Origin of the sequence: Sphingobium limneticum (genome assembly GCF_008710155.1) — a bacterium.
GTDB lineage: Bacteria > Pseudomonadota > Alphaproteobacteria > Sphingomonadales > Sphingomonadaceae > Sphingobium > Sphingobium limneticum.
The window spans coordinates 1-57,671 of record NZ_VYPZ01000018.1 but is presented as its reverse complement, the minus strand read 5'-3'; the positions used below and the strand labels follow the sequence as shown (position 1 = coordinate 57,671).

Below are 57,671 nucleotides of genomic sequence, written 5' to 3'. Positions count from 1 at the left end.
CCCGCCGGACAGCAGCGCCTTGTTGATGGGGAATGTCAAAGCGCCGGGGCTGGGCGCCAACAGGGCGTCGCAAATCGAACGAGCCTGGGCCTCCACGCTTTCTCGTACACCACTGGCCAGCGACCGGGCGGTATCGTCAAATGCAGCCGGCTCCACGCTGTAGATAGCTACGCCGGGCGCCTGATCCTTGATCGCCGTGGCGATACCCGCAACAAGGCCGCCACCGCCGCAGCATACCAGCACCCGGCCTATCTGAACCCCGGCCGCCTGCGCCTGCTCCCATATCTCCAGTCCGGCCGTTCCCTGCCCTGCGATGATGTAGGGGTCGTCAAAGGATGGGACGAGCACGGCGTCGCGCTCCGCTGCCAACGCCGTGGCGATGGCCTCGCGCGATTGCGTGTAGCGATCATAGGGCACGACCTGTGCTCCAAGTGCGCGCGTATTGGCGACCTTGATGGCGGGCGCGTCGGACGGCATCACGATGGTCGCCGGAATATCGAGCAACCGCGCTGCTGCGGCAACGCCCTGCGCATGATTGCCCGAAGACCATGCCACAACGCCATGGGCCCGCTGTTCGTCCGGAATACGGGACAGACGGTTATAGGCGCCGCGAAACTTGAACGATCCGGTATGTTGGGCACCTTCGAACTTGACCAGCACCCTGTGCCCGACCCGCTCGTTGAGCGGCGCAAATTCCAGCATGGGCGTCCGGATGATCGCTCCGGAAATACGTTCTGCGGCATCACGAACATCGGCAGCGTCAATGGCAAGGTCGGTCATGATGATTGTCCAATTTGGCGAACGAGGGTCGCAATATATGCCGGCTTTTCTTGATCATTCCACATTGTAAGCCGCACAAACGGTGCCACCTTCGGCCGCCTGTCAGGCCTTCGATGTAGCCGGCTGGCTGGTCGAAACGTGCAATATATGGCTGTCGTCATAGCGGATCCAACAGGCAAAGCCGTGACCACATTCCGCATGAAGTTTCAGAATTTCGGCATGGTCGAAACGGTAGAGATGACCATTGTCTTTGACTTCGATTGTGTCGACGCTCTGGAAATCGACAGGAGCCAGCGGAACGGCATCCCGGCCACGCTTGACCTTCACGTCATACCGCGCCGCGCCTTTGAGATAGGCGATGACGATGTCGTGGGAACTGGCATTCTGCCATCTGGGGTGAATGGGGCCGCATCCCTGCAACAGGGCCAGGGTCGCCATAGCAAGGGCGATTTTGCCGATTATCTTCACCAGATGGTCTCCGCGTTCCGTTGGTTCGCCTCTCCCGATATGGCTTTCATGGTCTTGATTGCGGCTCCTACCTGCCTGAGCATGAGTGCCGGATTAACGATCGGCGGACGGGGTACCGTCCGCCGATGATAAGGGCCGATCTAGCCGATCTTGCCGAGCAAACTGTCCACTGCGACCTTGGCGTCGCCGTAGAACATCCGCGTATTGTCCTTGTAGAAAAGCGGGTTTTCGATACCGGAATAGCCGGTGCCCTGGCCGCGCTTCGACACGAAGACCTGCTTGGCCTTCCACACTTCGAGCACCGGCATGCCCGCGATCGGCGAGTTGGGATCGTCCTGCGCAGCCGGATTGACGATATCGTTGGAGCCGATGACGATCACCACGTCGGTAGACGGAAAATCCTCGTTGATCTCGTCCATTTCCAGCACGATGTCATAGGGCACCTTGGCCTCTGCCAGCAGCACGTTCATGTGGCCGGGCAGGCGGCCTGCGACGGGGTGGATGGCAAAGCGGACAGTCTTGCCCGCCGCGCGCAGCTTGCGGGTCAGTTCGCTCACGCTCTGCTGCGCCTGCGCCACCGCCATGCCATAGCCTGGCACGATGATGATGCTGTCCGCCTCATTGAGGGCGGCGGCCACGCCATCGGCGTCGATCGCGACCTGCTCGCCCTCGATCTCCGCTGCCGGGCCGCTGGTGCCGCCAAAGCCGCCCAGGATCACCGAGACGAACGACCGGTTCATCGCTTTGCACATGATGTAGCTCAGGATCGCACCCGAGGAACCGACCAGCGCCCCGGTCACGATCAGCAGGTCGTTACCCAGCGTGAAGCCGATCGCGGCGGCTGCCCAGCCCGAATAGCTGTTCAGCATCGAGACGACGACGGGCATGTCCGCGCCGCCGATGCCCATGACCAGATGGAAACCGATGAACAGCGCCAGCACCGTCATGGCGATCAGCACGGTCAGTTCGCGGCCCTCGATCCCGATATTGCCGACATACATGACGAGCAGTAGCAGCGATGCGATGGCTGCTATGGCGTTCAGCAAATGGCCACCCGGCAGTTTCTTCGCCTTGCCGTCCAGCTTGCCGGCCAACTTGCCAAAGGCGACGATCGACCCGGTGAAGGTCACCGCGCCGATGAAGATGCCCAGAAATTCCTCGACCTTGAGGATATTGATCTCGACCGGCGTCTTGTGCGCCAGCACGCCGGCAAAGCCGGTCAGGGCGTCGCGCGCGGCGGGATCGAGCGCGTGCACCGTTTCCAGTTCAAAATGCGCATTGAAGCCTATAAGCACCGCTGCCAGCCCCACAAAGCTATGCAGGGCGGCCACCAGTTGCGGCATTTCGGTCATCTGCACCCGCACCGCGACGATCCAGCCGATGATGGCGGCTACGGCGAAACTGCCGATCACGATCGGCAGATTGGCCGCGCCAGGGCCAAGCAGCGTTGCCAGCACGGCCAGCGCCATGCCGGAAATGCCATACCACACCGCCCGCTTGGCGCTCTCCTGATTGGACAGGCCGCCAAGCGACAGAATGAACAGGACCGCGGCCGAGATATAGGCTGCGGACACTATGCCAGTATCGAACATGCAGGCCCCCTTATGACCGCTGGAACATGGCCAGCATCCGGCGCGTGACCAGGAAGCCGCCAACGATGTTGATCGAAGCGATCAGGATGGAAATCGTCGCCAGAACCAGCACGATGGTGCTGGATGACCCGACTTGAAGCACGGCCCCCACCACGACGATGCCCGAAATCGCATTGGTCACCGCCATCAGCGGCGTGTGCAGTGCGTGGCTGACATTCCAGATCACCTGGAACCCGACGAAACAGGCCAGCACGAAGACGATGAAATGCGCCATGAAGCTGGCCGGGGCGACCGCACCGACGCCCATCAGCAGCAGCGCGGCGACGATGAGCAGCGTGACCTGCGACCGGGTCTGCGCCTTGAACGCGGCGATGTCCTTCGCCCGCTTCTGCTCGGGCGTCAGTTCCTCGGCCTTGGGCTTGGGCTTTTGCGCGGCGATCGCCTTGATTTTGGGCGGTGGCGGCGGGAAGCTGACCTGCCCTTCAAAGGCGATGGTCGCACCCCGGATCACGTCGTCCTCCATATCATGGACGATCACGCCATCCTTGCCCGGCGTCAGGTCGGCCAGCATGTGGCGGACGTTGCTGGCATAAAGCGAGCTGGATTGCGCCGCCATGCGACTGGGAAAATCGGTATAGCCGATGATCGTCACGCCATTGGCAGACACGATCTTCTGGTCGGTGACGGTCAGTTCGCAATTGCCGCCGCGTTCGGCCGCCAGATCGACGATGACCGATCCGGGCCGCATCGCCTCGACCATGTCCTTGGTCCACAGAACGGGCGCATCGCGGCCCGGAATGAGAGCGGTGGAAATGACGATGTCGACGGTCGGCGCCAGTTCGCGAAACTTCTTGAGCTGCGCTTCGCGAAATTCGGGGCTGGACGGGGCGGCGTATCCACCGGTCGCCGCGCCATCCTGCTGTTCTTCCGAAAAATCGAGATAGACGAACTGCGCGCCCATCGATTCGATCTGCTCGGCGACTTCCGGCCGCACGTCGAAGGCCAGCGTGATGGCGCCGAGCGATGTCGCCGCGCCAATTGCGGCCAGGCCCGCGACACCTGCGCCGATCACCAGCACCTTTGCCGGCGGTACTTTTCCTGCTGCGGTCACCTGACCGGTAAAGAAGCGGCCGAAATTGGCACCCGCCTCGATCACCGCGCGATAACCGGCGATATTCGCCATGGACGACAGCGCGTCCATTTTCTGCGCGCGCGAAATGCGGGGCACCATGTCCATCGCCAGTATATTGGCGCCGGTGGCATTGATCGCCGCCAGTTCTTCGCCGCGCTGGCCGGGATAGAAGAAGGAGATCAGCGTCTTGCCGGGCGTCAGTCGCGCCGTCTCTTCTGCCTCGGGCGGGCGGACCTTCACGATCACGTCCGCTTCGGCCCATAATGCGTCTGCATCGGCCACGACCGTCACGCCAGCCGCGCGGTAGGCATCATCGGCAAAGCCGGCCTGCTGACCCGCGCCACTTTCGACCAGGCATATATGGCCCAGTTTCTGAAGTTGCCCCGCACTGTCTGGAGTCAGCGCAACGCGCGCCTCGCCCAGTGACTTTTCTCTGGGTGCACCAATCTTCACTCTGCGCTCCTCCCCTTTTCCGGCCATGGTCCGGTCGCCCGGCGCATGAACTTGACCCCTATTGGCGGCTCCAATGCGCTTGGTCCATCGTAAAAGCCTTGCCGCCGTAAAAGCTGAACTTCCTGGCCGTGATAATGACCATTCATGTCAGTTCCAAGCAGTCCGGTGATATGGACCTGAATGCCGGCTCGGTTTTGCTTGGCCGGCTAGCCACTCCTGTTCGATAATGCTTTCCACATCGCGTCCGAACGCCTAGAGGCGCTTTATCCCCGGGGGGCCGCTCATGCGCGGCTGAGAGGTGGTCAGCAGACCACGACCCGCTGAACCTGATCCGGCTGATTACCGGCGTAGGGAGGGCAAGGCGGCGCGTCCGCCAGTCCCTCCGCGTGGAGTGGACGAGAGACGATGACGATATATGTGACTTTTGTTGGCCGGGCCGCTCTTGCGACGGCGTTGCTGGTGTCGGCTTCCGTCGCGATGGCGGCGGACGACGAACAGGATCGCGCGACCATAGAGGTCACGGGCTATCCCGACCCGCAGGGCCTGCTGCCTGACCAGAATGCGCCCAAGGCGGTCAGTTCGATCGCCGAAGCCTTCATCAGCAAGCAGGCGCCAACGCTCAACGCCTTCCAGCTGGTCAACCTGCTGCCCGGCGCGAATGTGTCGTCGAGCGATCCCTATGGTCTGTCCGCAACGTCCAGCCTTACGCTGCGCGGCTTGGGACAGGACCAGATCGGCGTGCTGCTGGAAGGGGCGCCGCAGAACGACATCGGCTATTATTACGCCTATCCCTCGCAATTTGCCGACGCGGAAAATGTGCGGCAGATCGCATTGGCGCAGGGCGCGGCCGATATCGACGCGCCGGTCGTGGCGGCGGCGGGCGGCACATTGTCGCTGACGCTGAATGACCCCAAGGAGGAGATGGGTGGCCTTATCAACCTGTCGGCCGGCTCCTACGACCAGCGGCGCGTCTTCGCGCGGTTCGACACCGGCGAGATCGGGAATAGCGGCCTCAAGGCGTTCATCTCCTACTCCAACAACCGCGCGGACAATTGGCGTGGGGCAGGCTATGACAAGCGCCAGCATATCGACGCGAAACTGCTGCACGAATGGGGCGAGGGCAATCGCGCCAGCCTGGCAGTGTCCTATAATGATGCCATCACCTCCACCTACCCCAGCCCGACCATGGCGGACTGGAAGGCGAGCGGGCGCGGCTTCAACTTTACCAAGCGCTACACGGACGGCGACACCAGCTATTGGCGCCTCTATCGCGCGCCGTTCCGCAACCTCTATTTCGCCGCGCCGGTGCATATTCAGCTGAGCGACAGCCTGACATTCGATAGCAGCGCCTATCTCCAGATGGGGCATGGCAATTCGCCCTATGGCACGCAGCTGGCGACCACCGGCAATTATCTGGGCACCGAAGAACTGACGCAGCCGATCGCGCTGCCCGGCGCCGTCGATGGCGTGGCGACCGTGCTCGGCAACTGGACCGGCAAGCAAAGGCGCGTCGGCGACGTCAGCAAGCTGACCTTGCAGGCGGGCATCCACAGCATCACCGCCGGCCTGTGGTTCGACTATGGCACCGACCGCGTGACACAAAGCTATACGTCGATCGATGCGAATGGGCGGCCGGTCGATGCCTGGGGCTATCAGGACAAGGCGATCCGCACGGCCGACGGCCGCCTGCTCGCCTATGAAAATCAGCGCACCGTCACCGTGACCAAGGGCTTTTTCCTGGCGGACAGTATCGCGCTCACGCCGCGCCTGGGCATCGATATCGGGTTGAAGGGGGTGAGCCTGCTGCGCAACGGCCGCAATTATCTGCCGGGACCGCAGTCGAAAGTGCATGTCGACAGCTTCGCCGCCTTGCCGCGCGCGGCGGTCCATTATCGACTGGACGAGCGGCAACAATTGTTCGCCAACATCACTACCAATTTCCGCACGCCCAACGAATTTTCCCTCTATGACAGCTATTATGGCGGCGAACTGGTCAACCAGGGGACGGGCGCGCTGAAGAATGAATATAGCGTCTCGCAGGAGCTGGGTTATCGCTATATCGGCCCCAACCTGTCCTTCTCGCTGACCGCCTTCCACTATCATTTCCGCAATCGTCAGGTCGCGACGGTGGTCAACAGCGGCGGCGCGCTGGTCAATTCGACGATCAATGGCGGCAGCCAGACCAGCTATGGCCTGGACGGCGAGATCGACTATCGCCCGTTCAAGGGGTTCAGCCTCTACGCATCGGGCGAATATCTGCACAGCCGGCTGGATGACGATCTGTCGGTGGGCGGCGACCGGTTGCCGACGAAGGGCAAGCGCGCGGTCGCGGCGCCACGCTTTCAGTTCGCCCTTGGCAGCACCTATGATGATGGTCGCCTGTTCGGCAGCACGGCCCTTAAATATGTCGGCCGCCAATATGCGACCTTCATGAATGATGAGAGCATCAAGGGCTATGCCACGCTGGACTTGGCGATCGGCGTCCATCTGGCCGGGCTGATCGACGCGAGCGCCATGGACCTGCGCCTGAACGCGATCAACGTCACCAACCCGCGCGTCCTGTCCGGCGTGTCGGCGATCAGCGCCAATGCGCAGGATGTGACCGGCCGCAACGGCACGTTGATCGCGGGTTCGGCGCCCGGCTACTATATCGGCAGCGGACGCGCCTTCGTGGCGACGCTATCGCGAGCTTTCTGACCATGAGCGGCGGCCATCTGGTCCATGGCATGGGGACGGCGCTGGAGGCACCGACCTGGCCCGCTATCACTCAAGCGGAGGCGGAGGCGGTGTTGGACCGCTTTCCGGCGGCAGGGCGTCTGATTGACCTCAACTGGCATTCGCCGCGTCCCTTTTCGGCAGCGGCATTGATCGAGACGGACCGAGGCGTCCATTTCCTCAAGCGCCATCATCAGCGGCTTCGCACGCCCGCAGCACTGGCGCAGGAACATGGCTTCATGGCCCATTTGCGGGCGGCGGGGCTGTCGGTGCCGGACGTGGTAACGGCGGCAAACGGCGCCAGCGTGATCGCGCTGGGTGAATGGACCTACGAACTGCATCATGACGCGCCTGGCATCGACCTTTATCGCGATCGCCAGTCCTGGACGCCGTTTCTGACGCCAGGTCATGCCCATGAAGCGGGCGCGGCACTGGCGCGGCTGCACCGGGCTGCGCAGGGCTATGAGGCACCTGCCCGCGACGATCGTCCCCTTGTTGCCAGCTTCACCATCCTGTCCGCGTCCGATCCGCTGGCGGCTGCGGAAGCCTATATCGCTGCGCGCCCGGCGCTTGCCGGCTGGCTGGCGGACAAGCCATGGCGACAGGAACTGACGCGGTTGTTCGCGACGCTGGGCGAAGGCGTGCCCGACCAAGTGCCGCTGTGGACGCACGGAGACTGGCACCCGTCCAACCTCCTCTGGACGGCAGAGGGTCAGGTCGACACCATCATCGATTTCGGGCTGGCAACACGCACATGCGCGCTCCACGACCTCGCCATCGCGATCGAGCGGACCGCCTTCCGCTGGTTGGATCTTGGGCAGGACGATGCGCTGGGTGATGTCGACACGGCGCGCGCGATCCTGGCCGGCTATCGCACGCTGCTACCGCTTCCGACCGACATGGCAACGCTTGCTCGCTTGCTGCCGCTCGTCCATGTGGAATTCGCCCTGTCGGAGATCGACTATTTCGCCGGCATCGTCGGGGATTCCGATCAGGCGGCGGTCGCCTGGCAGGATTATCTGATCGGCCATGCCGACTGGTTCCTGTCTGCTGCGGGGCAGGATTTTCTGCGCCGTTTGGCAGGGGAGGCTGTGGCCTGATGTCGGCGCTCGAAATCATCGGCGTGATCGTCAGCTTTCTGGGCATATGGCTGACCGCGAAGCGGCGTATGCTGTGCTGGCCGGTCAACCTGCTGGCCTGCGCGCTCTACTTCAAGATTTTCCTCGATGTGCGCCTCTATGCCGACATGCTGCTGCAAGCGCTGTTTGGCATAGCGATCTTCTATGGCTGGATCGTCTGGGCAAGGGGCAGGGCAGATGCAGGCGAAGTCGTCGTCGCGCCCCTGCCGTTCGTGCGCGCGCTGGCGGGCCTTGCGGTCGGCGTCATCGGCGCGCTCGCTATCGGCTGGACCATGCATCGCTTCACCGATGCGTCGCTGCCCTGGATGGATGCCGCGCTCAGCAGCTTCAGCCTGGTCGCGCAATATTGGACCGCACGCCGCCATGCGGCAAGCTGGCTGCTCTGGATCCTGGTCGATATCGTCTATGTCGGCATGTTTGCGTACAAGCATCTGTGGCTGACGGCCGGCCTTTACGGCGCGATGATCATCCTGGCGATACTGGGTTACAGGCGATGGCGCCTTGCGTCGGGACCGGCCACCGCCTGACCGCCTGCTATCGCGCTCACCATGGGCGACCGCTTATGGAAATCGCTCGTCCATCTATGTCCCGCACTAATAGAAAGGCCGCATAAAAGGCCGGAACATGCCGATTTGGCTTGGGTGCGAAGGCAGGTTCATGCCCGGTCATAGACGATCAAGAATTAATCATGGGATTTGCCCTGCGGGATTCCATACCCTTGGCTCATGGCTCCATTTCGGGGGCTTCAAGGCAGGAAAGGATGACATCATGTCCACAGCCGCAGCCGAGATCATCACCGCCACAGGGCTCGACATTCGCCCGCTCCAACCCACGATAGGTGCCGAAATCCACGGCATCGACATCGGCAAGCCGATCAGCCCGGACGTGCGCGATGCCATTCGCGCAGCCGTGCTGGAATATAAGGTCGTCTTCTTCCGCGACCAGCAACTCGACAATGAAAGCCACGCCGCCTTTGCGCGTGAATTCGGGCCGCTCTACACGCATCCCAGCACGACTCATGACCCCAAGGTCACGCCTATCCACAATATCTCCGCCGTGGATAATGCGCGTTTCGACAAACGTCATGCGAAGGTGAAGATCAGGCCGGGCGAGGCCTATCATAGCGACACCAGCTGGCGTCTGGTGCCGACCTGGGGCGCGGTGCTGCGCGCGGTCGATCTGCCGCCGGTCGGTGGCGACACCGTCTGGGTCGACGCCCATCTCGCCTATGAAGGACTGTCGGACGACCTGAAAGCGCGGCTGGAGGGGCTGCACGTCACCCATGATTATCGCCCCTCGCTGCTGGCCGACGGTCATGACTATCCGATCGTCGCCCATCCGGTGGTGCGCACCCATCGGGAGACGGGCCGGAAGATCCTCTGGGTCAATCTGACGCAAAGCCCGCAGATATTGGGCGTCGAACTGGCCGAAAGCCGCGACCTGATCGATCAGATCTTGCTGCAATATAAGCGCCCCGAATTTCAGGTCCGATTCTCGTGGAAGCCCGGATCGGTCGCCTTCTGGGACAATCGCGCCGCCGTTCATTATGCCGTGCGCAACTATGGCGACTATCCGCGCCTGCTTCATCGCGTTCTGATCGCCGACGAACCGCTCTACGCTGACCTTTGAAAAGCGAGAAAGCATGACCGAACCGGTCGCATCCGATCGGCAGGGGGCAGGGGTGGCGCAGCGCCGCTCCCGCCTCTGGCTGTGGGGTGGGGTGGTGCTGGCTCTGGCCGTACTCGCCACCATCCTGTTCCGTCCCGTTAGCGGGGGGACGGCCGACGAAGCGCGCACTTTGGTCGTGGGCGATCAGCGCGGCGGCGCCCAGGCCCTGCTCAAGGCGGCGGGCGAATTGGATGATGTGCCCTATCAGATCAAATGGGCCTTGTTCCCGGCCGCGTCTCCTCTGTTGGAGGCGCTGGACGCTGGCGCCATCGACATTGGCGGCATCGGTGCTGCCCCCTTTGCCTTCGCCTATGCGAGCGGTGCGCAGATCAGGGCGGTCACCGCCTATCGCCCCACCGGCGACCATGCAGGAAGGGCGTCGGCGATCGTCGTGCCGAAAAACTCGCCTATCCAGACGCTGGCCGACCTGCGCGGCAAGAAGGTGGCGACGATCCGGGGATCGGCCGGACAGGATCTGGTGCTGCGCCTGCTGGAACGGGCGGACATCGATCCCCGGACGATCCGCTGGACCTATCTGTCCAATGGGGAATCGAAGGCGGCGTTGGCGTCCGGCTCCATCGATGCCTGGTCGACCTGGGGCAGCTATGTCGGCATCGCGGTTCTGGAAGATGGCGACCGGATCTTGGCCGATGGTGGAAACCTGCCCACCGGCGTCGGCTTCTACGCCGCCAATGACAGGGCGATCGAACAAAAACGCGCCTTGCTGGGCGATTATGTCGCGCGGCTGGCGCGGGCGCGGGCCTGGGCGCGCGATCATCTCGACGATTATGCCCGCGTTCTGGCGAAGGAAACCGGCATACCGTTTGACGTCGCGCGCTTCGCCGCCCAATCCTATGTCGGTAATGCCGTGCCGATCGACGCAGCGCTCATTCGCGAACAGGCGGGCATTTTCGAGCGTTATCATGCGGCCGGGATCATCCCGGACGTGCCAAGGGCGGACAAGGGTTATGACGGATCGTTCAACCGGCAAGTGGCAGAGGCCACCTCTCCTGCAGGAGTATAGGTGGCCGGCATGACTATTCTGTCCCTATCCCGACGCCGGGCACTTATGGGCCTCGCCGCGACCGGCCTTTTTGCCGGCTGCGGCCGCGGCGCGGCTGGCGACACGCTCAAGGTCGGCAGTCAGAAAGGCGGGACGAAAGCGCTGATGCTCTCGTCCGGCGTGCTGAACGGAGTGGGCTATCCGATCGAATGGGCGGAATTTCCGGCGGCCCAGAATCTGCTGGAAGCCGTGGGCAGCGGTGCGGTCGATGTCGGGCTGGCCGGCGACGCGCCGTTCCAGTTCGCGTATCAGAGCGGCCTGCCGATCAAGGCCGTCTCCGCCCAGCGCAGCGATCCGCGCCCGACCCAAGCTGTCGCCATCGTCGTGCCCGGTGACTCGCCGGCGCGCTCCATCGCCGACCTCCGGGGCAAGCGCATCGCCACCACGCGCGGGTCGATCGGCTATTATCTTGCCCTGCGCGCCCTGCATGAAGCCGGACTGCCGCCGGATGCCGTCCATTTCATCTGGCTGACGCCGGGCGACACCCGTGCCGCCTTCGCCTCGCGCACGATCGACGCCTGGGCCTGCTGGGTGCCCTACACCACGACAGCCATCGCGGAGGGTGCACGGGTCGTCGCCGACGGCCAAAATCTCATTCACGGCTATGCCTTCGAAGTGGCCAATGAACAGGCGATCGGCGATAAACGCGCAATCCTGACCGATTTCCTGCAACGGGAATCGAAAGCGCTCGACTGGGCGGCGGCACATTCGGCCGATTATGCCAAAGTGCTGGCGAAGGAAACCGGACTGCCGTTGGACATCGCGCTCGTCATGGTGCGCAAGAATAACCGCCATACCGTGCCGATCACGCCATCCGTGATCGACGATCAAAGGATCGTGCTCGATACATTCGGGCATGCCGGGGAAATAAAGCCGGCCAGGCCGCTTGATCAGGCCTTTGCGATCCTATGATTAATGATCATGGGTATATTGCCAATTCAAAATAAAATTAAACTAAACCTCTGCAAGGTTTAACTCGTTTAAGCTGCGGCGCCGCGTTCGATAGCAAGCATCTCTGACAGATAATAGTCGCAGGGAAAGATGATGATCCTATCGCCATTGCTGAAACATAGCGTTTCGGCTGTCTCACTCGTTGTCTCACTGGCCTGTAGCGTTCACGCGGCCGAACCGCAGGCATCGGCCGCGCCGGACGATGCGGTCGCCGATGGCGGCGCCATCGTCGTGACCGGCGTGCGGGGGGCGCGGCCCCGGACCGTGGCGGACAGCCCGGTACCGATCGACGTCATCGACACGCGCGAATTGCAGGCGACGGGTCGCGTTGGCCTCAAGGACATATTGGGCAATATCGTACCATCGCTGACCGTGCCGGCGCTGGGTGGGGGCGGCACATCTTCGGGTGCCAAGCCTATCTCCATCCGGGGCCTGAGCGGTGATTATGTGCTGGTGCTGGTCAATGGCAAGCGCCGCCACACCACCTCGCTCATCAACAATCTCTCCCGCGTGTCGGGTGGCAGCACGCCGGTCGATATCGATCTGCTGGCCGCCAATTCCATCGGCCGGGTCGAGGTGCTGCGCGATGGCGCGGCCGCCCAATATGGGTCGGATGCGATCTCCGGGGTGATCAACTTCATCCTGGACGCCTCGCCCGAAGGCGGCGAGTTCGCCACCACCGCTGGCAGTCATTATGAAAAGGGCGGGGAACTGATCCAGCAATCGGTCAGCTATGGCACCCGCATCGGGGCGGACGGCGGCTTCATTCGCTTTGCAGCGGAGGGCAAGTTCCACGACCGTGCCGATCCGTCGGGTGCGATCGTCGCGGATTCGGTCGATCTCTATCCGCGTCTGGCGGGCGGTGCGCGTGATCCGCGCGAAGCGACCATCGACCGCAACCGCGCCGGCAATTATGGCCGCACCAATCGCGACTATATCGCCAACGGCTCCTATAATGCGGAACTGCCCGTCAGCGACGTGACGACGCTCTACAGCTTCTCGACGATCAGCTATCGCGACATCAAGGATGGGCGCGGCCAGTTCAACGCAAATAACATAAATTCCCTGCCCGAAATCTTCCCCAATGGCTTCCTGGCCAAGCGGCGCATCTGGGAAACGGATTTCCAGATCACGGCCGGTGCCCGCACCACGATCGGGGGCTTCGACGCGGATTTCAGCAGCAGCTTCGGCCGGGACGATGTGAAGCTGGGCGCGGTCGATACGCTCAACCCGTCGCTGGGGCCAAGCAGCAAGACCAGCTTTTTCATGGGCAAGCAGATTGCCAGCCTCTGGGTCAATAATGTCGATTTCAGCCGCACCTTCGACCTCGGCCTTGCTGAGCCGCTGACGCTGGCCTTTGGGTTCGAACATCGATGGGAACGGTTTCAGAACAAGGCCGGCGAACCCGACAGCTATCGCGACGGCGGCTATGTGATCCCGACCGGTGCCACGCCGTTCCAGCTGGCCTATGGCGGCCAGCGTCCTGCGGCCAGCCTTGTCTCCTTCACCGGCACGACTCCCGCGGACGCCTTTGTCCTCACGCGCAACAATGTCGCGGCCTATGTCGATATCGGCGCCAATATCAGCCAGGCCTGGTTCGTCGGCGTCGCTGGCCGCGCCGAACATTATACCGACAGCTCCGGCGAAACGGTCAGCGGCAAATTCTCCACCCGCTATGAAATCGCTCCTGGTTTCGCGCTGCGCGGCGGCGTCAACACCGGCTTTCGCGCGCCATCGCTGGCGCAGCAGGGCTTTTCGACCTCGCAAAATACCAGCATCATCATCAACGGCGATCGCGTGCCGCAACTGGTGAAGTTCCTGGCGCCAAACGATCCGATCGCCGGCTATTTCGGCGCCAAGCCGCTGACGCCGGAAAAGTCGCTGAACTTTACCGCCGGTGCGACCTTCGAAAGCGGGCCGTTCCGTCTGACGGTCGATGGTTATCAGATCCGCATCAAGGACCGGATCGTGAAGACCGAAATCCTCAACAGCGCAGAGGCTAAGGCGATCCTCGCCAGTCCCGAAGTGACCGCCATATTGGCGGCGCGCGGCGTGCCGGGGATCAGCAGCGCGCAATTCTTCATCAACGGCGTCGATACCCGCACGCGCGGCATTGACGCTGTGGCCGAATATACTTGGCGCACCGGCTCGTTTGGCGACTTCAAACTCAATGCCGCCTATAGCTACAACAAGACCAAGCTGCTCGATGTCGCGGCCAATCCCGCCAATCTCGCCAACACGATATTGTTCGGGCGGCAAGCCCGCGCCGACCTCACCAGCGCGACGCCGCGCGACAAGCTGGTGCTGAGTGGCGAATGGACTTTAGGCGCGCTCCGCAGTCTGCTGCGCGTGACCCGGTTCGGCAAATATACCGAAACCGGCACCAGCCAGACTTCGACCACGGACGATCGGACTTTCAGCCCCAAATGGGTGACCGATCTCGATATCTCTGCGCAAATCACGCCCAAGATCAATGTCGCGGTGGGCGCCAACAATCTGTTCGATGTCTATCCTGACGATATCGGCGTGATTCAGGCCAATACCGGGGCCGGCCTTTACGGCAATTTCGCGCCCTTCGGCCTGAGCGGTGGATTCTATTATGCGCGGCTGGGCGTGAAATTCTGATTGGCCGGCCATCCCGCCTTCTTCAGGAAGGCGGGATGGTTCCGGTTCAGCTATCGACCTTGCTACGCAGATCGGCCAGCGCGGTCAGTATGGCCGGTGCTTCGGTGCGGACCAGCCAGTCGGGACTGATATCGACGAAGCGCACGACCCGTTCGTTGTCGATGATGATGACGGCCGGCTGCGGAAACTCCGCGCTGCCCGTGCCGGTCAGATCGCCGATCCAGCCGGCCGTCGGCTGTCCTTCGGGCACTACATCCCGATCGAAACTGATGCCGAAACGGCGGGCCAGCTTATTGCCCCGGTCGCTTGCCACGGGGAAGCTCAGACCATGCCGTTCGCTGATCGCGCCCAGCCCCTTTTCCGGCAGATGCGGACTGATTGCGACCAATGGGATGCCGGCCTCCTCCAGCGCAGGCCGAAGTTGGCGATCATAATAGGGCAGGGCCAGATTGCATGCGGGACATCCAGCGAAGCGGAAGAAGATCAGCACCGCCGGCCCCCGTGCAACGAGATCTTCCAGCGTCAGTGTCTCCCCATCCGCGCCCTCCAGCGTGAAAGGCTCGACCACGTCGCCGACCTGGACAACCGCCTTGGGATCGAAATCGGCGACCAGCCGCGCGCGCCGGTCGACATTCTTGGCCAGTTGTGCCGGCTCCCATGTACGGACGCGCTCCGCATGCAGGGCCTCAAATTGCGCGGTCAGGCTTTCTGTCTCCGCCATGGATATTCCTTTCTGATCGAACGACGCCCGTCATGGGCACTGTCCAAAATTAAGGCGCGTCATCGATGGCGACCAATGCGCAATGCTGTGCGATTATGACATACGCTCATGGAACATGTGGGAGCAGCTTTTTGCTGATCTGCCGAAGTACGCAGATTTCAGGGGATCCTTCACGGCTCATGGCCACGATGGTGATCGGGCCATGCAAGCCAGCGCAATCCGTGCTCATGCGGCCTCCCACAGCGGTGCTTTTGCCTGATGTTCCATTGCCAGCCCAAGCGGCCCCAGCGGGTTGGCGACCAATCCGCTGACCATCGTCGCCTGTATGGTGGTGGCAGGCCAAAGCTTGGATAGCGGGCCGACCACATGATCGCGGATAAGGGGCAGCAGACGGCTGTCCGATTGATAGACGGGCGTGAATAATGCGGTGAGCCATTGGTAAGTCATCACATGGCGGCGGCGCATCTTGACGGCGCGACAAATGCCTTCATCCACGTCGTTCGCTTCCGCCAGACCTTTTGCCAGCGCCCAGGCATCGAGCAGGGCCATGTTGGCGCCTTGCCCAAGCTGGGGACTGGCGGAATGCCAGGCATCGCCGATATGGACCAACGCAGTTTCCGCTGGTGACCGCAAAGTGCGGTGCGCATAGCGCGCAAAGGTCAGCTGGCCGGGGTCGTCGATCTGGTCGAGCAGCGGCGCGCATTCGGGCCAGAGCGCTGTAACCCGTGCCTTCCAGGAGTCGAGCCCGGCCTTGTGCCAGTCGTCAAGCCGATCGGCACGCAATGACCAGAAGAAGGCGGCCTTTGGCGTCATCGCGTCAGGCGGCGTGCCGATCGGCAAGACCCCCGCCATGATGCTGGCGCGATCATAGCGCTGCGCCAGACTATGCGGATCGAAGCCGGCCTTTTGCGGCCAGTCGAGGCTGGCCCACAGAGCGCCATAGGCCAATTCCCGACCGGTCGGCGGCGCCAGCGGCGTGCGCGTCCCCAGTGCATCGACCACCAGATCATAGGGCGCGCTGGCGTCGCCATCGGCAAAGCGCAGCGTCCGTTGCGTACCGACCGGCTCGCTGTCCACCAGGGCGCGGCCGGTATGGACAGTGATGCCTGACCGCAACACGGCCTCATGCAATATCCTGAAAAGGCTTGCACGATGAATGCCGATGCCGAACGCGCCCTTGTGGCGCAGGGCAGCATAATGGACATTGAGGACCACGCGCTCGCCCGCCTTGCCAAACAGGCGATCGATGCGCGACCCGGCATGCACGACTTGGTCCAGCAGCCCCAACTGCCCCAGAACCGCCATGCCCGTGGGCTGGATCATCAGCCCCGACCCGATAGGGCGGGGCGTGTCGAAACGATCGAAAAGCGTAACTTGATGCCCCGCGCGACTGAGCAACAACGCCGCCGCCAGTCCGCATGGCCCGCAGCCTGCGATCGCGATGTTCAGACCCCGCATGACCGCCGCCCAGACGCGCCGATTTGCCGTTCCAAGAGGATGAGCGGATTCATGCTGATGCCAATGCCCCCATCGTCACATAATCCAGCTTGCCCGTGCCCAACACCGGGAGGGCGTCCACTTCGCGAATGTCACGGGGAATGGCCAGTTCGGTGATACCGTTCGAACGGCCCCAAGCCTGGAGATCGCTCGCCTTCGCCCCTTTGCGCGTGGTGAACAGGACCAGCTGTTCGCCTTTGCGTGCGTCGGGACGCGTGACGACGGCATGTTCGGCATCGGGCCACAGTGCAGACGCATAGCCCTCTACGGCAGGAAGGGAGATCATCTCTCCGCCGATCTTGGCGAAGCGCTTGGCGCGCCCGCGAATGGTGACGAAGCCTTCGGAGTCGATCGTCACGATATCGCCCGTGTCGTGCCAGCCATCTGCGGGCGGTTGCAGGACGCCGGGCGCATCCGCCTTCATATAGCCCGCCATGATGTTGGGTCCACGGATCGACAGCCGTCCGCCTTCGGTGATGCCGGGAACCTCGTCCAGTTGCGGCACGATGCCGGGCAGCAGGCGGCCAACGGTGCCGGCGCGGAAGTGCATCGGCGTATTGACCGCGATCACAGGGCCAGCCTCGGTCGCGCCATAGCCTTCCAATATGCGCAGGCCGAATTTGTCCGCATAGGCCTTGCGGGTTTCGTCGCGCACCCGCTCGGCGCCCGCGAAGATGTAGCGCAGCGAATAGAAGTCGTAATTATGCGCCATGCGGGCATAGCCCGACAGGAAGGTGTCCGTGCCGAACAGGATCGTGGCGTTGCTGTCATAGGCGAGCGCCGGCACGATCCGATAGTGAAGCGGGCTGGGATAGAGCAACGTCTTCACGCCGTGAAGGATCGGCAGCAGCGTGCCGCCGGTCAGGCCGAAACTGTGGAAAACGGGCAGGGCGTTCAACACCGTGTCGGCGGTGTTGAAATCGATCCGCGCGGCGAGTTGGCGGCAATTCGACAGCAGGTTGTGATGGGTCAGCACCACACCCTTGGGCAGGCCTTCTGAACCACTGGTAAAGAGGATGACGGCGGGCGCATCGGGCGCGATGCGCAGTTTCTTGTGGCTGCGCGCGGCAAAGCGGCTGGCGATCATCGCGCGCAATTTCGCGCCCGTGCCGATGCGTGCACCGATATCTTCCAGCCACAGGATTGTGATGCCTTCGGCCTCCAGCGCCGTGACGATATCGCCCAGCTTGGCCTGGGTGATAAAGGCGCGGGCGGTGACGATGGTGCGCACCTGCGCGGCGGTGCAGGCGGCCTTCAAATTGGTAAGGCCGGCGGTGTAGTTGAGCATGGCTGGCACGCGGCCATGCGCCTGAAGCGCGAAGAAGGTGGCGACCACGGCCGAAACATTGGGCAACAGCACGCCGACCGCTTCGCCCTGCCGGGTCGCGGCGGCGAGCGGCTTGCCCAGTGCTAGGCTGCCGATGACCAGCCGATCATAGGTCATCGGCTCGCGCTTGATGTCCTCGACTACGGGCGCCTTGCCGCCATGAATGTGCCGGGCTTCCAGCAGCGCCTCGAACAGCGTTTCGTCGCTGTTCGACGTCGCGAAGATCATCGCGCTCATTTCATCATAGAGACGACGGCCGGCGATGGCGCGACGGGCGCGGGCGGTCATTTCCCCATCGATCGCGAAGCGGCGGGGGGGCAACACGGTCAGGCGGATCTTGGGGAAGCGGCGCAGGCGAACCTTGCCCCTCAGCCTTGAGAAGGGGGTATATTGCGCGCCGTCGATGCGCACGGGGATGATCGGTGCGTCCGCCTTGTCCGCGACCATGCCGGGACCATCGAACACTTTCATCAGCGCGCCGGTGACGGTGATGCGGCCTTCGGGGAAAATGACCAGCGTGCGCCCTTCGCGCACGGCCTTGACCATCGCCTTGGCCGCCATGGGATTGGTGGGGTCGACAGGGAAGGCGTCGAACAGCGGCAGGAAAGGCTTGATCCACCAGGCTTTGGCGATGCGGGTGTGGACCGCGAAGGTCGGCTTGCCCGGCAGGAAAGCGGCGAGCAGCAGGCCGTCGAGGAAGGAGACATGGTTCACAACGACCACGGCGGGCGATCCGGCGGCGGGCATGTTTTCCGCCCCCGTCACATCGACCCGGTAGAGCAGGCGCAGGATGCCGCGGAAAATGGCCTTGATCACGGTTTCGGGCAGCAGCCAGCAGGATATGAGCGCGATCGTCAGCGTGGCAAAGCCCATCGCGCCGATGACGCCGGGGACATCGACGCCGCGCGCGAGCATCAGCGTGACGACCGCCACCACCGCCACGCTGACGGCGGCGTTGACGATATTGTTGGCGGCTATGGTGCGCGACCGTTCCTCACGCGGGGCGTGGGTCTGGAGGATCGCATAGAGCGGCACGATGAACATGCCACCGGCAAAGGCGATACCGAACAGGTCGATCAGAATGCGCCAGCTGCCCGCCGAGGCGACGAAGGTCGCAATACCGGCGTTCGGGCCAGTGGGGACGTAGCTGCTGGTCGACAGCCACAGGTCGATCATGAAGCCGGCGAGCGCCAGCGCCGATATGGGTACGAAGCGGGCCGACACTTCACCGGCCAGCAGGCGATTGACCAGTAGCGATCCAAGCGCGACGCTAAGCGAGAAGACCAGCAGGAACAGGGTGGCGACCTCTTGCCGGGCGTGCAGCACGCCACTGACCAGCGGTGCGAATTCGGACAGCAGAACCGCGCCGACCGCAAAGAACCAGCTGATCCCCAGGATCGAAAGCCATACGCCCCGACCATGGCGGGCGGCCTTCAATATCTGCCAGGTGCTGCGGAAGATGTTGGGATCGACCTTCAACCCCTGCGCCACTGGCGGGGCAGCAGGAACGGCGAGGCTTGTGAGGAAACCCAGCACGGCAATGCCCACCGCGGCGAGGCCAGCGGTCAGCGCCGGAATGACGCCGGCCAGCAACTGTCCGCCCAATATGGCGAGGAAGGTGCCGGCCTCGATCAGGCCGGTGCCACCCATCAGTTCGTGCGATCCCAGATGCTGCGGCAGGATCGAGAATTTGACGGGGCCAAAGATGGTCGAATGCAGGCCCATCAGGAACAGGCAGCCGAGCAGCAGCGGCACCGATTGCAGAGTGAAGCCGATGAGCGCGAGGGCCATGATGACGATTTCGGCCGCCTTGACCGCGCGTACCAGCTTCGCCTTGTCCCAGGCGTCGGCAATCTGGCCGGCGATCGCGGAAAAGAGGAAATAGGGCAGGATGAACAGGCCGGTGGCGACCGTCGCCAGCAATCCGGCCTTGTCCGGCTCGGTCCGGAACAGCACGAAATTGGCGAGGAACAGCAGCGCGAACTTGAGCAGATTGTCGTTGAACGCACCCAGAAACTGGACGACGAACAAGGGCGCGAAGCGACGTTTTCCTAACAGCGATAGATCAGGTGCAGACATGATTTGGAACCCCCGTGGATGAGAGCAATAGGCAGGAAGTATAGACGGGACGTTAATCGGCGTCGCTTTTGAGCTGGCGGCTGTAGAGCCAGCCGATGCCGATCAGGCTGAAGCCAAGCGCAAGGAAAGAGGCGATGCGGAGCAAACCGGTCAGGCCCGCCGCGTCGAGCAGGAACACCTTGGCCACCGCGCTCAGCATCAGCAGCAGGGACGCGATGCGCCAGTCCCGATTGCCGATGCGGATGCCCCGCAGCAGGAAACCTATGGCAAGGCCGATGGCCAGGACCGATCGGCCGATATCCTCCCCCATCGCCAGATGCGGGCCGTTGAGGAGCGATCCTTCGAACAGTTGGCGCAGAACATTATAGGCGAAGAAGAGGATGAGCAGCATTTGCGCGCCTTGGATTGGTCGGTCGAAACGGACGGTCAGATCCGGCGCGATGCGGCGTGTCAGGCTGAGCGCCACGAAGGGCAGCGCGAAGGCGGGGAGCAGGAGCGTTATCAGCGGAAGCGTGCCCACGGCCTGGGTGGCCCAGAGTGGGTTGTGCAGGAACAGGCTGTAGAAAAGACTGTGTGCGAGTGCGGCGGCGATCAGGCCCAAAGCGACCATCCGATGCTGCGCGAAATGCCAGATGACAAAGCCCGCACCGAGCAGCAGCGCTTCCCACACTGTGCGTTCGGCAAGACCGGCGTGGATGAAGCCGGCATGACTGTCGATGGCAAACAGCTGCTTGTAGCCGATGTGCATGGCGACAGCGCCCATCAGGATCGCGGCGGCGACACCGGCACGACGCGCGATCATGCCGAACCGCCCGCGCCACAGCGTCAGCGCAACGAGCGCGGCGGGCAGGGCGAGGCGGCGCAGCATATCAGACATATCGGGCAAGTTGCTTGCCAGCATCGGCTGACCGACCAGCGATAGCATAGCCTGTCCGGTCCAGTGGAGCAGCGGCCACGCCGCCCAGAGCAGGACGACGAGCAGCATCGTCGCGATCGCAGGCAGCAGGCGCTGCGGCGACAGACGGCGCGTGGCTTGCGCCAGCAGGGGCAGTGACAGCGCGGTGATCGGCGCCAGCCAGAGCGCAGGAACGACCTGCGCCACGGTGCCATAGGCGGTAATGGCGGCGGCGGCCTGCGCGACGACGCGTCCTTCGGCAAAGCGTGCGCGCCAGGCGAACAGGGCGGCGACGGCTGCAACCACACTCCAGCGCAGCATGGCGGAAAGCGGGGCGATGGCCGTCGCATCGCCGATCAGGCGCAGGCTTTCCTCCATACCGCGATCCCCCATGAACAGAGAGGTGAGCGCGACGAAGGTGAAGACCCAGCCGCTATATTCGACGCGATAATCCTGCGCCTGTTCGGACAGGGTCAGCAGCGCCGCGCCGACCAGTGCCAGCGTGACCGGCGCCAACCAGCCGGGCAGGCCGAAAGCGCCCGCGACGGTCAGCAGGACGGCGGCGCCGGTTGCCAGCATGACGAAACGCGCACCATGTTTCCGGTCCGCACGACGCCAGCCCTGCGCCATGCCCGATAGCGGGAGGGCGGCAGCAAGGAGAGCGATCAGGGCGAAACGGATATCGTCGGCTGGCGCGGCGCGGTAGAAATGGATGGCCGCGACGGCGAGGCCGCCCAGTGCAACCGCAACGACCTGACCCGCTTCGATCAGGCCGCCAGCCGGACGCCAGAGCCGCCGGAGCGCGGCGCTGCCATAGAGGGCGGCAATGCCCGTGATGACTAGCGTGAAGGACAGCAGCGGCGGCGACGGCCACACGCCTGCGAGCAGCAACGCGATGCCGAGGCCCACGGGGACCAGGCGACGAAGCGAGGGTTCGTGACCGCTCAGCCAGAGCAAGGCAATCGAAAGGAGGCCAAACAAGGCCCAGTGGAGCGGCGCGAAGCCACCGGTCGCGACCAGTGCCGCCATCTGCGCGGCAGCCACGGTGGCGGACACGGCACGGATCAGGGTGGCGCGGCTGCCGGAGAAGGCGAGGAGCGGGAAGCCGATGCCCAATGCCAGGATCAACAGGCCGACAGAGAGCGCTGACGCGACGTCGAGCGCGCCGGTCAGGATCAGCAGGCTACCCCAGCCAGCGCCGCCGACCAGCGCGCCGACGCCCAGCCATAGCCAGCGCTGGGTGCGGGACAGGGTGCAAAGACCGCCGATCGCGAGCGCAAGATAGCAGGACAATAACGGCACATTGGGTTCGCTCGATCCCGCCAGCGCCGGCGCGGCGAGGCCGCCGACCAGCCCCAGCAGCGCGCTCGGCGCGCCAAAGCGCAGCGATAGAGCCATGGCGAGCCCGGTCACGGCGGCCAGGCCGGCAAAGGCGGTCGTCGGGCCGATGAGATGATAAAGGTTGGCGGCAGTCAGGATGGCGGCATAGAGCGTGGCGATGCCGGCGCCGGCCAGGGCCTGCCGCACGCGCGGATCGCGCAGGCGCTCCTCCTGCCGCAACGCGCCTTCCGCTGCGGCGATCAGGCTGCCACCGAATAGCAGGCCCAACATCACGCGGACGACCGGCGACAAAAGGCCGGTATCGATGGAATATTTGACGAGCAATATGCCCGCGACCGCCAGCGTGATGCCACCCGCCCAGATAGGCAGGCGGCGGCCGAACAGATCCTCGAACGCGGAGCCGGGACGCGACGAGGCGGCGGCCTGTCTGACAGGCGCGGGCACGGGCGGAGTACCGATGGCCGGTTCCGGCGCGGCGATGGGTGGTGCTGGGGGAGGGGGCGGCGCGGCCGGTTCCGGCCGGCTGACTTTCGCGGGCTCGACTAGTGTAGCAACAGGTGCGACTGGTTCTGGGCGCGGCGTGGCTTGCGCCTTAGCAGGTGCGCGGGTGAAGGGAGACGGCCTGACAGGTGGCGGGGCCAAGTCCGCGCGGACGAGCGATGTATCCATCTCGATCAGCGCAAGGCGCGTTTCGAGCCGTTTCATACGAGTCCGGGTGTCGAACAGCACGACCCCCAGCACGACCAGGACCAGCATAACCAGCATGACTCACCCTCCAGTTGGTCAGCAGGAGATAGATTTTAATTAGACAGTGTTCAATTAAAATATTAGACAGTGTTCAATTAAATTTCTAGAGCGGCTTCATGGGCAGACGATCCGATCATAGCCGCGCCGAACTGGAAGCGTTGATCCTGACAGAAGGGCATCGCCATATGGCGGAAGTGGGCTTTGCCCGCTTTTCCGCGCGCGAAGTCGCCAAGCGCATCGGCTATGCCGTGGGAACCCTCTATAATGTGTTCGGCAGTTACGATCGGCTGATCGTGGCGATCAACACGCGCACGTTCGAACAATGGGCCGCGCATCTGGAAGAGCGGCTAGCCCGGCCATCGACAGATCGCATCGCGGCGCTGGTGGAGGGCTATTTCAGCTTCGCAGCGGACCATATGCCTTTATGGACGGCCATATACGACCATCGGCTGCCGCCTGATATGGCGATGCCGGAAGGCTTTGCGGCACGGCGCGGGGCGCTGACCGATGTGGTTGTGCGCGAAGTCGCGGCGGTCTTGTCGCCCGATATGCAGGATCGGGCGCCGCGCTTGGCCCGGTCGCTGGTAGCGACCGTCCACGGTCATTGCATCTTTGCGCTTAACGGAAGTTTTGCCCTTTTGGGCGAAACCGCGCCGCTGGACATGGCGATCGCGCGGGTCAAGGAGTCGCTATCAGCAGCCGGCGCGCGTCTGTAGCATCGGCTGTGGAAGGGGAGTATGGACGATGAAATGGCTCGAGAATCTGGAGCGTGACTTGCAATCGCCCTTGGCCGTGCGGCGGTTCGGCAGCGGCTGGTTTTCCGGTTTCTTCGGTCTGCTCCTGGCTGTCACCGGCCTTTGCCTCGTCGTGGCGCTCCGCTGGCCCGACTGGTTCGCGATGCCCGAATTGGCACCGCTGCGTGATTCCAGCAGCCTGCGTCCGGCGGTGCACCTGATCCTGATCGCTGGCTATGGCCTGGCGTTGCTCAGCTTGTTGCTTCGACCACGCAAGGCGATCGGCGCCACCGCTCTGGTGATCGCATTGATCGCTACATTGCTCGGCGGCGCGGATGTCCAGCCGCGTGAAACCCATGACTGGGGCGTGTTCTTCGGTGTCGATTTCTTTGCGGTCAACATGATCGTGACCGGGCTGATGTTCGCGCCGATCGAAAGGCTGTTTCCGCGCCGCCGTGAGCAGCGCCTGTTCCGGCAGGAATGGCGTGAAGACCTGTTTTATTATCTGCTCAGTTCCATGCTGGTGCAGCTCATCACCTTCCTTGCGCTCGCGCCGTCCGGGTTCATCAATGCGTCGACCGGCGGGCTGGCGGGCATCCGGGCCATGGTGGCGAGCCAGCCCTGGGCGCTCCAGTTTCTGGAGGTCGTGCTGCTGACCGACCTTGCCCAATATTGGTTCCACCGCGCCTTCCACCGCGTGCCGTTCCTCTGGGGCTTCCACGCCGTGCATCATTCGGCCAAGTCCATGGACTGGCTTGCCGGCGCGCGCATGCATTTCTTTGAAATTATAGCGCTGCGCAGCGTCACGTCGCTGCCGCTGTTGACCTTCGGCTTTTCGCCTTCGGTGATGCAGGCCTATATCGGCTTCGTCTACATCTACTCCTCGTTGCTGCACGCCAATCTGGGGGGCGACCTCAACTGGCTCGGCCGTTTCGTCGCGACGCCTCGCTTCCACCATTGGCATCATGGTATCGAGGCGGTGGCGGTGGACAAGAATTTCGCGATCCACTTCCCTTTCCTCGATCGATTGTTCGGCACCCATCATTTGCCCGACGGTGTCTGGCCGAGCGGTTACGGCGTTCCCGAAAATGTGCCCCAGGGCTATTGGTCTCAATTCGCCTATCCCTTTCGTCGGAAAGCAGATGCGCCAGGCGGCGGATAGAGAATGAGTTCGGCAACAGCAGATGGTTCGTAATCAGTAACAAGCAGTCGGCGCCTGCGTAGCTGAACGATCGAAATCGAGCGGCTGAGCTCGGCTTTCACCGGCATTTTCGGCGGTTATCATGACAAACAGTGATGCGTCACGGAGCGCCTGCACTGCACCTGCTTCATCGCGCCAGAACAGGATCGGCTCGCTATGCAAGCGAGCCGACGGCAAGCCGCCCGACTTCACTTCGTCGGCCCAAGAGAGGCCTGCAGGCGCGTTGGACCGCAGCGCCCCGCTTTGCGACTTTATCCAATTCCAGAAATCGGCCGGATGGATCCTTTGTGCCATCCCGTCTTGTAAATCGCGCAACATGTACTAGATGGTACACAGCGTCGCGGCCGCGACGATCTGGCGGATCAGCTTTTTTCCGACCCCCAGAGCGGCACTCTCCGACGCCCATAAGAGATGAAGGAGGTGCCACGTGTCAGGCACGAAAATGCACGGCCATCCGCTTGTTCGCGGATGGCTGCTTCTGTTGGGGGCGGTAATAGTTGCCGCTGGACTGCTGTTCACGATCGGCGGGGTGAAGCTCGTTGGCCTTGGCGGCAGCCCATATTTCCTGATCGCCGGAATTGCGCTTTTCGGCGCCGGCATACTTATCATGTTGCGCAGGGCAGGTGGCGCATGGCTGTTTGGCGCCATCCTTCTGCTCACCCTTTGCTGGGCGCTGTGGGAAGTGGGTTTCAGCTTCTGGCCGCTAATCTCCCGCCTTTTGGCGTTTGGGGTCGGCGCTACCGTCGTGTCCCTATCCTATCCGTTGCTGCGTCGGCGGGATGGCTCCAAGCCGTCCTGGCGACCCGCTCTGATCGTGGCTGCGCTGCTTGGCCTATGTTCGACAGGCGGCGTATCGGGAATGTTCATGGCTCATCCCACGGTGCCCTTCGCGGGGAAGGCCGATGCTCTCACCCCGGTCGATGCTGCGCATGAGCAGAAGGATTGGACCGCTTATGGTAATACGCCCGGTGGCAGCCGTTTCGTCGCCCTTGATCAGATCACCCGCGACAATGTGAATAATCTCAAGGTCGCCTGGACCTATCGCACCGGCGACATCGCGCAGAGCGACGGCAATGGCGCGGAGGATCAGAATACCCCGCTCCAGATTGGCGATACGGTCTTCATCTGTACCCCGCACAATAATGTCATTGCGCTCGATGCCGATACCGGCCGCGAAAAATGGAAGACGATCGTCAATGCCAAGGCTTCGGTCTGGATGCGTTGCCGCGGCCTTGCCTATTTCGACGCCCGTGCACCGCTCAATCAACCCAGCCTGCCCGGCGCGACCCCGGTCACGCCCGTCACCGTGCCGACCGGCGCCGCGTGCCAGCGCCGCATCCTTATGAACACGATCGACGCCCGCCTGATCGCGCTTGACGCCGACACCGGCAAATATTGCGCCGACTTCGGCGCGAAGGGCATCGTTGATCTGAAATCTGGCTTGGGCGACGCGCCCGATCCGCAATATCAGCTCACGTCCGCCCCGACCCTGGCCGGCACAACCGTCGTCATCGGTGGCCGTGTCGCCGACAATGTCCAAGTCGACATGCCCGGCGGCGTGATGCGCGGCTTCGACGTCATCACCGGCAAGCTGCGCTGGGCCTTCGATCCCGGCAACCCCGCCATCACCGGCATGCCGGCGGCTGGTCAGACCTATACCCGTTCGACCCCGAACGTGTGGGCCGCCATGTCCTACGACCCGGCCTCCAATACCGTGTTCATGCCGGTGGGTAGCGCTTCGGTCGATCTCTATGGCGTAACGCGCAGCGCACTCGATCATGAATATGGCGCCTCGATGCTCGCGCTCGATGCGACCACCGGCCGCGAAAAATGGCATTTCCAGACCGTCCATAACGATCTGTGGGACTTTGACCTGCCCATGCAGCCCAGCTTCGTCGACTTCCCGGTCGATGCGAAGCGCAAGGTGCCCGCACTGATCTTCGGCACCAAGGCGGGGCAGATCTATGTCCTCGACCGCGCCACTGGCACGCCGTTGACACGGGTCGAGGAAGTCCCGGTCAAGGCCGCCGACATCAAGGGTGAGCCTTATGCGCTGACCCAGCCAAAGTCGCTCGGCATGCCGCAGATCGGCGTCGGCGCGCTGACTGAAGCCGACATGTGGGGTGCCACGCCGTTCGACCAGCTGCTTTGTCGCATCGCGTTCAAGAGCATGCGTTACGAAGGGCTGTACACCGCGCCCGGCACGGACAAGTCGCTCAGTTTCCCCGGATCGCTCGGCGGCATGAACTGGGGCGGGGTTTCGACCGACCCGACCACCGGCACCGTGTTCATCAACGACATGCGCCTTGGCCTGTGGGTTCAGATGTTCCCGCAGACGGCGGCACAGCGCGGCCAGTCGGGTAGCGCGGGCGAAGCGGTCAACACCGGCATGGGCAGCGTGCCGCTCAAGGGAACGCCCTATTCGGTGGTGAAGGATCGCTTCCTTTCGGCGCTCGGCATTCCCTGTCAGGCACCGCCCTATGGCACGCTGACCGCCGTCGACCTCAAGAGCCGCGCCATCAAATGGCAGGTTCCGGTCGGCACGGTGCAGGATACCGGCCCCATGGGTATCCGCATGGGCCTGCCCATCCCGATCGGCATGCCGACGCTGGGCGGAACGCTGGCGACGCAGGGCGGCCTCGTTTTCATCGCCGGTACGCAGGATTTCTACCTGCGCGCATTCAGCGCGGCGACCGGCAAGGAAGTGTGGAAAGCCCGCCTGCCCGTCGGCAGCCAGGGGGGCCCGATGAGCTACAAGTCGCCCAGAACCGGCAAGCAATATGTCGTGGTGACGGCGGGCGGTGCGCGCCAGTCCACCGACCGGGGCGATTATGTCATCGCTTATGCGCTGAAATGAGAGACGGCGCGGCGTCCCGGACGCCGCGCCCCCCTATGCCGGTTTTAACATCTTTCACATGCTGCTCGCCCCTGATCGGGGCGCGTGAGACGGAGGGGGCTTTGGCCCACCATATTCATATTCCCGGTCGCCTGACCATGATTGGCCTGCTGCTTGCCCTGCCTTTGATGAGCATCGACGCTTATGGCGCCGACATGCCCAACGCCACGGCACTGGCGGCAAATGCCGCCGCCATGCCTGCATCCTCGCAGGAGGCGACGACGGCTGCGACCATATTGGCGCCCGCTGCTGCTCCGTCCCGCCCGGCCCCGCCGCGTGAGACGTTGACGGGCGACTGGGGCGGCCTGCGCACTCGTCTCAAGCAGGCGGGCGTCACCGTGCGCGCCGACTATGTGTCGGAAAGCTTTTCCGCCGTCGACGGCGGCGAGCGGCGCGGCACCGCCTATACGCAACAATTGCGGGGCGGTTTGGACTTCGACATGGGCAAAATCGCTGGCTGGTCAGGCGCGACCTTGCACCTGACGTTCAACGACCGGCGCGGCATCGGCATCTCGTCCGACTATATCGGCAACCGCCTGCCCGTTCAGGAGGCCGCCGGCGGCTATTATGCCCGCCTCGCCGAATTCAGTTACGAACAATCTTTGCTCGACGGTCGCCTTAACCTTAGGCTGGGCTACTTCGCCATGGGCAATGATCTGGGCGGCATGATCCTGGGCTGCAATTTCGTCAACGCCGCCTTTTGCGCCCATCCGTTGTCGGAATCGGGTAATAGTGGATGGTATAATTATCCCAATGCCCGCTGGGGCGCGGCCGTGCGCTACCGCATCCGTCCCGACGTCGCGATCCGCACCGGCGTCTATCAGGTCAATCCACGCCTCAATGAAGAACGCGCCGCCTGGCGTCCGTTCACCGGCGGAACGACCGGCATGCTGATGCCGCTGGAGGTCGAATATGATCCGGGCATCTTACCAGGCAGCCGAGTGCTGCCGGGCCATTACAAGCTTGGCGTCTATTATGACACCTCGCGCGCCGACCGTCGCGGCGAGCTGGGCATGTTGCGCGGTCGCTATGGCATTTATGCTCTCGCCGATCAGATGATCCTGCGCGAAGGAACCGGTGACCGCGGCCTCTCCATCTTTGCCCAGTTTACCGCCAACCCGCCATCCTCGGCGCAGATCACGCGCTGGTATGCGGCAGGCTTGGTCAAGACCGGCACGTTCCCCGGCCGCGACGCCGACACCATTTCGCTTGGCATCGTACATGCGCAGGTGAACCCACGCCTGCGCCATGCCCAGGCCGACCTCGCCACCGATGCACTGGTCGAGGGCTATGCTTCGCTCCCTTCAGGCGAAACCGCAATCGAAGCCAGCTACGGTATCCAGATAGCCCGCTGGCTCAGCGTCCGGCCCGACGTGCAATATATTCTCGACCCCGGCGCCTTCGCCTATCGCCGAACCCCTGATGCACTCGCGCTGGGCGGTCAGATCAAGATGCAGTTTTGACCCAAGCCCATGACCATAACCCAGCCTCTATGGATCGACCCGACAATGGCGCAGCGCAGTGTCGATCACTCGCGCCCGACGTCGGCTCTTGGCCGCCTGACGCTCGGTGAAATTCTGCCTGTCCATGCCTCGCTTTGCGATGGTGAGCGACCTATTGCAATGTACGACCGGCGCGTGGAAGACCGTTCCATCACCCTGTCGATCGAGGAGGAATACGCTTGATCCCCGACAAGAAGATCCAGATCGTCATCGTCGGTGGCGGCGCCGCCGGCATCGAACTCGCGCGAAAACTCGGCGCCCGATACGGTCGCAAGCGTCACGACATCATCCTGATCGACCGCAATCGCACCCATATCTGGAAGCCGCTGCTGCACGAAGTCGCGACCGGATCGCTCGACGCCAGCCTGGATGAAGTAGGTTATCGCAGCCACTGTCACCGCTGGGGTTATCGCTATCTCTATGGCACGTTGCAGGGCATCGACCGCGCGGCGCGGCGCGTCCATATCGCGCCTGTCTTCGATCCCAAGGGGCGCGAAGTGGTCGGCGCCCATTCGGTCCGGTACGATTATCTGGTGCTGGCCTATGGATCGGTCACCAATGATTTCGGGACGCCGGGCGTTGCGGAGAATTGCCTGTTCCTAGACAGCCGGGTTCAGGCGGACGGCTTCCGCGACCAACTGCTCGACCATTGCCTGCGCGTGTCGCGCGCCATGTCTGCCGATCCGGGATCCGACGCACGGGTCCGGATCGCGATCGTCGGCGGCGGAGCGACCGGGGTCGAGCTGGCGGCGGAACTCTATAATGCCGCTGATGCGCTGGGATATTACGGGCTGGAGGTGTTCGATCGCCAGCGGATGGACGTAACCCTGTTGGAGGCAGGGCCACGTATCCTGCCAGCCTTGCCCGACCGGCTGGCCGACGCCGCGCGGGAGGAACTGGAGGCGCTGGGCGTCAAGGTCCGCGCCGGTGTGGCCGTCACCGCCTCCACCCCGCTTGGGATGGAAACGAAGGATGACGGTTTCGTCCCCGCCGATCTTCAGGTCTGGGCCGCAGGCGTAAAGGCGGCGCATATCCGCGACGGGTTGGATGGGTTGGAGCTTTCCCGCGCCGGTCAGGTCATCGTGCGGCCGACGCTCCAGAGCTTGGCCGACCCACATGTCTTCGCCATGGGCGATTGCGCATCCTGCACGCCCGAGGGCGCCGACCGGCCGATTCCGCCGCGTGCGCAGGCGGCGCACCAGATGGCCGATACCGTCTTTGCCAATCTTGGCCGCCTGATGGCAAATCGTCCGCTCAAAAATTTCGAGTATAAGGATCACGGCTCACTGGTCTCGCTCAGCCGCTATTCGACGGTCGGCTCGCTGATGGGCAAGCTGGTGGGCGGTCGCATGGCGGTGGAAGGGCGGCTGGCCCGCTTCGTATACATGTCGCTTTATCGTATGCATTTACTCGCCGTGCACGGAAAGATCCGCGGCCCTGCTCTCATAATAGTCAGTCATATCAACCGTTTCGTGCGTCCACGACTGAAACTTCATTGAATTTAGGGTCGCTATATTGCTGCGACGATCGGACCGGTGCCCTATTCTTCATGCAATGGCGTGCGGCGGATTTGGCGCTACGGCCACAGGAAACCCGAAATTCCGATGGTTGCTGCGCATGTGCAACATGTCTCAAGCACGTAGCAGATGAGCGTGGGTAGCAAATTTGAACTCACCCTAATTTAGATCGTTCACTTGCCTCGGAGAGTGAGATGGATGCTAAATTCGATTGTGTTGCCGATCCTCGTCGCAATCTGATGCGGGTAAAGATGGCAGGATTTTTCAGTGAGGAGGATGTGCAGCGCTTTGCCGGTGCCTATCGCTCGTTGTTGCCGCAACTCGACGCTCCCGGACATTTGACGCTGGTGGACATCAAGCAGATGCAAATCCAGCCGCAATCGGTGGTGGGTGCCTTTTCCACACTTCTCGCGTCACCCGACGTGCGATCGCTACGACTTGCTTTTGTCTGTAGTTCAACTCTGGCCCGCCTCCAGGCGCAGCGACTGACCGATCGGGCAGGCGTCAGGTTTTTTGAAGATGAGGCCGAGGCAGAGACATGGCTGCTCGGATAAAAGCCGTTTTGCGTCCGTTCTGCGCCGTTCATTGCTGCGAGCGGGCAAATTCCATTTCCCAAAAGCTGCCGTTCTTTCAGATTTCCATCATGCAACAGGCGACGCAAAAGCGGTCGGTCGGCGATCGCCAGATTTGACCATCCTCGATCCGGGGCAGTGCCGAAAATATCCTCAACACTTACCCGGCAGAAGCAACCAACCAGGCGGTTCGCGGCCTCATCTATTCGCGCAATGCGCCCTATGACACAGATGGTGGCCAATATTATGTCCGCTTGGGCCTGACCTTCTGATCGGTTAGGGATGGGATATGGATATCAGCCGCAGACAGATGATGTTGGCCACGGCGGTTACGCCGGTTGCGGGACGGTTGGATGCCGCCCTGTCGCCGGCCGCCGTCGTTCGTCCCGATGATGAAGGCTATTGGGCAAAGGTCGCCGCTCACTATGACGTCACCCGCGATGTCATCCAGTTGGAAAACGGCAATTGGGGCATGATGTCCCAGCCGGTTCTCGAGCGCTATGAGCAGGCTGTGCGCCGGGTCAATCGAGAGACCAGCTATTATGCCCGGCGCGGCCTTACGCCGGACCTGATCGCCGTACGGGATCGCGTGGCGGCCAAAATGGGCGTCGCACCCCAGGAAATCGCCTTCACCCGCAACGCGACCGAAGCGTTGAAGGCGCTGATCGGCGGCTATAATCGGCTACGACCGGGTGATGCGGTGCTCTATGCCGATCTCGACTATGATAGCATGCAGGCCTGTTTTGACGCGCTCAAGCACAGCCGTGGCGTAGATGTCGTGCGGATCGACCTGCCCGAGCCGGCTACCTATCAGGGACTGATCGACGCCTATGACGCCGCGCTCAAGGCCAATCCGAAAACCCGCCTGATCCTCCTGACGCATCTCAGCCACCGTACCGGCCTGGTGGTTCCGGTAAAGGAAATCGTGGCGCTGGCCCGCGCACGCGGCGTGGATGCGATCCTCGATGCGGCACATAGCTGGGGCCAGCTCGATTTTCGTCCTGCCGATCTCGATGCCGATTTCATCGGATTCAACCTGCATAAATGGTGGGGCGCGCCGTTGGGCGTAGGGGTTGTCTATATCCGTAAGGACAAGATCGATCTGATCGATCCGGACAGCGCCAACAGCCCGCCATTTGCCATCAGCGCCTACTCACGGGTCCATACCGGCACGGTGGATTTCGCCGCTCAACTGACCGTTCCGGCTGCTCTGGATTTTCAGGATGGTATAGGCGATGCGGCCCGCGCCGCGCGTCTGCGCCATCTTCGCGATCTATGGACGGAAAATTTGCGGGGAGCCAAGGGTCTGGAGATACTGACGCCTGCTGACCCTCGCCTACATGGCGGTATCACCTCGTTTCGTTTCGAGGGGCGTGCCAGCGTGCAGGACAACGTCAATATCGCCAAGCGTCTGCTGGACGAGCATCGGATGTTCACGGTCCATCGTGACGGACCCGCGCGCGGGGCGTGTATTCGTGTTACGCCAGCCTTGTTCAATAATGCGGCAGATATGGCTGCACTGGAAAAGGCGATTCGATCGCTTCTGCCTCCCGGTTAAGATCGAAATGCAGATAAAGGTATAGAACTCTGCGCGATATTCATGCCGAATTACAGGATTTATCCGGCTATACCCCGGAATGATGAATATTTGCGGAGATCCAAGTGGAATTTCCGCATGTGCATGACTGTATTTGAAATATAGCGGCGTATGTGAAATTTGACTGGTCCCCGCTTCGGAGCCGATCCACACTTCCTGTCTAAAACCGGGCAGTCATTTAGGCGACCCCATCAAAATCATGGCGGATAGGAATGCCTTTGCGATTCAGAATTGCCGCAAAACCGCTATAAAATCAGTAATTTGTCACCTAGATCGGCGCACCGGGCAGATGGTGATCGCGCCAAGCACGGCGAAGAGGCAACCGACGATATAGATGGCGGCATAGCCATTGCCATGCGCATTGCCGATCACGAGAATGACCGGCGCAATGGCGGGGGCGAGCGACTGGGGCAGGCTGTTGGCGATCTGGAACACGCCCATATCCTTGGCGCTGTCCTCCGGCCGGGGCAGGATGGCGGCGAGCAGGGCCAGGTCGACCGCGAAATAAAGGCCCTTGCCTATACCCGCCATGGCGACGCCGACCAGGAATTGCGAGACGGACGGGGCGAGCGCGATCGTCAGGAAACCGGCGCCCTCCAGCGCGGCGGCGAGGAAGACCAGCGGCTTGCGGCGGCCGGTCCAGTCGGTGATGAAGCCGCCGACCAGCGAGATGGCGATGGTGGCAGTGGCGATGATCGCCATGGATTTGACCATGACCTGCGTTGCATCGGCCTTGGGCAGCGAGAGCTGGTCGGTCAGGAAGAAAAGCTGGTAGGTCAGCAGGAACGACCAGGCCATCATGATGAGGAAGCGGCTGCCAAAGGCCCAGCTGAAGTCCCAGTCGCGAAACGGCGCGCCGATCGCGCGCAGCATGGCGATGGGGCCGAGGCGGCGGTCGTCACCGCCGTCGGCCGGGCGATCGGGCAGGATCAGACACAAGATAGTGATGCTGATGATCGTGATGGCGAAAGGCGCGAGGAACATCAGCAGAGGCGAGCCCTGCGTATATTGGGTGATCCAGCTGCCCGCGAAGGTGCCCATGGTCGATGTCATGCCCAGCATGCCCGCGACCCGGCCCTGCCAGCGGACCGGGATGACGTCCGGCAGGATCGGCAGGCACCCCGCCTGAATGGCGTTGAACCCGGCTTGGCAGATGATCCAGCCCACGCCCAGCAGCAGCAGATTGGGCGCGAGGCCGAGCAGCAGCAGACCAGCGCCCGCGACGACAAGGCCACCCAGCAACCAGGGCCGGCGGCGACCCAAGCGGCTGCGCGTCCGATCCGACAGGGCGCCGCAGATCGGCGTGGCAACCAGTGCGACGAAGCCGCCGATCGCCAGGATGATGCCGAGCCAGCGACCCTTTTCCGCTTCGCTCGCAATCTCGCCGACGCGCAGCGCCAGCGTCATCACCACCGGCGTCAGTAGTGCGACCCAGATGCCGAACTGGGCCAGCACATAGATGGCGACGAAACCCAGCGACACGGCGGGGCGGGTGGTTTCCGGCGAAGGGGATGCGGTCATCGACGCGAACTTTCAATGCGGGCTGTAGGCCGGATCAGGGGTGGTAGCTTTTGCCTTGCGCGTCGGCCTTAGCCTTGGCGGGGCTGTCGGCGAAGAGATCGTTCATCTTGGTCGGCAGGTTGGGTTGCACATACCAGTCGGCCGGGAAGTCGGCGGCATGCGGGCCATCGATATTGCGATCGACAAGGCCAGAGCTGGTCTTGCGCGTATAGGGGACGACATGCGCACCCTTGTTGTTGGCCAGTTGATCGAACAGCGCCTTGCGCAGCGTGATCTTGCTATCCAGCCATTTGGGATCTTCGATCAGATTGTGCATCTCGTCAGGGTCGCTCTTGAGGTCGTACAGCTCCTCCAGATCCCAGACGCCATGATATTGGATATATTTCACCCGGTCGCGCTCGATCGCGAAGGTGGTGGGGGTCTGCGGAAAGCTCCATTCCCAATAATATTCATAGACGAAATCGCCGGGGTTCCAGGTCTTTTCGTCAATCTTTCCCTCGGCTACGGGCAGGAAGCTCTTGCCCTCCATCTGGGCGGGCTTTGCCACATGGGCGATGTCGAGGAAGGTCGGCGCGAGGTCGAGATTGCGCACGACCGCGGGGTTGGTCACCCCCTTGGGCACCATGCCGGGTGCCCAGACGATCATCGGCACGCGGACCGAGGGTTCATAGGCGTTGCGCTTGTCGATCAGCCCATGTTCGCCGATCAGGAAGCCATTGTCGGAATAGAAGACGACCATCGTATTTTTATCGAGATGGTTCTTCTTCAGATAAGCCAGGATGCGACCTAGGCTCTCATCCACAGGGGACAGGGTGCGATAATAGTCGCGCACCTGCTCCGTCATGGGGTTGTTGGTGTGATAGGGGAAGTCCGCGCCGTGCCAGCTGTTGCGCTGGTTGCGGACCCAGAGCGGCTTGCCTTCATTATTTTCCGGCGTGTTTGCCATGCTGGCGGGCAGCTTGATCTGAAGGTCGCTATATTGCGCCTTGTAGCGGTCTGGCGGCAGAGGATCGCTATGGACCGCCTTGTGGCTGAGATAGAGGAAGAAGGGTTTGGAAGGATCGCGGCCCTTCTCCAGCCAGTTCATGGCATAATCGGTCAGTTCGTCGGTGATATAGCCGGCGCGCTTCACATGCGCGCCATCGACGTTGAGCATCTGCCGCTCGCCCGCCGCGATCTTCTCCGGCGACAATTGCTCGGTCGGGAAATAGGTGCCTTGCCCTTTGAAGCTGACCCATTTGTCGAAGCCGGGGCGCGGGGCATCGGTATCGAAGCCCATATGCCATTTGCCGAAGAAGCCGGTTTGATAGCCCGCTGCCTGAAGATATTTGGGGAAGAAGGTCAGCCCTTCCTCCGAACTATTATTATTGTCCACCACGCCATGGTTGCGCGCGGTCTGGCCGGTCAGGATAGTCGCGCGGCTGGGCGAGCAGAGCGAGGAGGTGACGACGGCATTGGGGAAATAGACGCCGTCCTTCGCCAGCCGGTCGATATTGGGCGTTTGAAGCCCCGGCGTCAGGAAGCCCATTGCATCATAGCGCAGATCATCCACCAGCACGAATATCATGTTCGTGGGCTTTGGCTGTGGCGCGTTCACCGGCTTGGCAAAGGCGCCCGGCCCCAGCAGGGTGCAGGCGGCGATCGCGGCGGCGCGCAGCGCGCGGCGGGCGTGGGTCATGGACGGGTTCCCTTCTTGTCCCGGATGATGCAGCGAAAGCCGATATGGCTGGTCGCGCTGTCCACCGCCTGCGCATGGCGGGCGGCGGGACGATAGCGCTGGCAATAATTGGGCGCACATAGATGCGATCCGCCCTTCAGCACCTTGCGCGGAATGGCGATGTCGGGCGTGGCGGGATCGAAACTCTCCCGCTTCGTGCCGCCGCGCGGATTGGCGGGGACGCAGCAGCTGCCCTTGGCCTTGCGCTCGATCCGGGGCTGGGCGAACCAGTCGGTCGTCCATTCCCAGACATTGCCGATCATGTCGTACAGGCCATGCCCGTTCGCCGCATAGTTGCGCACGGGGGAGGTGCGCTCATAACCGTCCGCCAGCGTGTTGCCGTAGGGGAAGGCGCCCTGCCAATAATTGGCCAACATCGCGCCGCCGGGCGCCAGTTGGTCGCCCCAGGCATAGTCTGCGCCGTCCAACCCGCCCCGCGCTGCATATTCCCACTCCGCCTCGGTCGGCAGTGCCTTGCCGGCCCATTTGGCGTAGGCCAGTGCATCTTCATAGGCGACATGGACGACGGGGTGATCCTCCAAGCCCTCGATCCGGCTGTCCGGGCCATGGGGATGGCGCCAGTCGGTGCCGAAGCTGAATTGCCACCACTGGCTATAGTCTTCGAGCGATACCGGACCTCCCGTGCGCTGGAACAGCAGCGATCCCGCCTGTGCCATGGCCGGGTCCATACCGGGATAGTCCTTGGGGTCTGGCGCGATCTCGGCCAGCGTGACATGACCGGTCGCGTCCACGAAGCGGGCGAAATCCCGGTTGGTGACGGGGGTTGCGTCGATCCGGAAGCCGTCCACCTGTACCCGGCGCACCGGCGCTTCCTCCGGGTAGAAACGGTCAGACCCCATCAGGAAGGCGCCGCCGGGCAGGTGGATCATGCCGTCCGTCATTGGGCGGACGCCTTGAGGATGATCCCGGCGCCGCGCGGATAGGCGGGGGCGGGGCCATCGTCAGGCAGGTCGGGGCTTTGCGCCTCGACATCGGCCATGGAGCGGGGGAGGGAGAAAGGCATATGGCCCTTCGCCAAGGCGCGACCGGTGACGACGTCCAGCAGCGCGGCATCGCTGGCGCCGAAAGTGACGAGGATCGCGCGGGCCATCGGCTCGATCGCGGTCAGGATGGCGGGGCGGTCCATCTCCACGGCGACGACGGTGGGGACACGAGCCGATGCGCGGGCAATGGCCCGCATATCCTTGTCTTCGGCACGGAAATCCAGCCGGCCTTCATGCTGGCGCGCGCCGAAGAAATGATGCGGGTGCAGCGTTTCGAACGGGGTGGCGGTGCGGACCAGCGCGATGTCGGCTTGCGCCGGATCTTCCACTACGGTGAAGCCGGCGGCGCGGGCGGCGGCGGCATCGACATTGTGCAGCCAGATACGTTTACCCGGCGCGACCGGCAGGGTCGCCTTGTCGTTGCGCAGCAGCACCTGGCTGGCGCGCTGGACGGTGTCCGCTTCGGCTTGCGCTTGCGGGTTGCCGACGATCCGTACGGCGGCGGCTTCGTCGACATAGGGATTGTCGAACAGGCCCTGTTCGAATTTCAAACGCAGTACGCGGCGGACGGAGTCGTCGATCCGCTTTTCGCTGACCAGTTTCCTGGCGACCGCGTCCAGGATCGGGGCGGGATCGTTCGCGCCGCCGAACTGGTCGATGCCCGCGTTCAGCCCCTTGGCGAAGCGGGTCGTCTTGTCGGCTGTCTCCATGCCCCATGGGGTGCCGATCGAGGCGGGCGTCTGCGGGTTCGCGGCGTCGGGCGCCATGCAGGCCTGCGGGCAGTCATTGGTGATCGACCAGTCGGAGACGATCAGGCCGGAAAAGCCTTTCTCCCCGCGCAACAGGCCGGTCAGCATCTGCTTGTTGAAGCCGGCGGCGACCGGCTCGATCGGCTGGCCTGCGATATTGGGGCCTTGGACGATGACATAGGTGGGCATAACCCCAGCGCTATGGGCGGCGAGGCTGTCGTCGAAGGCGCGGATATGCTGGGCGAAGGATGCATCGGTCAGCGGCGCGTTGCGGCCATAATGATTGTGACCGTCAAAGCCTTCGGGTTCGGCGCCATAGCCGACCCAATGTTTGACCACCGTGGCTACACCGTCGGGCTGCACGCCGGTGCGGCCATGCTGGAAACCATCGACATAGGCGCCGGCAAGGCGCGACACTTCGGCCGGATCGGAGCCGAAGGTCGCGGCAAAGCGCGGCCAGCGCGGTTCGGTGGCGAGGTCGGCTTGTGGGGAGAGCGCCATATGGATGCCGACGGCCCGATATTCCTGCCGGGCGATATCGCCAAAGCGACGCACAGTTTCGGTGTCGCCCAGCGCGGCAAAGCCCAGCGTGTCTGGCCAGAGCGAGAAGCCTCCGCCTGTCGTGCTGGCGCCTAGCGTCGCCTGAAAATGATGACGGGGATCGGTGCTGATCGTGGCGGGGATGCCGAGCCGGCTCGCCTCCGCCAGTTTCTGCACAGCGTTATTCTGTGCCGCCAATTCGGACGGCGACACGACGAGGCGCGTGATGAAGCTGCTAATGTGGCGATCGTTCAGCAGCTTCGCGGTCGCGTCGGCATCATAGGCCTTGCCGGCGAAGCCGATCGCGGAACCGGGCGTGGGCAGCGTGCCGTGCAGCAGCATGCCAGCTTTCTCCGCCAGCGTCATCTGCTTCAGCAAATCCTCGACCCGTGCGTCGATGGGCGCGCGCGCATCCTCATAAGGGTCGATCCGGCCATTATGGTTGAGGTCGCGCCAGCCCTTGGGCGGAGACGCCGCGCCGCCCAGCGCCAGCACGAAGAGCGATGCGGCGGCAATCCTGCGAGCGCTTACCATGTCAATTGCTCCTTACCGCAAAAGGCGTCGACCGGACTGTTCCCGGTAAAGGGCGCATCCCCGACCAGCCGCTCCACCAGTGCCGTCTGCACATCGGGCAGCGAGGCATAGGCGTTGATATAGGTCGCGAAATTCGGCGCGTCATACAGATAATAAGGCTGGCCGAAGGAGATGAGCAGGGTCGGGATTTCGCGGTTGAACTGGATCATCGCGTTGCGCGGGCTGGCGTGCAGCTTGGCGAAGTCGAGGAAGATATGGCTGAGCGAAGGCGTCGCTTCCTGCCCGATCAGATAGAGTATGAGGTCGGTATCGTCGGGGGTCGGCATCGTATCGGGGTCGAAATGGCGGACGGTAAAGCCGTGACCTTCCATACTTGCGATCAACTGCGTGAAATCGCGTTCGGGTGCGCCGGAGAAGAAGCTGGCCCCTTCGTCCGATATGATGAGCACGCGCTTATGCTTGTCCGGTGTGATCGGGATCAGCGTGTCGCGATTCTTGACCAGGGTGATGCTGGCGGCGGCGGCGCGCGCGGCCCGGTCCAGATGCGCGGGCTGACGCAACAGGTTGCGGGTCTGATCGAGCGGAGCGATGCGTTCGTCCGGCGTCTTGCGGTGCAGCCCCAGCTTGGCCTTCAAGGACAGGAAGCGGGTGACGGCGTCATGCAGTCTCTGTTCCGACAGGCGGCCTTCGCGAAGTCCTTGCAACATGAGATCCATGTCGGCGACCGGATCGCGGCTGAAGAGGAAGACGTCGCAGCCGCCTTCGATGACGGCGGGGACGGCTTCGGCCCGGTCCATCCAGCTGGTCAGGCCACCCATCACGGTGGCGTCGGACACGATCAGGCCGTTGAAGCCCAACTCACCGCGCAGCAAATCCTGATTCAGCAGGCGTGAGACGGAAGCCGGCTCGAACGCCTGCGCGCCGGCCTGTGGCAGTTTGTCGCGTATATAAGCGGGCAGGGCGATATGGGCGGACATGATCGTCATCACACCATCATCGACCAAAGTACCGAAGATGCGGCCGAAGGTCGCGCGCCATTCGTCCATATCCATGTCGTTGACGCTGGTGACCAGATGCTGGTCGCGATCGTCCAGCCCGTCGCCCGGCCAGTGCTTGGCGCAGGCGGCCACGCCCTGCGCCTGTAGCGCGCTCACATAGGCGCGCGCCTGCGCCAGGATGCGGTGGGGATCGGAGCCGTAGGAACGGGTGCCGACCACTGCGTTGCGGAAGGCGCGGTTGATGTCGACCACGGGGGTGAAGGACCAGTTATAGCCGAGCGCCCGGCTTTCCTGCCCGACGATGCGGGCCAGGTCGGCGCTTAGAGTCAGGTCGTCGCAGGCGGCGATGCCCATCTGGTTTGGGATGGCGGTGGTAAAGGGCGCGCTGACCGTGCCGCCTTCGATATCGCCGGACAGGATCAGCGGTACTTCGGAGCGCTCCACGGCATGGCGCGTCGCCGCCCACGCGGCATCGAGATCATGGGTCGGGAAACGGTGGATGCCGCCCGGCGTATGGGCGAGCAGCCCGTCCGTCTCCGCGATGCTGTCATGGCGCGCGGACAGGACGAAAAGTTGCGCGATCTGCGCCTCGACGCTCATCGCGTCGCGGGTCTTTTCCACCCAGGCCATGTCCTCCGGGGAGAGGAACAGAGGACCGGCACTGGGTGAAAGGGGGGAAAGCAGAGTGGTGATGGCGTTACTCATTTCGGATCGGTGAAGGCGTCGTCGTAGCGGGCGCGCCTGGCGAAGATTTCCGGCGGTTCGGCGAGGGCGGGGGTGCTGAACTTGCGCGCCTCCCGCCACCAGAGCGCCTTCATCTCCGCCAGCTTGGCGGGGTGGCTGGCGGCCAGGTCGGTGCTTTCGGAAAAATCCTTCGACAGGTCGAACAATTCCCACCGGTCCTTGGCGAAGTCGGTGCCATATTTGTGCATCGCGACCGCGCGCCAGTGGCCCGAAGTGATGGCGCGCTGACCACGTAGTTCGAAATATTGGACCGATCGGGTAGCGGCGGCCGGATTGCGGAAGGTGGCGCGAATGGAGCGACCGGCGACCGGCACCTGCGCCACGCCATCGACGCTGCGGGCAAAGTCGCTGCCGGCGGCATCCAGCAATGTGGGGGCGAGGTCGATCGGATCGACCATCTGGCTGCGGACTGCGCCCTTGTCCCTGATCACCGCCGGCCAGGAGACGATCATCGGCGTGCGGACGCCACCGGCATAGGGCCATACCTTGTAGCGGCGGAACGGCGTGTCGCCGGCCCAGGCCCAGGGACGGGGATATTCGGGTTGCAGCCTGTCCGTGCCGATATCGTCGATGCGCGCACGCTGCTCTGCGAAGCTCAGCTTATTGGGGCGATACATTTTTTCAAAGCTGCCATCCTGACCCGCTTCGGAGGCGGCACCATTGTCGGAGATCAGCAGGATGATGCTGTTGTCATATTGGCCGCTGTCTTTGAGCCGCTGGACGACCCGGCCGATCTGCGCGTCGGCATGTTCCAGAAAGCCGGCATAGGTCGCCATATAGCGGGCGAAGACGGCCTGCTCATCGGCGCTGAGCTGGTCCCACGCGCGGTCGCCGGCGGCGCGGACGGTGTTGACCGCATGGGCAGGGATAATGCCCAGCTTTTGCATCCGCGCGAAGCGTTCGGCGCGCAGCGCGTCCCAACCCTTTTCATATGTCTCACGATAATGGTCGATATAGGCGCGCGGCACCTGCAACGGGGCATGGCCCGCGCCCATCGCGAAATAGAGGAAGAAGGGCTTGCCCGCCGCATCGTCTATGTCGGCGATGGCATGGTCGGCCATGTCGGCGGAGAAATGATAGCCCGGCCCGTCGGGCTTGGGCAGGGTGGCGTTCCCGTCGATCAGGTCGGGATGATATTGGTCGGTCCAGCCGCTGTAGAAACCATAGAAGCGGTCGAAGCCACGCTGCAAAGGCCAGGACGCATTATTGCCGGGCGTGCCGTCCTCAAATTCGGGGCCGAGATGCCATTTGCCCACGCCATAGGTCCGGTATCCTGCGGCTTTCAGCGCTTGCGGCAGCATTTGGGCGTTGGCGGGCAGTTCACCGCGATCGCGGCTCATGTCGTTGGTGCGCTGGTTGGTCGGCAGGTCCGCCATCCGCACGGTCTGGTGATTGCGCCCGGTCAGCAGCGCGGCGCGGGTGGCGGTGCAGATCGCCTTGCTGTCGAAGCGATTGTAGCGCAGCCCGCCGGCGGCCAGCGCGTCGATATTGGGGGTGCGGATTTCGGAACCGAAGGCGCCAAGGTCCGAAAAGCCTACATCGTCGAGGACGATCAGGACGATATTGGGTTTGGCCGGTGCCTCAGCTTTGGGCGCGGCGTGCGCGCTGGACAGGCCGAGCGCCGCCGTTAGCATGGTTGCTGCCATCAGGATGCGCTTGCCCATTCGTCCTGCTCCATACCGTGTGAATAGGAGGCGCGGCGGCCGTGCCGCCGCGCCCGAAAGATCAGAACTTCACGCCAAGCGTGGCGCCGAAGTAACGATCCGCATCCTTGTTGTAGGTGCCGACCAGATCGTAATTGCCACCCAGGAAGGAGGTGTGACCGATGCTGGTCAGGTAGTTTTCGTCGAACAGATTCTTGACGAACAGGGTCAGGCTGTAGCGGCCATCAATCTGCTTCACGCCGATGCTGGCGTCGACCAGCGTATAGGCGGGCTGTTCCAGCAGCGGATCCTGCTCGACCGAGAAGTTCATCGCGCTCTGGAAATTGACGCCCACCTGCATGAAGCTGGCATAGTCGGTTCCCGGAATCTGCGCTTCATAGCGGGGTGCGATGCTGATCTTCCATTTCGGGCTGACCGGCAAGGTGGCGCCGCGCAGATTTTGCGTCGGGGTGACGCCCGCCGCCGTGCGGTAGCAGACGTTGATCGGCGTGCCAGTCCTGATCGGCGCGGTGGCGGCGATCTGCTGCGGGCAATTCAGGCCGTCGATGTCGATCTTCGCGTCCGAATAGGTGACCGCGCCGGTCAGGCTGAAATGATCGTCGGGTCGCACGGTGGCCTCGATCTCGAAGCCCTTGGTGCGCGACTTGCCGGCATTGGTGGAGACGAACTGGACCACGCCGGACGTGATGTCGGAGCGGTTCGCCTGCACCTGCAGATTGGTGTAGTCGGCCAGGAACAGGGCGGTGCTGACGCTCAGCACACCGTCGGCGGTGCGACCCTTGAAGCCAACTTCATAAGCGTTGACATGTTCTGGCTCCAGCACGCGCTGGTCGGCGAGGTTGGCGGAGATTTCCATCTCATAACCCAGCCCCTTGTAGCCGCGGGTATAGCTGCCATAGACCTGCGCGTTGCGGCTGAATTCATATTGCAGGCCTGCCTTGCCGGTGACTGCCGTGTCGCTGGCGGTGACGGAGCCGCTGGTCGATGCATTGCCGGGGAAGATTACGTCTCCCGCCACGATCGGCGCGGTACGGGTGCCGCTGTTGGTGCCCTTCTCATACTGCACGCGCAGGCCGCCAATCGCCTTCAGACCGCCAATGATGCGGTAATCGATCTGACCGAATGCAGCGATGCTCTCTTGCTTCAGGCGGATGTCGCTCTTGGCCGATTGCCAGATGATATTGGTGGGCGCGCAGGCTTGGCCGAAGGTGCCGGCGGTGCAGCGGGCGCGGCGGCGATCAAATGGGCGCTCGATATCCGAATGCATGTAGAAGGCGCCGGCGACATAATTAAGATCGCTATTGCCATTATTGGCGATGCGCAGTTCCTGACTGAAGGCATCAAGGTCGACAATGCCATGATTTTGGCTGAAATAGGAATAGGTCGCGCCACTGCCTACGAACAGCGGCACATTGCTGTTGATGCGTTCGATCGGCTGGTTCACGTCCAGATGATATTTTTGGTAGGCGGAAATGGAGGTGACAGTCGCGCCACCCAAATCCCAGTCCGCCTGCAACGAATAGGTCTGTTGCTTGCTATTGGAATAGGTGACGGTTTCGTCATTCAGCGTGCGGTTTTCACGGGTGGCGTTGATCGGGCCGACCAGCGACTGAAGGTTCGGATTGGTGATTGCGATCCAGGTGGAGGCGCAGCAATCCGCGTCGGTCTTGCGATATTCGGCCGCGAACAGCAGGTTCAGATTTTCGGTCGCATCCCATTCCAGCTTGCCGCGCACGCCCCAGCTCTTGGATCCGTTGTCCCAGCCGCCAGTTGCGATGTTGCGGGCGATACCGCGCACGTCGTTGTAGAAACCGGTAACGCGGGCGCGCAGCGTGTCACTGATCGGGCCGGACACGGTGCCACGGGCGCGATATTCGCCATGTTCGGCAATGGTCGCTTCGGCCTTGCCCTCAAAATCGCGCGAGGGGCGAGCTGTGGTAACATTGACGACGCCGGCGGTCGCATTCTTGCCGAACAACGTGCCCTGCGGGCCGCGCAGCACTTCGACACGCTCGATATCGGCGAGGTCGGTGAAGCCCTGGGTCTGGCGCACGGCCACGACACCATCGACGACGGTGGAGACGGAAGATTCGACGCCCTGGCCGAACAGCGCGGTGCCGATGCCGCGAATGCGGAAGCTGCTGTTGGTGGGGGTGGCGCCCTGCTGGAAGGTCAGCGACGGGACGGCTTGTACCAGCGAACTGCTGTCATTGATCTGGCGATTGGCGAGTGTGTCGGCGCCCACCGCAGTCACGGCCAGCGGCACGTCTTGGAGGCGCTCGGCGCGCTTTTGCGCGGTCACGACGATATCGGTACCGTCCTGCGGGGCCTGCGGCGCGCTATCTTGCGCCATCACGGCAGCAGGCGCCAGGGCGATGCCCAGGCTGAGAGCGGACACCGCGGCGCGGCGCAACGTCATGGTCTTGGAAAAACGCATATATCCTCCCCTATTCGCACAGTTTGGGCGTGCGATCGTATGAACTGATCCCACCAGCGGTTTGGCCGCTTGGTTGTAGCGCTACATCTTCCAGTATCGCGATGCTGTCAACAGCAATATTATAGCGCTACATTTTAATGAACAATCGTGGAATTCTGACAGCTGGATCGTCCGTAGCCATTTGCAACCGCCAGAAATATAGCGTTAAACATATAGCGAAAGCGTGCGGTGCGTGGCACAGGGAGTAACAATCATGGCCCGATCGGGGCGTCGGGCCAACCAGGCCATTACCATTCAGACGGTTGCGAACCATGCCGGTGTGTCGCCCATGACCGTGTCCAACGTCCTCAACAACAGTAGCAAGGTGCGACAAAGCAAGCGCGACGCGGTGATGGCGGCGGTGCGTGAACTCAATTACGTGCCCAATATGGCCGCGCGGTCGCTGGCAAGCGCCAGCGCGACGCGAATTGGCCTGCTCTATCGCAATATCGAAAACGCATTTCTCAGTTCCATTCTGGTTGGCGCACTGGATGCAACCAGCCGGCTGGGCGCGCAGCTGTTACTCCGGCCGCTGGAAAATGGTGACCCCAAGGAAATTGCGCAGCAGATTCAGGGGCTGGTGGAAAATGGCGCGAATGCGATCCTGATCGTCCCGCCCTATTGCGAAATTGCCAATCGCCATGGCCTGACCCGCGACTGTCCGGTGCCTGTGGTAGCGATGTCTCCGGGTGATGCGCTGTCCGGCGACCATTGCGTGCGGATTGACGATTATGGCGCAGCGCGGGATATGACCGCCTATCTGATCGGCCTTGGCCATCGGAATATCGGCTTCATTCGCGGCGGCGCCGGCCACCTGATCCATCGCACCCGCTGCGAAGGCTATCAGGCGGCGCTACGCGATGCGGGTTTGCCGGTCCAGCCAGAGTTGATCGCGACCGGCGACATGAGCTTTGAATCCGGACTGGTCGCAGGCGCGGCGCTGCTGGACCTGACCGACCGGCCGACCGCGATCTTCGCCAGCAATGACGACATGGCCGCCGCCGTCGTGTCGTTGGCGCATCGGCGCGGGCTGGATGTGCCGCGTGACCTGTCGGTGGTGGGGTTTGACGACACGCCGATCGCGGTAAAGATTTGGCCATCGCTCACGACCGTGAAGCATCCAGGGCGGCAAATCTCCAGCGACGCGGCGACACTGGCTGTGAAACTCGCTAAAGACGTCAGTGTGGGACAGCCATCAATGCTGATATATCTGGAACATAAGATCGTTCTAAGAGAATCTGCAGGTCAATGTTTGAAATTGAGCAGTTAACAGTCAATATAAATTGAAGGATCCTGGATTTCATCAAGGATGGGAATTACGTTAACCCACATTGTGGACGTGATGATGTGCTGGCCTATCCGGGCTTTGGCAACGGCCCTCAATCATAATTTCTGGCCATTCCGCAGACGCAAGATCAGCTATGCTGTCAAGGCGTCGTGAGGCTGTTGCGTATATATCAAACATAGCAGCTTGCCACATTTTGCTCGTCATGCTGTAGCGGTGGAATGAAGATGCGCGAACTGGAGTTGCGGACCGGGGTCCATCGCGAGACGATCCGCGTCTATCTGCGCGAAGGAGTAATCCCCGAACCCGCCCGCCCGCGCAAGACCGTTGCCGATTATGGCGAAGAGCATGTCCAGGCGATCCTGGCGGTGCGGCGATTGCAGCGAGAGAACCGGCTGACGCTGGGGCAGATCAAGGCGATTATCGGCGGCGAGGGTATGGACGGCCGGGTGGAGGCCAGTGCATTCGACCAACTGGAGCAGCTGGTATCGCACCGTGCCGGCGTGGATGGTCCGCCGGTGACGATCGCGTCGCTGCTGGATCGTTATCCGCATGCGGCGGAGGATGCCCGCACGCTCGCCAAGATCGGTATCCTGTCCATCATCGACACCGATCAAGGGGAGGCGTTGAGCATCACCTGCGCGCAACTGGTGCGCATCTGGGGTGATATGCGCAAGGCGGGCTTTGATCGGCGGTTGGACTATACGCCAGAGATATTGGGGTTTTACACCGATGCTGCCGACTTTGTCGGGCGGTGGGAGGCAAAGACCTTCATGGAGCGGGTCGAGGGACATATCGACGTCGGCGAAGCTGCGACCATGGTGGAACATGCTCTGCCGCTGATGCTCGATTTCTTTGGCCTGATGCGCCAGCGTGCGTTTTTCCGGCATGTCGAGGCGATCCGCGCCGGCAAGGAAACGGATCGCCCCGCAGACGGTATCACGCCATCGTCAGCACGGCCTTGACGCAGCGACCCTCATGCTGGTCCGTGACGGCCTGGTTGATATCCTCCAGTCGATAGCGGGTCATCAGCTTTTCGAAGGGGAACAGCCCCTTTGCATTGAGGGCGATCAGTTCGGGCAGGAAGCTTTGCGGATCGGCATTGCCCTCCGTGACCCCGCAGATGCTGATGCCAAGCGAGAGCATATGCAGGATATTGACGCTGACCGCGGCGTCCAGTGCCTTGGGCACGCCGACCATGGCAAGCCTTCCGAGTGGACTGAGCGCGCGCATGCCTGCATCGATCGCAGGTACGGCGCCCGATGTGTCGAGCACGCAATCGACGCCCTGAGGCCTGATCGCGCGTAATTGTTCTGCCGTGTCGCCGGCGGCCACATCGATCACATGGGTGGCGCCCAGATCCAGCGCCATGACCCGGCGACTTTCCAGCGGATCCGCGACGATGATCGCCCCGGCACCGGAAGCGCTGGCCGCCATAACGGCGCTCAGTCCCACCGGGCCGCCGCCGGTGACGAGAATGGCTTCGCCGACCTGTAGTTTGAGCGCCTTCATGACGGCGCCCGCGCCGGTCATGATGCCGCAGCCCAATGGCCCCAGAAGCTCCAGCGGTGCGTCGGCCGACACTTTCACCACATTGTGCGCCGCGACGATGGCATGACGCGCGAAGGAGGATTGCCCGAAAAAATGGCTGCTGACCTGCGCCTTTCCATCATGCAGGCAAGTCGAACCGTCGGTGCGGCATCCGCCGAAATTGAGCGCGGCAAAATCGGTGCAATAGGCCGGCTGGCCATTTAGACATTGCGGGCATTGGCGACAGGCGGCAAAGCCCATGACCACCCGGTCACCCGGCGCAACTGATGCCACTTCGGCGCCGATCGCTTCTACGATGCCGGCCCCCTCATGGCCCAGCACGACAGGCAGTGGCGTCGGCAACAGCTGATCGCGCACGACGATGTCTGTATGGCAAAGGCCGGTCGCCACGACCCGCACCAATATCTCGTCAGGGCGTATGTCGCCCAGCGTCAGATGCTCGATGGTGAATTCTCCGCCCGCCGTCCGGGCGACCGCTGCCACTACTTCCATGGTCATCCTCTCATTCAAATTGTGCCCCTGCATTCAAAAGCCGGGATCTTGCAGTCCATTTCTTTCCTGCGAGCCGCACAAAAGCGTCGCTTTGCCCGACGTCATCACTAAATGGTCCGACCGCTTTTTACGATTGACGATCGGCCTTGTCCACAACTACGTAATAAGCATACGCAATACGCAAATGGCCCAAGGGCAGCGTGGCAGGAGAGGGTAGTTTCATGGCGACTTCGCTGGATGCAGACACGCGTCCGATCATCCCCGACGATATCGCGCGGATCGTGGTCGCGCCCAAAAGCTACACGGACGATGCGACCATCTATGGTGCGTTCAAATGGCTGCGTGAGCATATGCCGTTGGGGATCGCGCAGGTACCGGGCTATGATCCGCTCTGGATCGTCACCAGACATGCCGACATCAGGGAAGTGGAACGCAATGCCAAGCTGTTCCATAATGCCGATCACAATCCCGTATTGAACGATCAGGCATCTGACGCCTTCACGCGGGAGATTACCGGGGGGACGACGCGACTATTGTCGTCGCTGACCTATATGGACCCGCCCGAACATGCATCCTACCGCACACTGACTTCCAACTGGTTCCTGCCGGGCAAGATCAGCAAGCTGGAGGAGCAGGTGAGGGTGCTGGCGCGCCAGTCGGTCGACAATTTGCTGAGTTTTGACGGCGAATGCGATTTCGTCCGCGACTTCGCGCTCCACTATCCTTTGCGTGTCATCATGTCGCTGTTCGGGGTACCGCCCGAAGACGAGCCGAAGATGCTCAAGCTGACGCAGGAATTTTTCGGCGTCCATGATCCTGAGGAGCAGCGGCCGGAAATGGTGGCTGACCCTGTGGTAGCTGCGAAACAATGGGCGGCTTCGATCGAGGATTTCTATACCTATTTCGACAGGCTGAGTGCGCAGAGGCGCGAGCAGCCGACCGACGATCTGCTGTCGCTGATCGCCAATTCGCGGATCAATGGGGCGCCCATCCCGCGTGACGAAGCGAATGGCTATTATGTCGCGATCGCCACGGCGGGGCATGACACGACATCATCGTCCACCGCTGGCGGCCTGCACGGAATGATGGCCTATCCGGAAAACTGGGCGAAGGTGAAGGCAGACCCGGCGTTGATTCCGGGCCTGGTGGACGAGGCGATCCGCTGGACCAGTCCGGTCAAGCATTTCATGCGCAACGCCACTGCCGACACGCAGGTGCGGGGCATGGACATCCGCGCGATGGAACGGCTGATGATCTGCTACCCGTCGGGCAATCGGGACGAGGCGGTGTTCGCGGACGCGGATCGGTTCGACATCACCCGCTCGCCCAATCCGCATATCGCCTTCGGCTTTGGCCCGCATATGTGTTTGGGCCAGCATCTGGCCAAGCTGGAGATGCGCATCCTGTTCGAGGAACTGCTGCCCCATCTGGCGTCGGTGGAAATGGCCGGACCGCCGCGCCTGGTCGAGACGAACTTTGTCGGCGGTTACAAGGCGCTGCCGATCCGTTTCAAGAAAGCCTGATTTTTCAAAAGCCGGGACATCGCGCACGCGGGGTCGGCACAATGCCCAAGGGTGGACAATCCGGGCAATATGGGAGGAGCCTGACATGCAAAAGACAATAGTCCTGCTGGTCGCCAGCGTATCGATGGCGGCAATGCACGCATCGGCATTTGCGCAGACTGAGGCCGCGCCGCAGGCGCAGTCTGCCGGTTTGGGCGACATCATCGTCACCGCGCAAAAGCGTGAGCAGGCGATCAACGATGTGCCGCTCTCGATTACGGCGGCGTCGGGGGAGAAACTGGCCAATCAGGGGATCACCAATGTCGCCGATCTGGTGAAGATCGTGCCGGGGTTCAACTATACCGAAAGCGCCTTCGCAACGCCGGTCTACACGTTGCGCGGCATCGGCTTCTACGACACCAGCCTGGCGGCCAAGCCTACGGTCAGCATCTATCAGGATCAGGTGCCGATCCCCTTCTCCATCATGACGCGTGGCGCGACGCTCGATCTGGAGCGGGTCGAGGTGCTGAAAGGACCACAGGGCACCTTGTTCGGGTCGAATGCGACCGGCGGCGCGATCAACTATATCGCGGCCAAGCCGACATCGACCTTCAAGGCGGGGATCGACGCTGGGGTGGACAGTTTCGGACAGGTATCGGGCGGCGGCTTCATCAGCGGACCGATCAGCGATACGCTGACAGCGCGGGTCGCGCTGCGCACCGAGCAGGGCGGCGCGTGGCAGCGCAGCTATACCCGTGACGAGAAGCTGGGCGATCGCAACTTCACGACCGGGCGTATTCTGATCGATTTCGAGCCGTCCGATGGCGCGCGCTTTTCGCTTAATCTCAATGGCTTTATCGACAAGAGCGACGGCCAGGCGGCGCAACTGATCGGGGTGGTGCCGCTGGGCAATCCGGCGCGGCTGGGTCCACTCGCCACCTATCCGATCGCACCGCGCAACAATCGCGATGCGGACTGGACACCGGAGCAGAAGCCAGGGCGCGACGACTGGTTCTATCAGGCATCCTTTCGGGGCGATATCGACCTGACCGACGATCTGACGCTGACGTCGATCAGCAGCTATTCCCAATATCATAATGATCAGGACATCGATCCTGACGGCGTGGCGCTGCGCGATTATTTCTACAACACCACCGGCAAGATCACATCATTGTCGCAGGAATTGCGGCTGCAGGGGCGAACGGGCGGCCTGACTTATATTCTGGGCGCCAATTATGCGCGGGAAAAAACCTATCAGCAGGATGATGCCGGTCCCTACGACCAATCGACATCGGCCTATAATTTTGTCGATGCAGGCCTGGGCATCCCCTTCTTCGTCTACAGCCAATACGCGCAACAGAAGTTCGTGAACAAGGCGGTGTTCGCCAACCTGGATTATGACATTGGCGATCATCTGACCCTGCATGGCGGCGTGCGCTATACGAAGACCAATATCGATTTCGCGGGCTGTACCGCTGATCGCGGCTTTGCTCTGGGGCAGGGGATCCAGAATCTGGTGAACTTCATCCGTGGCGGCGCGGGACTGGCGCCCATCGCCATTCGCGATGGTGCCTGCGTGACGATCGATGGTCCGACCCTGACCGTCGGTGAAGTGCAGCGGACCTTGGATGAGGATAATGTCTCCTGGCGTGCGGGTATCGATTATAAGCCGAGCAAGGACGTGCTGCTCTATGCCTCGGTCAGCAAGGGCTACAAATCGGGCAGTTTTCCGCTGCTGTCAGCCAGCGATGCCAACCAGTTTAATCCGGTGACGCAGGAATCGGTGACTGCCTATGAGGTCGGAGCCAAGCTGACCTTGCTGGAGAATAGGGCTCAGATCAACGGCGCGCTCTTCTATTATGATTATAGCGACAAGCAGTTGAAGGGCCGCGTGATCGCCAATCCCGATGTGTTCGGCCCGCTCGAAGCGCTGGTCAATGTGCCCAAGTCGCGCGTGCAGGGTGCGGAGATGCAGCTTGATCTGGCGCCGGCCGACGGTCTGCGCGTGAGCATAGGCGCGACCTACCTCGATACCAAGATCAAGGGCAGTTTCGTCAATTATGACAGCTATGGCAACCAGCTGGACTTTGGCGGATCGGCCTTTCCCTATACCCCCAAATTCCAGATTGTAACCGATGCTCAATATGACTGGGCGCTCAGCGACGATGTGGAAGCATTTATCGGCGCCAACCTCAATTTTCAGAGCGATACCAAGGCGGTGTTGGGCAATGCCCGCGCTACGCCGTCGCGAGCGCTCACCGCGCAGGGTGGCCTGACGATCGAGGATTATACGCTCATCGACCTGCGCGCCGGCCTGTCCTTCGATGACGAGCGTTACAAGATCAGCGCGTTCGTGCGGAACCTGGGCAACACCTATTATTGGTCCAACGCCACCCGCATCACCGACACGACGGTCCGCTTCGCCGGGCGCCCCCGCACTTTCGGCGCAACCTTGTCGGCGCGTTTCTGAACCACCTCCCCTGGGCCGCGTCCTGAACGGTGGACGCGGCTCCTTCTTGCTTCCCGGAGAAACCCTATGACTGCACGCTCCTCCCACGTTGCCGGCCTGCATGGCGAACCGGGACATGAGGTCCGTTTGCCGACCACGCGCATGCTGATCGGCGGTGGGTGGGAGGAGGCAGCGGATGGGCGCCGCATCGATGTGGAAGATCCGGCGACGGGCAAGATTTTCGCCAGCGTGCCGGCAGGCACGGCGGCCGATGTGGACCGGGCGGTGCGGCAGGCGCGCACGGCGTTCGAATCCGCAGTCTGGGCACGGATGCGGCCGCTCGATCGCGGCAAGATCATCGAGGCGATCGCCCGCAAGATCGAGGATCACGCGCAGGAACTGGCGCTGCTGGAAAGCTATGACAATGGCAAGGCGGTGCATCATGCGCTGGCGGTGGATGTCCCGGCCGCCGTGGATATCTTCCGCTACATGGCGGGCTGGTGCTCGAAAATTTATGGGCAGGTGAACCCGATTTCCGGCGATGGCCGCCAATATCACAGCTATTCCGTGCGCGATCCGATCGGTGTCGTGGGCCAGATCGTGCCGTGGAATTACCCCCTCGCCATGGCCGCGTGGAAGATCGCCTCGGCATTGGCGGCGGGTTGCACCATCGTTCTAAAGCCTTCCGAAGTCACGCCGCTGACCGCGCTGCGCCTGGCGGAACTGGCGCTGGAGGCGGGGCTGCCCGAGGGCGTATTGAACATCGTCACCGGCTACGGGCATGAGGCGGGGCAGGCGCTTGTCGAACATCCAGGTGTCGACAAGATCGCGTTCACCGGATCGACCCGCGTGGGCAAGCAGATCGTCCAGACCGCCGCGAAGGATCTGAAGCGCGTGACGCTGGAACTGGGCGGAAAGTCGCCCTCGCTGATCTTCGCCGACGCCGACCTCGACCAGGCGGCGATCGGCGCCGCGCTCGCCATCTTCTTCAATTCCGGGCAGGTTTGTCTTGCCGCCTCGCGCCTCTATGTCGAACGATCCGTGTTCGACAAGGTGGTCGAAGGAGTCGCGCAGGTCGCGAAAACCTTCAAGCTTGGCCATGGGCGCGATCCTGACACGATGCTGGGGCCTTTGGTGTCGAAGGTACAGCAGAGCCGCGTGCTGGATTTCATCGCCCAGGGCAAGGCGAGCGGGGCGGACCTCGTCACCGGTGGCGGAACAGGCGAGCAAGACGGCTACTTCGTCGAGCCGACCATCTTCGCCAATCCCGACGCCGACGCCAGCATCGTGCGGGAGGAGATTTTTGGCCCGGTGCTGGTTGCCACGCCTTTCGACGATGCAGATGAGGTGGTCCGGGCGGCCAACCACACCCGCTATGGTCTGGCCGCCAACATCTGGACCCGCGATCTGTCGCGCGCCCATCTGACCGCCCGCAAGCTGCAAGCCGGCACGGTGTGGATCAACACCCATGGCATGAATGATCCCTCCGCGCCTTTTGGCGGGGTCAAGGAATCCGGCTGGGGGCGGGAGGTCGGCGAGGAAGGGGTGCTTCACTACACCGAAACCAAGACGGTGACGGCCCTTCTGGACAGCTAGCTTTTGTGAACTGGAAACATAGCTATTCAGACAGACAGGTCGTTGGCACATCATTCAGATAGGAATGATCCGTTGCTCGGTCCTTCTGGCTGCGATTGCTGCTGCACATCGGGCTTTGGAAAAATTCTCGACAGGCAGCTCTCGAACCGGCGTGATCACGGCAATATGTTCCAACCATAACCTGGCTGCATGTTAGCGGCGGGGAGGAAATGGCGGTGGGACCGCCAGTTGAATGTCAGAATGGAGTGACTGCAGACGACTTGCGCTCACCAGCGTCCGGGACGAGGCGATATGGCAAGCCGTATGACTTCAGCGCTTCTCAACAGCGCATGCGCACAACTTGTTTGCTCAAAATATCTACCAATCTAGTAGAAAATTCTCAAATCCGCGCGGGGCGGGTGGTTAGAGAAATGCACGTCCATGAAATTCACTTATCGCTCGTTTGATTTTTATCTGTCCCTGGCATCGGCCCTGGTCCTGGCCCAAACCGCCCAGGCCCAAACCGCTCAGGCCCAGACGGCACCGACCCAGACGGCACCGACCCAAGTGACCCCGGTTGAAGACACCGGGTCCGGGGGAGAAATCATCGTTACCGCCGAGCGCCGCGCGACGGACCTGCAAAAGACCGCCATCGCCATTTCCGCTTTCACGCCCGAGTTGCTGGAACAGCGCAATATCACCAGCGTGCGCGATCTGGCTGGGCAAGTGCCCAACCTGTTCGTAGCCCGCACGTCGATCAGCCATACGACCCAGACCTTCTCGCTACGTGGCGTGGGTGAGAGCGATCCGATCCAGGAACCTGTGCTGGCCGTCTATGTCGACGACGTCTATGTTCCGCGTCAGATCGGATCGATGAGTGAATTCGTCGATCTGGAGCGGGTCGAACTGCTGCGCGGACCGCAGGGCACTTTATACGGCCGCAACAGCAGCGCGGGCGCTCTTCGCCTGATCACCCGCGATCCGGACGATACGACCCATGTGACGGCCGAGGCGGGCTATGGCAGCTATAATGACGTGCAGTTGCGCGCGCTTGTCAGCGGGCCCATCGTCAAGGACGTGCTTTCGGCCAGCATCTCCTACATTCACCGGACGCGTGACGGCGTCACCTACAACCCGACGCTGGGCCATGATGTGAATCGCATCGACTTGGACGGATGGCGCGGCAAGCTGCGCTTCACCGGCATCAACGACCTCGATGCGCTGTTGACCCTCAACGTGATCCGCGACCGCAGCGACAGCCGATCCTATATTCCGGTCAACCAGCCGGGCGGGACGTTCAGCCGCCGTCGATCCTACTCGGAAGTCGAGCCGCTCCAGCATCTCAATGCGCTCAACGGCTCCTTGCGCCTTATCTACACGCTCTCGCCCCAGCTTTCGATCAAGTCGATCACGGCGGCCGGCGGCTTCAACCTCAACCCCGTCTATTATGAAAATGACGGGCAGGCCGCACTGATCCAGAAAAATCTCATCCATTATAATGACAAGTTCCTGAGCCAGGAGGTGCAGTTGAATGGTGAATTTGGCGATGTCAGCTTCACCAGCGGCCTTTTCTACCTGCATGAACGTTTCTTCGTGGAACGCGATGGTTTCAGCCGGACCGGCACGGCTGCGACCGCGCCCGTCAACAAGCAGCGTGCGCATAATATCACCTATACCGACGCCTATGCCGTCTTCGGGGAAGGGACTTGGAAGGCGGATGATATTTTCAGTGTGACGGCCGGTATTCGCGGCACGATCGAGAAGAAACGGTTCGTCTTCGATAACAAGGTGATCGACGATAACCGCAATGTCGTGTCGCAATCCATCGCGGGGGAAGCGGAAAAGACATGGAAGGCGTTGACGCCCAAGGTTTCGGTGCAGGCGCAATGGACACCCAACCTGCTCAACTATCTGACCTGGTCGCGCGGCTTCAAATCGGGCGGTTTCGATAATCGCGCCACCCGACTGGACCTGGCGACCTTGCCCTTCAATCCTGAAAAGGTCACCACCTATGAAGGCGGTTTGAAGGCGACATTGTTCGGCCGGGCGCTGCGCAGCAATCTGGCGGTCTTCTACAATGACTATAAGGATTTGCAGGTATCCTTCTATGACCCCGCTTATGTCGGCAGCCGGCGGGGCAATGCTGGCAAGGCGCATAGCTGGGGCGTCGAGCTGGAAAACGACCTGCGGCTGACCGATGCCCTGAGCTTCCAGGGGTCGGTCGGCTATCTGAAGGCGGTCTACGACGATTATAAGGGGGCCGGTGGCAACGGCGTGAATGCCGACGGTAATCCGCTGACCAACGCGCCCAAATGGTCGCTGTCGGGTGGCACGACCTATGACCTGCCCCTGGGCGCGAGCGGCAGCCATTTGCGGCTCTCCGCCAACGCTCAATATCAAAGCAGCTTCTATGCCAATGCGCTGGCGCGGACGCAGGATCGGGTGCCGGGGCAAACCTTCGTCAACGGGTCCGTCACCTGGGTTCTGCCGGACGACCGCTTCCAGGTCGCGCTCACAGGCAAGAATATATTGGGTGCGAACAAACCGGTCAGTTCGGCCTATACGCCGACCACCGGGGTCTATTATCGCAACTATGCCGATCCGGCGACGGTATTGGCGAGCGTTCGCTTCTCATATTGATCGGCACTCGCATAGAAAGGCGCTGTGGGCATGGCCTTGGACGATCCAATCGCGCACCCGGACCTCCATGCCGCGCTGGCACGGCGCTATGGTGGCGATGAACCATCCGGCCCCCTGCTATGGAATGATGTGATTGGGCACCTCCTGTCACATCGCTCCATACGCGCCTATCGCAAGGATGCATTGCCGGACGGGACCGTAGAAACGCTGGTGGCCGCAGCGCAATCTGCGGCCAGTTCCTCCAACCTCCAATTGTGGAGCGTCGTTGCGGTCGCCGATGCGGACAAGCGCGCGCAACTGGCGCAGCTGGCGGGCGGACAACAGCATATCGCGCATGCTCCGCTGATTTTGCTGTGGATCGCGGATCTGGCCCGCGCGCATCACATCGCCGCCCGCAGCGATGCGCCGGCCGAAGGTTTCGGTTATCTCGAAAGCTTTCTGGTCGCGTCGATCGATGCCGCATTGGCTGCGCAAAATGCGGTCGTGGCGGCGGAATCGCTCGGTCTGGGCACCGTCTATATCGGCGCGCTGCGCAATCGGCCGGAAGATGTGGCTGCCCTGATCGACTTGCCGCCCAATGCCGGCGTGGTATTCGGCCTGGTTGTCGGCTGGCCCGATCCCGACAGGCCGGCATCCATCAAGCCACGCCTGCCGCAGGCCGCCGTGCTGCACCATGAAGGCTATGCGCTTGAGCCGCAGCAGGCAGCGATCGACAGCTACGACGCGACCTCCCGCATATTCCAGCACGGACAGGGGCTGCCGACTGTCGGCTGGATCGCGCAATTGCTTCAACGCGGGGCGTCGGCGGCCTCGCTCAACGGGCGGCAGCGACTTGGCGCCGCGCTCAAGGCGCTTGGCTTTGGCCTGCGTTAACGGCGGCGCATTTCCCAACTAGGCAGCGTTGACAAAGTGGATTCCCAATCTGCCTGATTTCTGATTCACAGCTTCTCTTTGCGAGGAGCGATGATGGGCCGAGGCGATCTGACGGACGAGGAATGGGATGTGATCGCGGGGCTTC

Annotated in this window: 39 protein-coding genes and 1 riboswitch (1 of these 40 running past the window's edge); of the genes, 23 read left to right on the top strand and 16 right to left on the bottom strand. The window is 62.6% G+C overall.

Going from position 1 to position 57,671, the window contains the following annotated elements:
- Window positions 1–780: the 5' portion of a threonine ammonia-lyase gene (locus tag F4U94_RS17500; RefSeq protein WP_120252612.1), read on the bottom strand. The gene continues 201 nt to the left of window position 1, outside the view; 780 of the gene's 981 nt are visible here — the first part of the coding sequence; its start codon is at window positions 778–780; its stop codon lies beyond the left edge, outside the window.
- A gap of 183 nt (window positions 781–963) precedes the next feature.
- Here F4U94_RS17500 and F4U94_RS24440 point away from each other — a divergent pair, with 183 nt between their 5' ends.
- Entirely contained in the window at window positions 964–1,377 is a 414-nt protein-coding gene (locus F4U94_RS24440) for a hypothetical protein (protein ID WP_161600415.1), read from the top strand.
- An 11-nt stretch (window positions 1,378–1,388) separates the two neighbouring features.
- Here F4U94_RS24440 and F4U94_RS17490 read toward each other — a convergent pair whose 3' ends face one another.
- Window positions 1,389–2,840 carry an NAD(P)(+) transhydrogenase (Re/Si-specific) subunit beta gene (locus F4U94_RS17490; RefSeq protein WP_120252613.1) on the bottom strand — a complete coding sequence of 484 codons (1,452 nt, stop codon included), beginning with the start codon at window positions 2,838–2,840 and terminating at the stop codon, window positions 1,389–1,391.
- Window positions 2,841–2,850: 10 nt separating this feature from the next.
- The gene (locus tag F4U94_RS17485) at window positions 2,851–4,425 is read right to left on the bottom strand and encodes a Re/Si-specific NAD(P)(+) transhydrogenase subunit alpha (protein WP_120252614.1); all 1,575 of its coding nucleotides are present in this window, start codon (window positions 4,423–4,425) and stop codon (window positions 2,851–2,853) included.
- A 260-nt stretch (window positions 4,426–4,685) separates the two neighbouring features.
- Window positions 4,686–4,796: riboswitch (TPP riboswitch) on the top strand.
- Between the two features lie 34 nt (window positions 4,797–4,830).
- Here F4U94_RS17485 and F4U94_RS17480 point away from each other — a divergent pair.
- From F4U94_RS17480 to F4U94_RS17450, 7 genes are all read left to right on the top strand, one after another.
- Entirely contained in the window at window positions 4,831–7,122 is a 2,292-nt protein-coding gene (locus F4U94_RS17480; protein WP_120252615.1) for a TonB-dependent receptor, read from the top strand.
- 2 nt (window positions 7,123–7,124) lie between these two features.
- On the top strand, window positions 7,125–8,240 hold the full coding sequence (locus F4U94_RS17475; protein ID WP_120252616.1) for a phosphotransferase enzyme family protein: 1,116 nt from the start codon (window positions 7,125–7,127) through the stop codon (window positions 8,238–8,240).
- Window positions 8,240–8,806: a nicotinamide riboside transporter PnuC gene (pnuC, locus tag F4U94_RS17470; protein WP_120252617.1), complete on the top strand. Its 567-nt coding sequence runs from the start codon at window positions 8,240–8,242 to the stop codon at window positions 8,804–8,806. The genes F4U94_RS17475 and pnuC overlap by 1 nt, the downstream gene beginning before the upstream one ends.
- A 241-nt stretch (window positions 8,807–9,047) precedes the next feature.
- Window positions 9,048–9,908, top strand: a complete 861-nt coding sequence (locus F4U94_RS17465) for a TauD/TfdA dioxygenase family protein (protein WP_120252618.1) — start codon at window positions 9,048–9,050, stop codon at window positions 9,906–9,908.
- A gap of 13 nt (window positions 9,909–9,921) precedes the next feature.
- Window positions 9,922–10,971 carry an ABC transporter substrate-binding protein gene (locus F4U94_RS17460; protein WP_120252619.1) on the top strand — a complete coding sequence of 350 codons (1,050 nt, stop codon included), beginning with the start codon at window positions 9,922–9,924 and terminating at the stop codon, window positions 10,969–10,971.
- Window positions 10,972–10,980: 9 nt separating this feature from the next.
- The gene (locus F4U94_RS17455; protein WP_232016495.1) at window positions 10,981–11,922 is read left to right on the top strand and encodes an ABC transporter substrate-binding protein; all 942 of its coding nucleotides are present in this window, start codon (window positions 10,981–10,983) and stop codon (window positions 11,920–11,922) included.
- Between the two features lie 129 nt (window positions 11,923–12,051).
- Window positions 12,052–14,586 (top strand): TonB-dependent receptor plug domain-containing protein, encoded by a 2,535-nt coding sequence (locus F4U94_RS17450; protein WP_120252621.1) that lies wholly within the window; start codon window positions 12,052–12,054, stop codon window positions 14,584–14,586.
- Window positions 14,587–14,632: 46 nt separating this feature from the next.
- Here the strand turns inward: F4U94_RS17450 and F4U94_RS17445 are convergent, their stop codons facing one another.
- The 4 genes from F4U94_RS17445 to F4U94_RS17430 form a co-directional block, all read right to left on the bottom strand.
- Window positions 14,633–15,307, bottom strand: a complete 675-nt coding sequence (locus F4U94_RS17445) for a peroxiredoxin-like family protein (RefSeq protein ID WP_120252622.1) — start codon at window positions 15,305–15,307, stop codon at window positions 14,633–14,635.
- 225 nt (window positions 15,308–15,532) lie between these two features.
- A complete protein-coding gene (locus F4U94_RS17440; protein WP_120252623.1) occupies window positions 15,533–16,765 on the bottom strand; it encodes an FAD-dependent oxidoreductase in 1,233 nt (410 codons plus the stop codon).
- Window positions 16,766–16,814: 49 nt separating this feature from the next.
- Entirely contained in the window at window positions 16,815–20,210 is a 3,396-nt protein-coding gene (locus F4U94_RS17435; protein WP_172598861.1) for an acyl-[ACP]--phospholipid O-acyltransferase, read from the bottom strand.
- Window positions 20,211–20,262: 52 nt separating this feature from the next.
- On the bottom strand, window positions 20,263–23,211 hold the full coding sequence (locus tag F4U94_RS17430; RefSeq protein ID WP_150412112.1) for a DUF2339 domain-containing protein: 2,949 nt from the start codon (window positions 23,209–23,211) through the stop codon (window positions 20,263–20,265).
- Window positions 23,212–23,309: 98 nt separating this feature from the next.
- Between F4U94_RS17430 and F4U94_RS17425 the strand changes: the two genes are divergently transcribed.
- The gene (locus F4U94_RS17425) at window positions 23,310–23,909 is read left to right on the top strand and encodes a TetR/AcrR family transcriptional regulator (RefSeq protein ID WP_120252625.1); all 600 of its coding nucleotides are present in this window, start codon (window positions 23,310–23,312) and stop codon (window positions 23,907–23,909) included.
- Between the two features lie 28 nt (window positions 23,910–23,937).
- Window positions 23,938–25,089, top strand: a complete 1,152-nt coding sequence (locus F4U94_RS17420) for a sterol desaturase family protein (protein ID WP_120252626.1) — start codon at window positions 23,938–23,940, stop codon at window positions 25,087–25,089.
- A gap of 33 nt (window positions 25,090–25,122) precedes the next feature.
- Here the strand turns inward: F4U94_RS17420 and F4U94_RS17415 are convergent, their stop codons facing one another.
- Window positions 25,123–25,446 (bottom strand): hypothetical protein, encoded by a 324-nt coding sequence (locus tag F4U94_RS17415; RefSeq protein WP_145986277.1) that lies wholly within the window; start codon window positions 25,444–25,446, stop codon window positions 25,123–25,125.
- Window positions 25,447–25,555: 109 nt separating this feature from the next.
- On the opposite strand from F4U94_RS17415, the gene F4U94_RS17410 reads away from it, so the two are divergent.
- The 6 genes from F4U94_RS17410 to F4U94_RS17385 all read left to right on the top strand — a co-directional run bounded on the left by F4U94_RS17410 (window position 25,556) and on the right by F4U94_RS17385 (window position 33,173).
- Window positions 25,556–27,985 carry a glucose/quinate/shikimate family membrane-bound PQQ-dependent dehydrogenase gene (locus F4U94_RS17410; RefSeq protein WP_232016497.1) on the top strand — a complete coding sequence of 810 codons (2,430 nt, stop codon included), beginning with the start codon at window positions 25,556–25,558 and terminating at the stop codon, window positions 27,983–27,985.
- Between the two features lie 101 nt (window positions 27,986–28,086).
- Complete coding sequence (locus tag F4U94_RS17405; RefSeq protein ID WP_232016499.1) at window positions 28,087–29,487, top strand: carbohydrate porin; 1,401 nt, start codon at window positions 28,087–28,089, stop codon at window positions 29,485–29,487.
- Window positions 29,488–29,496: 9 nt separating this feature from the next.
- Complete coding sequence (locus F4U94_RS17400; protein ID WP_120252629.1) at window positions 29,497–29,709, top strand: hypothetical protein; 213 nt, start codon at window positions 29,497–29,499, stop codon at window positions 29,707–29,709.
- Window positions 29,700–31,025 carry an NAD(P)/FAD-dependent oxidoreductase gene (locus tag F4U94_RS17395; protein WP_425505080.1) on the top strand — a complete coding sequence of 442 codons (1,326 nt, stop codon included), beginning with the start codon at window positions 29,700–29,702 and terminating at the stop codon, window positions 31,023–31,025. Before F4U94_RS17400 ends, F4U94_RS17395 begins: the two co-directional genes overlap by 10 nt.
- Window positions 31,026–31,237: 212 nt before the next feature.
- Window positions 31,238–31,597, top strand: a complete 360-nt coding sequence (locus tag F4U94_RS17390) for a hypothetical protein (protein WP_145986278.1) — start codon at window positions 31,238–31,240, stop codon at window positions 31,595–31,597.
- A gap of 328 nt (window positions 31,598–31,925) precedes the next feature.
- The gene (locus tag F4U94_RS17385) at window positions 31,926–33,173 is read left to right on the top strand and encodes an aminotransferase class V-fold PLP-dependent enzyme (RefSeq protein ID WP_343032341.1); all 1,248 of its coding nucleotides are present in this window, start codon (window positions 31,926–31,928) and stop codon (window positions 33,171–33,173) included.
- A 303-nt stretch (window positions 33,174–33,476) separates the two neighbouring features.
- Here F4U94_RS17385 and F4U94_RS17380 read toward each other — a convergent pair whose 3' ends face one another.
- From F4U94_RS17380 to F4U94_RS17350, 7 genes are all read right to left on the bottom strand, one after another.
- Complete coding sequence (locus F4U94_RS17380; protein WP_120252633.1) at window positions 33,477–34,733, bottom strand: MFS transporter; 1,257 nt, start codon at window positions 34,731–34,733, stop codon at window positions 33,477–33,479.
- Between the two features lie 34 nt (window positions 34,734–34,767).
- Window positions 34,768–36,411, bottom strand: a complete 1,644-nt coding sequence (locus F4U94_RS17375) for a sulfatase family protein (protein WP_120252634.1) — start codon at window positions 36,409–36,411, stop codon at window positions 34,768–34,770.
- On the bottom strand, window positions 36,408–37,340 hold the full coding sequence (locus tag F4U94_RS17370) for a formylglycine-generating enzyme family protein (protein WP_120253480.1): 933 nt from the start codon (window positions 37,338–37,340) through the stop codon (window positions 36,408–36,410). Before F4U94_RS17370 ends, F4U94_RS17375 begins: the two co-directional genes overlap by 4 nt.
- 8 nt (window positions 37,341–37,348) lie before the next feature.
- Window positions 37,349–39,277: a glycoside hydrolase family 3 protein gene (locus F4U94_RS17365; RefSeq protein WP_120252635.1), complete on the bottom strand. Its 1,929-nt coding sequence runs from the start codon at window positions 39,275–39,277 to the stop codon at window positions 37,349–37,351.
- Entirely contained in the window at window positions 39,271–40,980 is a 1,710-nt protein-coding gene (locus tag F4U94_RS17360; RefSeq protein WP_120252636.1) for a glycoside hydrolase family 3 protein, read from the bottom strand. The genes F4U94_RS17365 and F4U94_RS17360 overlap by 7 nt, the downstream gene beginning before the upstream one ends.
- Complete coding sequence (locus F4U94_RS17355) at window positions 40,977–42,683, bottom strand: arylsulfatase (RefSeq protein WP_232016500.1); 1,707 nt, start codon at window positions 42,681–42,683, stop codon at window positions 40,977–40,979. The genes F4U94_RS17360 and F4U94_RS17355 overlap by 4 nt, the downstream gene beginning before the upstream one ends.
- A gap of 61 nt (window positions 42,684–42,744) precedes the next feature.
- The gene (locus F4U94_RS17350) at window positions 42,745–45,120 is read right to left on the bottom strand and encodes a TonB-dependent receptor (protein WP_120252637.1); all 2,376 of its coding nucleotides are present in this window, start codon (window positions 45,118–45,120) and stop codon (window positions 42,745–42,747) included.
- 253 nt (window positions 45,121–45,373) lie between these two features.
- Here F4U94_RS17350 and F4U94_RS17345 point away from each other — a divergent pair, with 253 nt between their 5' ends.
- Both F4U94_RS17345 and F4U94_RS17340 read left to right on the top strand, forming a co-directional pair.
- On the top strand, window positions 45,374–46,429 hold the full coding sequence (locus F4U94_RS17345) for a LacI family DNA-binding transcriptional regulator (RefSeq protein ID WP_120252638.1): 1,056 nt from the start codon (window positions 45,374–45,376) through the stop codon (window positions 46,427–46,429).
- A gap of 236 nt (window positions 46,430–46,665) precedes the next feature.
- Window positions 46,666–47,409, top strand: a complete 744-nt coding sequence (locus F4U94_RS17340; RefSeq protein ID WP_120252639.1) for a MerR family transcriptional regulator — start codon at window positions 46,666–46,668, stop codon at window positions 47,407–47,409.
- Here the strand turns inward: F4U94_RS17340 and F4U94_RS17335 are convergent.
- The gene (locus F4U94_RS17335; protein ID WP_232016502.1) at window positions 47,384–48,493 is read right to left on the bottom strand and encodes an NAD(P)-dependent alcohol dehydrogenase; all 1,110 of its coding nucleotides are present in this window, start codon (window positions 48,491–48,493) and stop codon (window positions 47,384–47,386) included. The genes F4U94_RS17340 and F4U94_RS17335 overlap by 26 nt on opposite strands.
- A 215-nt stretch (window positions 48,494–48,708) precedes the next feature.
- Between F4U94_RS17335 and F4U94_RS17330 the strand changes: the two genes are divergently transcribed.
- From F4U94_RS17330 to F4U94_RS17310, 5 genes are all read left to right on the top strand, one after another.
- Window positions 48,709–50,010 (top strand): cytochrome P450, encoded by a 1,302-nt coding sequence (locus tag F4U94_RS17330; RefSeq protein WP_120252640.1) that lies wholly within the window; start codon window positions 48,709–48,711, stop codon window positions 50,008–50,010.
- Window positions 50,011–50,095: 85 nt separating this feature from the next.
- Complete coding sequence (locus F4U94_RS17325; RefSeq protein ID WP_197716483.1) at window positions 50,096–52,459, top strand: TonB-dependent receptor; 2,364 nt, start codon at window positions 50,096–50,098, stop codon at window positions 52,457–52,459.
- A 66-nt stretch (window positions 52,460–52,525) separates the two neighbouring features.
- Window positions 52,526–54,034: an aldehyde dehydrogenase family protein gene (locus F4U94_RS17320; RefSeq protein WP_232016503.1), complete on the top strand. Its 1,509-nt coding sequence runs from the start codon at window positions 52,526–52,528 to the stop codon at window positions 54,032–54,034.
- A gap of 420 nt (window positions 54,035–54,454) precedes the next feature.
- Window positions 54,455–56,653, top strand: coding sequence for a TonB-dependent receptor (locus tag F4U94_RS17315; RefSeq protein ID WP_120252642.1), 2,199 nt, complete (start codon window positions 54,455–54,457; stop codon window positions 56,651–56,653).
- 30 nt (window positions 56,654–56,683) lie between these two features.
- On the top strand, window positions 56,684–57,526 hold the full coding sequence (locus F4U94_RS17310) for an NADPH-dependent oxidoreductase (RefSeq protein WP_120252643.1): 843 nt from the start codon (window positions 56,684–56,686) through the stop codon (window positions 57,524–57,526).
- Window positions 57,527–57,671 lie beyond the last annotated feature (145 nt).

Bases quoted from the DNA above. Each gene is read 5' to 3' on its own strand.
- F4U94_RS17490 (WP_120252613.1), bottom strand. From the start codon at position 2,840: ATGTTCGATACTGGCATAGTGTCCGCAGCCTATATCTCGGCCGCGGTC.
- F4U94_RS17480 (WP_120252615.1), top strand. From the start codon at position 4,831: ATGACGATATATGTGACTTTTGTTGGCCGGGCCGCTCTTGCGACGGCG.
- F4U94_RS17475 (WP_120252616.1), top strand. From the start codon at position 7,125: ATGAGCGGCGGCCATCTGGTCCATGGCATGGGGACGGCGCTGGAGGCA.
- pnuC (WP_120252617.1), top strand. From the start codon at position 8,240: ATGTCGGCGCTCGAAATCATCGGCGTGATCGTCAGCTTTCTGGGCATA.
- F4U94_RS17465 (WP_120252618.1), top strand. From the start codon at position 9,048: ATGTCCACAGCCGCAGCCGAGATCATCACCGCCACAGGGCTCGACATT.
- F4U94_RS17460 (WP_120252619.1), top strand. From the start codon at position 9,922: ATGACCGAACCGGTCGCATCCGATCGGCAGGGGGCAGGGGTGGCGCAG.
- F4U94_RS17455 (WP_232016495.1), top strand. From the start codon at position 10,981: ATGACTATTCTGTCCCTATCCCGACGCCGGGCACTTATGGGCCTCGCC.
- F4U94_RS17450 (WP_120252621.1), top strand. From the start codon at position 12,052: ATGATGATCCTATCGCCATTGCTGAAACATAGCGTTTCGGCTGTCTCA.
- F4U94_RS17445 (WP_120252622.1), bottom strand. From the start codon at position 15,307: ATGGCGGAGACAGAAAGCCTGACCGCGCAATTTGAGGCCCTGCATGCG.
- F4U94_RS17440 (WP_120252623.1), bottom strand. From the start codon at position 16,765: ATGCGGGGTCTGAACATCGCGATCGCAGGCTGCGGGCCATGCGGACTG.
- F4U94_RS17435 (WP_172598861.1), bottom strand. From the start codon at position 20,210: ATGTCTGCACCTGATCTATCGCTGTTAGGAAAACGTCGCTTCGCGCCC.
- F4U94_RS17430 (WP_150412112.1), bottom strand. From the start codon at position 23,211: ATGCTGGTTATGCTGGTCCTGGTCGTGCTGGGGGTCGTGCTGTTCGAC.
- F4U94_RS17425 (WP_120252625.1), top strand. From the start codon at position 23,310: ATGGGCAGACGATCCGATCATAGCCGCGCCGAACTGGAAGCGTTGATC.
- F4U94_RS17420 (WP_120252626.1), top strand. From the start codon at position 23,938: ATGAAATGGCTCGAGAATCTGGAGCGTGACTTGCAATCGCCCTTGGCC.
- F4U94_RS17415 (WP_145986277.1), bottom strand. From the start codon at position 25,446: ATGTTGCGCGATTTACAAGACGGGATGGCACAAAGGATCCATCCGGCC.
- F4U94_RS17400 (WP_120252629.1), top strand. From the start codon at position 29,497: ATGACCATAACCCAGCCTCTATGGATCGACCCGACAATGGCGCAGCGC.
- F4U94_RS17390 (WP_145986278.1), top strand. From the start codon at position 31,238: ATGGATGCTAAATTCGATTGTGTTGCCGATCCTCGTCGCAATCTGATG.
- F4U94_RS17385 (WP_343032341.1), top strand. From the start codon at position 31,926: ATGATGTTGGCCACGGCGGTTACGCCGGTTGCGGGACGGTTGGATGCC.
- F4U94_RS17380 (WP_120252633.1), bottom strand. From the start codon at position 34,733: ATGACCGCATCCCCTTCGCCGGAAACCACCCGCCCCGCCGTGTCGCTG.
- F4U94_RS17375 (WP_120252634.1), bottom strand. From the start codon at position 36,411: ATGACCCACGCCCGCCGCGCGCTGCGCGCCGCCGCGATCGCCGCCTGC.
- F4U94_RS17370 (WP_120253480.1), bottom strand. From the start codon at position 37,340: ATGATCCACCTGCCCGGCGGCGCCTTCCTGATGGGGTCTGACCGTTTC.
- F4U94_RS17365 (WP_120252635.1), bottom strand. From the start codon at position 39,277: ATGGTAAGCGCTCGCAGGATTGCCGCCGCATCGCTCTTCGTGCTGGCG.
- F4U94_RS17360 (WP_120252636.1), bottom strand. From the start codon at position 40,980: ATGAGTAACGCCATCACCACTCTGCTTTCCCCCCTTTCACCCAGTGCC.
- F4U94_RS17355 (WP_232016500.1), bottom strand. From the start codon at position 42,683: ATGGGCAAGCGCATCCTGATGGCAGCAACCATGCTAACGGCGGCGCTC.
- F4U94_RS17350 (WP_120252637.1), bottom strand. From the start codon at position 45,120: ATGCGTTTTTCCAAGACCATGACGTTGCGCCGCGCCGCGGTGTCCGCT.
- F4U94_RS17345 (WP_120252638.1), top strand. From the start codon at position 45,374: ATGGCCCGATCGGGGCGTCGGGCCAACCAGGCCATTACCATTCAGACG.
- F4U94_RS17340 (WP_120252639.1), top strand. From the start codon at position 46,666: ATGAAGATGCGCGAACTGGAGTTGCGGACCGGGGTCCATCGCGAGACG.
- F4U94_RS17335 (WP_232016502.1), bottom strand. From the start codon at position 48,493: ATGACCATGGAAGTAGTGGCAGCGGTCGCCCGGACGGCGGGCGGAGAA.
- F4U94_RS17330 (WP_120252640.1), top strand. From the start codon at position 48,709: ATGGCGACTTCGCTGGATGCAGACACGCGTCCGATCATCCCCGACGAT.
- F4U94_RS17325 (WP_197716483.1), top strand. From the start codon at position 50,096: ATGCAAAAGACAATAGTCCTGCTGGTCGCCAGCGTATCGATGGCGGCA.
- F4U94_RS17320 (WP_232016503.1), top strand. From the start codon at position 52,526: ATGACTGCACGCTCCTCCCACGTTGCCGGCCTGCATGGCGAACCGGGA.
- F4U94_RS17315 (WP_120252642.1), top strand. From the start codon at position 54,455: ATGAAATTCACTTATCGCTCGTTTGATTTTTATCTGTCCCTGGCATCG.
- F4U94_RS17310 (WP_120252643.1), top strand. From the start codon at position 56,684: ATGGCCTTGGACGATCCAATCGCGCACCCGGACCTCCATGCCGCGCTG.